Annotated in this window: 49 protein-coding genes; 42 read left to right on the top strand and 7 right to left on the bottom strand. The window is 47.9% G+C overall.

What is annotated here, in order from left to right:
- Positions 1 to 489: 489 nt before the first annotated feature.
- Positions 490 to 774: a DUF5316 domain-containing protein gene (locus H9630_RS15355; RefSeq protein WP_191716373.1), complete on the top strand. Its 285-nt coding sequence runs from the start codon at positions 490 to 492 to the stop codon at positions 772 to 774.
- An 18-nt stretch (positions 775 to 792) separates the two neighbouring features.
- The gene (locus H9630_RS15350; RefSeq protein WP_191716372.1) at positions 793 to 1,545 is read left to right on the top strand and encodes a class I SAM-dependent methyltransferase; all 753 of its coding nucleotides are present in this window, start codon (positions 793 to 795) and stop codon (positions 1,543 to 1,545) included.
- Between the two features lie 210 nt (positions 1,546 to 1,755).
- On the opposite strand, the gene H9630_RS15345 is transcribed toward H9630_RS15350, so the two are convergent.
- Positions 1,756 to 2,112, bottom strand: coding sequence for a DUF1801 domain-containing protein (locus tag H9630_RS15345; RefSeq protein ID WP_191716371.1), 357 nt, complete (start codon positions 2,110 to 2,112; stop codon positions 1,756 to 1,758).
- 13 nt (positions 2,113 to 2,125) lie between these two features.
- Positions 2,126 to 2,644: a helix-turn-helix domain-containing protein gene (locus H9630_RS15340; RefSeq protein ID WP_191716370.1), complete on the bottom strand. Its 519-nt coding sequence runs from the start codon at positions 2,642 to 2,644 to the stop codon at positions 2,126 to 2,128.
- Between the two features lie 160 nt (positions 2,645 to 2,804).
- On the opposite strand from H9630_RS15340, the gene H9630_RS15335 reads away from it, so the two are divergent.
- The 3 genes from H9630_RS15335 (at position 2,805) to H9630_RS15325 (ending at position 6,460) form a co-directional block, all read left to right on the top strand.
- Positions 2,805 to 4,115, top strand: a complete 1,311-nt coding sequence (locus H9630_RS15335; RefSeq protein ID WP_191716369.1) for an MFS transporter — start codon at positions 2,805 to 2,807, stop codon at positions 4,113 to 4,115.
- Positions 4,116 to 4,142: 27 nt separating this feature from the next.
- Positions 4,143 to 5,126 (top strand): ornithine cyclodeaminase family protein, encoded by a 984-nt coding sequence (locus H9630_RS15330; protein ID WP_191716368.1) that lies wholly within the window; start codon positions 4,143 to 4,145, stop codon positions 5,124 to 5,126.
- A 692-nt stretch (positions 5,127 to 5,818) separates the two neighbouring features.
- Complete coding sequence (locus tag H9630_RS15325; protein ID WP_191716367.1) at positions 5,819 to 6,460, top strand: alpha/beta hydrolase; 642 nt, start codon at positions 5,819 to 5,821, stop codon at positions 6,458 to 6,460.
- Between the two features lie 33 nt (positions 6,461 to 6,493).
- On the opposite strand, the gene H9630_RS15320 is transcribed toward H9630_RS15325, so the two are convergent.
- Positions 6,494 to 7,054: a maltose acetyltransferase domain-containing protein gene (locus H9630_RS15320; protein ID WP_191716366.1), complete on the bottom strand. Its 561-nt coding sequence runs from the start codon at positions 7,052 to 7,054 to the stop codon at positions 6,494 to 6,496.
- A 115-nt stretch (positions 7,055 to 7,169) separates the two neighbouring features.
- On the opposite strand from H9630_RS15320, the gene H9630_RS15315 reads away from it, so the two are divergent.
- The 15 genes from H9630_RS15315 to H9630_RS15245 all read left to right on the top strand — a co-directional run bounded on the left by H9630_RS15315 (position 7,170) and on the right by H9630_RS15245 (position 24,669).
- Complete coding sequence (locus tag H9630_RS15315; RefSeq protein ID WP_191716365.1) at positions 7,170 to 7,811, top strand: alpha/beta family hydrolase; 642 nt, start codon at positions 7,170 to 7,172, stop codon at positions 7,809 to 7,811.
- A gap of 167 nt (positions 7,812 to 7,978) precedes the next feature.
- A complete protein-coding gene (locus H9630_RS15310; protein WP_191716364.1) occupies positions 7,979 to 8,545 on the top strand; it encodes an MEDS domain-containing protein in 567 nt (188 codons plus the stop codon).
- 587 nt (positions 8,546 to 9,132) lie between these two features.
- Entirely contained in the window at positions 9,133 to 10,728 is a 1,596-nt protein-coding gene (locus tag H9630_RS15305; RefSeq protein WP_318248007.1) for a glycoside hydrolase family 13 protein, read from the top strand.
- Positions 10,729 to 10,755: 27 nt separating this feature from the next.
- On the top strand, positions 10,756 to 11,631 hold the full coding sequence (locus H9630_RS15300) for an ROK family protein (protein WP_191716362.1): 876 nt from the start codon (positions 10,756 to 10,758) through the stop codon (positions 11,629 to 11,631).
- A gap of 231 nt (positions 11,632 to 11,862) precedes the next feature.
- Positions 11,863 to 13,167, top strand: a complete 1,305-nt coding sequence (locus tag H9630_RS15295) for an ABC transporter substrate-binding protein (RefSeq protein WP_191716361.1) — start codon at positions 11,863 to 11,865, stop codon at positions 13,165 to 13,167.
- Positions 13,168 to 13,280: 113 nt separating this feature from the next.
- A complete protein-coding gene (locus tag H9630_RS15290; protein WP_191716360.1) occupies positions 13,281 to 14,141 on the top strand; it encodes a carbohydrate ABC transporter permease in 861 nt (286 codons plus the stop codon).
- Positions 14,141 to 14,956 carry a carbohydrate ABC transporter permease gene (locus H9630_RS15285; protein WP_191716359.1) on the top strand — a complete coding sequence of 272 codons (816 nt, stop codon included), beginning with the start codon at positions 14,141 to 14,143 and terminating at the stop codon, positions 14,954 to 14,956. The genes H9630_RS15290 and H9630_RS15285 overlap by 1 nt, the downstream gene beginning before the upstream one ends.
- A gap of 12 nt (positions 14,957 to 14,968) precedes the next feature.
- On the top strand, positions 14,969 to 15,988 hold the full coding sequence (locus tag H9630_RS15280) for a LacI family DNA-binding transcriptional regulator (RefSeq protein ID WP_191716358.1): 1,020 nt from the start codon (positions 14,969 to 14,971) through the stop codon (positions 15,986 to 15,988).
- A gap of 12 nt (positions 15,989 to 16,000) precedes the next feature.
- A complete protein-coding gene (locus H9630_RS15275) occupies positions 16,001 to 17,641 on the top strand; it encodes a glycoside hydrolase family 13 protein (RefSeq protein WP_191716357.1) in 1,641 nt (546 codons plus the stop codon).
- 1,040 nt (positions 17,642 to 18,681) lie between these two features.
- A complete protein-coding gene (locus H9630_RS15270; protein ID WP_191716356.1) occupies positions 18,682 to 19,128 on the top strand; it encodes a DUF4385 domain-containing protein in 447 nt (148 codons plus the stop codon).
- Between the two features lie 67 nt (positions 19,129 to 19,195).
- Positions 19,196 to 20,083: a TIGR01777 family oxidoreductase gene (locus H9630_RS15265; RefSeq protein WP_191716355.1), complete on the top strand. Its 888-nt coding sequence runs from the start codon at positions 19,196 to 19,198 to the stop codon at positions 20,081 to 20,083.
- A gap of 147 nt (positions 20,084 to 20,230) precedes the next feature.
- Positions 20,231 to 20,500, top strand: a complete 270-nt coding sequence (locus H9630_RS15260) for an RNA polymerase sigma factor (protein WP_191716354.1) — start codon at positions 20,231 to 20,233, stop codon at positions 20,498 to 20,500.
- Between the two features lie 151 nt (positions 20,501 to 20,651).
- A complete protein-coding gene (locus tag H9630_RS15255; protein WP_191716353.1) occupies positions 20,652 to 21,125 on the top strand; it encodes a MarR family winged helix-turn-helix transcriptional regulator in 474 nt (157 codons plus the stop codon).
- Complete coding sequence (locus H9630_RS15250) at positions 21,122 to 22,846, top strand: ABC transporter ATP-binding protein (RefSeq protein ID WP_191716352.1); 1,725 nt, start codon at positions 21,122 to 21,124, stop codon at positions 22,844 to 22,846. The genes H9630_RS15255 and H9630_RS15250 overlap by 4 nt, the downstream gene beginning before the upstream one ends.
- Positions 22,843 to 24,669 carry an ABC transporter ATP-binding protein gene (locus tag H9630_RS15245; RefSeq protein ID WP_191716351.1) on the top strand — a complete coding sequence of 609 codons (1,827 nt, stop codon included), beginning with the start codon at positions 22,843 to 22,845 and terminating at the stop codon, positions 24,667 to 24,669. The genes H9630_RS15250 and H9630_RS15245 overlap by 4 nt, the downstream gene beginning before the upstream one ends.
- Before the next feature lie 44 nt (positions 24,670 to 24,713).
- Here the strand turns inward: H9630_RS15245 and H9630_RS15240 are convergent, their stop codons facing one another.
- Complete coding sequence (locus H9630_RS15240; RefSeq protein WP_191716350.1) at positions 24,714 to 25,526, bottom strand: CPBP family intramembrane glutamic endopeptidase; 813 nt, start codon at positions 25,524 to 25,526, stop codon at positions 24,714 to 24,716.
- A gap of 174 nt (positions 25,527 to 25,700) precedes the next feature.
- On the opposite strand from H9630_RS15240, the gene H9630_RS15235 reads away from it, so the two are divergent.
- Positions 25,701 to 25,874, top strand: coding sequence for a hypothetical protein (locus tag H9630_RS15235; RefSeq protein ID WP_191716349.1), 174 nt, complete (start codon positions 25,701 to 25,703; stop codon positions 25,872 to 25,874).
- 665 nt (positions 25,875 to 26,539) lie between these two features.
- Complete coding sequence (locus H9630_RS15230; RefSeq protein ID WP_191716348.1) at positions 26,540 to 28,537, top strand: penicillin-binding transpeptidase domain-containing protein; 1,998 nt, start codon at positions 26,540 to 26,542, stop codon at positions 28,535 to 28,537.
- An 87-nt stretch (positions 28,538 to 28,624) separates the two neighbouring features.
- Here the strand turns inward: H9630_RS15230 and H9630_RS15225 are convergent, their stop codons facing one another.
- A complete protein-coding gene (locus tag H9630_RS15225; protein WP_191716347.1) occupies positions 28,625 to 28,966 on the bottom strand; it encodes a hypothetical protein in 342 nt (113 codons plus the stop codon).
- A 539-nt stretch (positions 28,967 to 29,505) separates the two neighbouring features.
- On the opposite strand from H9630_RS15225, the gene H9630_RS15220 reads away from it, so the two are divergent.
- The 4 genes from H9630_RS15220 to H9630_RS15205 all read left to right on the top strand — a co-directional run bounded on the left by H9630_RS15220 (position 29,506) and on the right by H9630_RS15205 (position 32,964).
- Positions 29,506 to 29,892, top strand: coding sequence for a MerR family transcriptional regulator (locus H9630_RS15220; protein ID WP_191716346.1), 387 nt, complete (start codon positions 29,506 to 29,508; stop codon positions 29,890 to 29,892).
- A gap of 38 nt (positions 29,893 to 29,930) precedes the next feature.
- Complete coding sequence (locus H9630_RS15215) at positions 29,931 to 31,238, top strand: hemolysin family protein (protein WP_191716345.1); 1,308 nt, start codon at positions 29,931 to 29,933, stop codon at positions 31,236 to 31,238.
- Positions 31,239 to 31,317: 79 nt separating this feature from the next.
- Entirely contained in the window at positions 31,318 to 32,373 is a 1,056-nt protein-coding gene (locus H9630_RS15210; protein WP_191716344.1) for a hemolysin family protein, read from the top strand.
- A 102-nt stretch (positions 32,374 to 32,475) separates the two neighbouring features.
- Positions 32,476 to 32,964: a DUF4306 domain-containing protein gene (locus H9630_RS15205; protein WP_191716343.1), complete on the top strand. Its 489-nt coding sequence runs from the start codon at positions 32,476 to 32,478 to the stop codon at positions 32,962 to 32,964.
- Between the two features lie 325 nt (positions 32,965 to 33,289).
- Here H9630_RS15205 and H9630_RS15200 read toward each other — a convergent pair whose 3' ends face one another.
- Together H9630_RS15200 and H9630_RS15195 are read right to left on the bottom strand one after the other, a co-directional pair.
- Positions 33,290 to 33,532: a hypothetical protein gene (locus H9630_RS15200; RefSeq protein ID WP_225218615.1), complete on the bottom strand. Its 243-nt coding sequence runs from the start codon at positions 33,530 to 33,532 to the stop codon at positions 33,290 to 33,292.
- A gap of 22 nt (positions 33,533 to 33,554) precedes the next feature.
- Entirely contained in the window at positions 33,555 to 33,716 is a 162-nt protein-coding gene (locus H9630_RS15195) for a hypothetical protein (protein WP_191716342.1), read from the bottom strand.
- A 235-nt stretch (positions 33,717 to 33,951) separates the two neighbouring features.
- Between H9630_RS15195 and H9630_RS15190 the strand changes: the two genes are divergently transcribed.
- From H9630_RS15190 to xylE, 16 genes are all read left to right on the top strand, one after another.
- Positions 33,952 to 35,502 carry a response regulator transcription factor gene (locus H9630_RS15190; RefSeq protein ID WP_191716341.1) on the top strand — a complete coding sequence of 517 codons (1,551 nt, stop codon included), beginning with the start codon at positions 33,952 to 33,954 and terminating at the stop codon, positions 35,500 to 35,502.
- On the top strand, positions 35,462 to 37,261 hold the full coding sequence (locus tag H9630_RS15185) for a sensor histidine kinase (protein ID WP_191716340.1): 1,800 nt from the start codon (positions 35,462 to 35,464) through the stop codon (positions 37,259 to 37,261). Before H9630_RS15190 ends, H9630_RS15185 begins: the two co-directional genes overlap by 41 nt.
- Before the next feature lie 149 nt (positions 37,262 to 37,410).
- A complete protein-coding gene (locus H9630_RS15180) occupies positions 37,411 to 38,706 on the top strand; it encodes an ABC transporter substrate-binding protein (protein WP_191716339.1) in 1,296 nt (431 codons plus the stop codon).
- Between the two features lie 111 nt (positions 38,707 to 38,817).
- Positions 38,818 to 39,765 carry a carbohydrate ABC transporter permease gene (locus tag H9630_RS15175; protein WP_225218582.1) on the top strand — a complete coding sequence of 316 codons (948 nt, stop codon included), beginning with the start codon at positions 38,818 to 38,820 and terminating at the stop codon, positions 39,763 to 39,765.
- Positions 39,762 to 40,589, top strand: a complete 828-nt coding sequence (locus tag H9630_RS15170; RefSeq protein WP_191716338.1) for a carbohydrate ABC transporter permease — start codon at positions 39,762 to 39,764, stop codon at positions 40,587 to 40,589. Before H9630_RS15175 ends, H9630_RS15170 begins: the two co-directional genes overlap by 4 nt.
- Before the next feature lie 415 nt (positions 40,590 to 41,004).
- On the top strand, positions 41,005 to 43,215 hold the full coding sequence (locus H9630_RS15165) for an alpha-galactosidase (protein ID WP_191716337.1): 2,211 nt from the start codon (positions 41,005 to 41,007) through the stop codon (positions 43,213 to 43,215).
- Positions 43,216 to 43,371: 156 nt separating this feature from the next.
- On the top strand, positions 43,372 to 45,096 hold the full coding sequence (locus tag H9630_RS15160) for a glycoside hydrolase family 35 protein (protein ID WP_318248004.1): 1,725 nt from the start codon (positions 43,372 to 43,374) through the stop codon (positions 45,094 to 45,096).
- 30 nt (positions 45,097 to 45,126) lie between these two features.
- A complete protein-coding gene (locus H9630_RS15155; protein WP_191716336.1) occupies positions 45,127 to 47,157 on the top strand; it encodes a beta-galactosidase in 2,031 nt (676 codons plus the stop codon).
- Positions 47,158 to 47,809: 652 nt separating this feature from the next.
- Positions 47,810 to 48,352, top strand: a complete 543-nt coding sequence (locus H9630_RS15150) for a helix-turn-helix domain-containing protein (protein WP_191716335.1) — start codon at positions 47,810 to 47,812, stop codon at positions 48,350 to 48,352.
- A 26-nt stretch (positions 48,353 to 48,378) separates the two neighbouring features.
- Positions 48,379 to 50,424, top strand: coding sequence for a hydantoinase/oxoprolinase family protein (locus tag H9630_RS15145; RefSeq protein WP_191716334.1), 2,046 nt, complete (start codon positions 48,379 to 48,381; stop codon positions 50,422 to 50,424).
- Position 50,425: 1 nt separating this feature from the next.
- Entirely contained in the window at positions 50,426 to 52,162 is a 1,737-nt protein-coding gene (locus H9630_RS15140; RefSeq protein ID WP_191716333.1) for a hydantoinase B/oxoprolinase family protein, read from the top strand.
- 2 nt (positions 52,163 to 52,164) lie between these two features.
- A complete protein-coding gene (locus tag H9630_RS15135) occupies positions 52,165 to 52,494 on the top strand; it encodes a cupin domain-containing protein (protein ID WP_191716332.1) in 330 nt (109 codons plus the stop codon).
- A 36-nt stretch (positions 52,495 to 52,530) separates the two neighbouring features.
- Positions 52,531 to 53,883, top strand: a complete 1,353-nt coding sequence (locus H9630_RS15130) for a purine-cytosine permease family protein (protein ID WP_191716331.1) — start codon at positions 52,531 to 52,533, stop codon at positions 53,881 to 53,883.
- 145 nt (positions 53,884 to 54,028) lie between these two features.
- The gene (locus H9630_RS15125; RefSeq protein ID WP_191716330.1) at positions 54,029 to 54,598 is read left to right on the top strand and encodes a hypothetical protein; all 570 of its coding nucleotides are present in this window, start codon (positions 54,029 to 54,031) and stop codon (positions 54,596 to 54,598) included.
- Positions 54,599 to 54,655: 57 nt separating this feature from the next.
- Entirely contained in the window at positions 54,656 to 55,552 is an 897-nt protein-coding gene (locus H9630_RS15120; RefSeq protein ID WP_191716329.1) for an RCC1 domain-containing protein, read from the top strand.
- 304 nt (positions 55,553 to 55,856) lie between these two features.
- The gene (gene xylE, locus H9630_RS15115) at positions 55,857 to 57,266 is read left to right on the top strand and encodes a D-xylose transporter XylE (RefSeq protein WP_191716328.1); all 1,410 of its coding nucleotides are present in this window, start codon (positions 55,857 to 55,859) and stop codon (positions 57,264 to 57,266) included.
- Positions 57,267 to 57,337: the final 71 nt, after the last annotated feature.

Genomic DNA, 57,337 nt, shown 5'->3' with positions numbered 1-57,337 from the left:
GTTCAGGTGGCCGGCTGAATTAGTGAGGTAGAAGCTCCAGATAGTGAGGTAGAAACGTGGAGTGTTCATGTAGGGATGTGGAATTCATGTAGAGAGTGAAATAGTTCAGGTGGCCGGCTGAATTAGTGAGGTAGAAGCTCCAGATAGTGAGGTAGAAACGTGGAGTGTTCATGTAGGGATATGGAATTCGTGTAGAGAGTCGACTAGTTCATGTAGCCGGTTGAATTAGTGAGGTAGAAACCCTATATAGGCATGTAGCAACGCGAGAAGTTCATGTAGAAAGCTAGAACCCCTGTAAGAATCCGGATAGTTCATGTAGCCGGCTGAATTAGTCATGTAGAAACTTCAAATCACCTTCTAACAACCCATCCGCTCGAGCCAGGATTCAAAAATCCTCGTTAACAGCTACCTCTATCGGGTGACATTTGATAAAATTGATGTGCAGGGAAGTTTTAACCATCCACAGCATCTAAAGGAGAGAGCAATAGCATGAAATACTTTTTAACTGGAACAGTCATCGCTTTGATCGGCGTGTTGGTGGCCTATTTGATGAACGATTGGTCACTGGTCTACATCATCAGCGGCATCGTTGCAGGCGTTGCATTAATTTGGGGCGTCTTGGCATTGGGCACCGGCAAAAATAAGTCCACAAGAACAACAAGTTCAGAAAAACGCCGCGAAAAGCAGCAGCGCGTAACGAAAATGAGAAATTGGGTATTGTTGGCTGTACCGAATATCATCGCAGTCATTGTTAACTTATTTGTGATTTCATAAAGCGGATGGGGTGATGAGGTGTTAGGGTATTACAGCAGGTTGTCGTCAGAAGTCTATGACCTCGATAAGCCGATCGGCAGTTCGTTCGGGGACATCGAATATTATTTGGAGCGGCTCGCTTCCTGCAACGGACGCATTCTGGAGCCGGCGACAGGAACGGGTCGCCGGCTCGTGCCCATGCTGGAAAAAGGCTTCCAGGTGGACGGCTTTGATTTATCCGAGGAAATGCTGGATACGTGCCGTGCCAATTGCAAAGCGCGGGGGCTGGAGCCGAAATTGTTCAATGCCAAAATGGAGTCGTTCTCGATGGATGCAAAGTATGCAGCTATTGTCATTCCGACAGGGACCTTCCTGTTGCTTCATGAACGCGAGGCATCGGTGCAGGCGTTGCGCAATTTCCATCACCATTTGGAAGCAGGCGGCCGCTTGATTGTCGATTTGCATGTGCCTTCAAACATCGAACTGGAGAAAACGTCGACGCGGACGTGGCAAGCTGTGAACGGCGACACGCTGACAGTGGAAAGCAAGAAAATCGAAGTGGACTGGATCCGGCAATACTTCATTTCGCAAGGGCGATACGAACGTTGGCGTGAAGGACGGCTTATTGAAGCAGAACTTGGGCGATACCCGATGCGCTGGTACGGAGTTGAGGAATTCAAGGCTATTCTGAAGAAAGTCGGTTTCAATAACATCAGCATCTCATCAGGCTATCAATTTGGCCAGTATCCGAAAAATGCAGATTCCATCATCACTTTTGAAGCAACAAAATAGAAAACGAGGCGGATTGCGCCTCGTTTTTTTTTATGTGTTTAAGGTTATTTTCAATGTGCAGCAATTCGGCTGCCTTCACTTTTCTTATTGTCCAGACTCCAGCACCCAGATTCTAGGGTCATAAGCCCCCTTGGCTATGCGGCTGAAGAAACGCCGCTTCGCCAATGCGTCTTATGCCCGTCGAATCTATATGGGCGCTTCCGCTTTTCGTTATTTCCGGTTCAATTCCACTGCATCCCAGATCAGCAGCTTCAGCTCGTCCGCCTGGATTTCATCGGTCCGGTTCAGCCGTACATGACGCATTTTTTTGCCGTCGCCTTCTAAGAGATTGGATTTGTCGCGTAGCTCAGCACCCCGGTAAAAGCCGAAGTTGACGTGGCTTTTGGCAGTCTGCATATAGCATACCAGGCCTTCTTTAGCATAACTCGGCTTGGACCATTTAAAGCCTTCGTCCATTTCGGGATAGGCTTCGAACACCAATGTGCGCAGCTGCGCCACGATTTCCTGTGCCGGGCTTTCCAGCGCTTCGATAAATTCATCTACTTGCGGATCTTTGATTGGATGCATAGACGGACTCCCCTTAATTCGTTTTGGACGATACCAGTAAAAACCGTACATCTTGTTCCGTTAAGTTGAACCAATAATGTTTTTTGCGTGCATCGAACAGAATCGACTGCTGCTGGGCAAGCTCGATGCGTTCGCCTTCGACTTCCACAGTCAACACCCCGTCCACTACAAATAAAAACTCGTAGCCGTTGTGCGCAAAAGGATTGCCTTCCGAATCACCCGGCTTCAAGGTCACCAGCATCGGTACGAAGCTGGCCTCTTTCACTCCTTGTGATAAATCTTTGTAATAAAACCGTTCGAGTCGCTCGGCCCAATCGATTTCCTCGGTTTCATTCGAAAAAAACAGGCTAGGGTCCACTTTCAAGGCATCCGCTATTTTACGCAGCGATTCCAGCGTCACGCTCGATTTGCCGCGTTCGACTTGCGACAGGAAACTGATGGAGACATCAGTCTGTTCCGCCAGCTCCTTTAACGTCATGTTGCGCTCCTTGCGAAGGCTTTTCAGTGTAATCCCAATTGTTCCGTCCGACATGCAGAAACCCCTCTTTGCTAAATGTTCTGTCTTCATCATACCGTAGATGGCAAAGAAATAAAATTGTGACAAGATATTGACAGAATATTGCTAACTGACTAAACTGTTGAAAAGGGAGAATTGAAGTGTCACTTCAATTTATTCGCAAGGGGGAACTAGTATGGATAAAAAGCAAACACGCAAGGTTTTAACGGCAAGTCTCGTGGGGAGTTCGATTGAATGGTTTGATTATTTCCTGTATGGCACAATGGCGGCATTGGTGTTCAACCAATTGTTTTTCATCAATGAAGATCCGACGGTCGGGCTGATGCTCGCTTACGCATCTTTCGCGCTGTCATTCTTTATCCGTCCATTCGGGGGCATCATCTTCAGCCATATCGGCGACCGCATCGGCCGCAAAAAGACCTTGGTCATCACCTTGAGCCTGATGGGTTTTGCCACGTTCGCCATGGGGTTATTGCCTACGTACCAGGCAATCGGCGTCGCGGCACCGATCCTGCTGATTACGCTTCGGTTGATCCAAGGACTTGGCATCGGGGGCGAATGGGGCGGAGCATTATTGCTTGCGACTGAATATGCGCCGCCTGAAAGACGCGGGTTTTTCGGCAGCATCCCACAGATGGGCGTCACCATCGGAATGGTTATGGGAACCTTGGCTCTTTACATCATGACCTTATTGCCGGAAGCGGCGTTCATGAGCTGGGGCTGGCGCGTGCCGTTTATCCTGAGCGCATTCCTGGTGATCTTCGGCTTATGGATCCGCAAAGGAATCGATGAAACACCGGAGTTCAAGGCCGTACAGGCATCCGGCGAGATTCCGAAAGTGCCGATTGTTGAAACCTTGAAGTACCACTGGCGTGAAGTGCTGATCGCCATCGGTGCAAAAGTTGTCGAAACGGCTCCGTTCTATATTTTTGGAACATTTGTCGTGTCGTATGCGACAACCAACCTTGAATTTTCAAGAACTGCCACTTTGGCGGCAGTGATGATTGCGACTGTCATCACGACGATTTTGATTCCCATCATGGGTTCATTATCCGACCGTGTCGGCCGCAAAAAGATGTACGTTACAGGATCGGTGGCCATGGGGTTATTCGCATTTCCATATTTCTGGTTGTTGCAGCAGGGGTCTGTAACTTTGTTGATTGTCGCGACGATCATCGGGCTGGGCATCATCTGGGCGCCGATCACAGCCGTTCTCGGCACGATGTTTTCAGAAATCTTTGACGCCAAAGTGCGTTATACTGGAGTTACGTTAGGCTACCAGATCGGTGCGGCTTTAGCAGGCGGAACGGCGCCACTCGTTGCGACATTCCTATTGGCGACATTCGATAATTCCTATGTGCCGGTCGCACTTTACATTATCCTGACTGCTGTCATTTCACTCTTGTCCATCTGGGCTGTAAAGGATTTGAGCGGCAGACAGGCTCAGCCGGAACCAATAGTAACGACAAAAGAAAGCCGCGTCTAAGCGGCTTATTTTTTTAGGAGGATACCCATGCTTATCATCAACGAACAGCAGATTCAGCAGCAATACCATATGAAAGACGCCATCCGTGACGTCACGGAAATGCTTCGCGCCAAGCAAGAGGGCCAGATCAACAGCCCGCATCGCACGGTTCTTGATTTCCCGGAACGTCAGGCATCGGCGTTGTATATGCCGAGTGCGGATATGGCGAATAAAATATCAGGCGTCAAAATAGTCACCATCTTCCCGGAAAATCCGGCACAGGGCAAGCCGACTACGCAAGGCGTCATCTTGTTATCCGACGGCGACAACGGCGAGCATGTCGCGATGATGACCGCTTCTTATTTAACCCGCTTGCGGACAGGCGCGCTCAGCGGCATCGCCACCGACTTATTGGCGCGCAAAGAAAGCCGTGTGCTGACCGTCATCGGCACAGGGGCGATGGCATTTGAACAGGTGCTGGGCGTACTTGCGGTGCGGCCGATCGAAAAAATCATTCTGGTCAACCGGACACCGGCAAAAGCGGAGCGCTTCGGCGAAAGCCTGGTTGCGTTCGGAGTGGAAATCCCGTATGTCGTTGAAACCGTCGTTTCGTCGGCAGTCCAGCAGGCGGACATCATCTGCTGCGCGACGCGTTCGAACGAGCCTGTGTTTAACGGGGAGGACTTGAAACCTGGAACGCATATCAACGGTGTCGGCTCTTACTTGCCAAGAATGCGCGAAATGGACGAAACCACCATCCTGCGCGCGAATAAAATCGTGGCGGATGACATTGCCGGCGTCAAAGACGAAGCGGGCGAACTGATCCACAGCGCTGAAAGCGGCGCCTGGTCATTCGACCAACTGTACGCAGAACTGGCACAATTGGTCGTCGGCGACGTTGCCGGACGTGAAGCAGAATCCGAAATCACTTTCTTCAAATGCGTCGGCGCCGCTTATTTCGACTTGGCAGTCGCCAAAGGCGTCTACAGCAAAGTAGAAGCAAGTGGAGCGGGCATGAAAGTGGAATTGTAGGTTTTTTGAAAAGGGAATCCTGTAAGCGGCAATTGACGCTTACGGGATTCTTTCATTATGTGGAGGTTTTGGTTTTTACATGGGGTTTTTGTGGTGGTACATGAATTATTTGCGATTCTACCTGACAAGTGAGCGTCTCTACATGAACTATTTGCTTTTCTACCTGAAGTCTTCGTTGCTACCTGAACAATTCGTGTTTCTATCTGACAAGCGAACGTCTCTACCTGACCAATTTGCTTTTCTACCCGAAGCCTCCGATGCTACCTGAACAATTCGCGTTTCTACATGACAAGTGAGAGTCTCTACCTGAACAATTCGCTTTTCTAGCTGAAGTCTTCGATGCTACCTGAACAATTCGTGTTTCTACCTGACAAGCGAGCGTCTCTACCTGAACTATTTGCTTTTCTACCCGAAGTCTTCGGGGCTACCTGAACAACTCGTGTTTCTACCTGACATATTCTCATCTCTACAAGAACTCCAACAATCCAAAACCTAGAATGCCAAAAGAAGCAGTTCGGCTGCGCGAACTGCGTTTTACAAAAAGCCGTTGTAGCTTACTCAAAAATAGAAGGCGAAACTAAGTGACAAGTGTTTTTCATCTTTATTAATCAGCAAATAAATATGCGGAATTGATGTAATACTTACACAACGCCATGGGATTTTTTGTATAATGATGGAAAGAGGTGGCAGATGTGAAGTTGATTAGAGGAGACGTTCAGGGGTATAGAGGGATAACAGTTCCTTATAATTTTATTCGAAATAGCGGCAAGGCAAAAACCTTGGCGATCTTTTTTCCGGGCGCAGGATACAAAACTACGTCGCCGTTGTTTCATTTCACCGAGGAAGTCTATTTAAACAGAGTGTATGACGTGCTGTGCGTAGACTACCGGTATGTAGACAAAGAATACGATGATTTTACCAATGAAGAATTAGACCGGGCAGTCAAAGTGGATGTGGCTGCTGTTTTGGATAAGTTCTTTTTAGATGCTCAATATGATGAGTATTACATAGTAGGCAAGTCGCTGGGAACCATTGCGATGAGTTTGGAAATTAAGAAGCGGCGGTTTGAAAAAGCGAAGCTGATTTGGCTGACACCGTTGATCGACCAGCAGGGAGTGTTGAATGCGATGATTGACAGTCCTCATCCCGCCTTATGTTTTATTGGTGATCAGGATCGTTATTATTCTGAAGAAAATTACCGCAAGCTTGAAGCCAATCCAAACCTGGCATCGAAATTATATCCCGGGTTGAACCACAGTTTGGAATACGGGGACAGGCCGGTGGATTCGATTGGCATGTTGCAGGACATTATTGCGGACATCGATAAATTTTAATCAAAAAAGCAACGCGCCGATGCGCATTGCCTCTTATTCTTCGATATGGCCGATGGGTTTTGCGGGATTGCCGCCGACGATGGAGTTGGCAGGTACATCTTTGGTGACGATGGCACCGGAAGCGATGACGGTATTGTCGCCGATTGAGATGCCGGGATTGATGACGGCACGGCCGCCGATCCAAACATTGTGGCCGATAGTGACCGGTTTGCCGAATTCCTTGCCGGAATTGCGGGCAACCGGATCGAGCGGATGAGTTGCTGTGTAAATGTGGACCCCCGGCGCAATCATACAATTGTCGCCAATCCGGATTTCACAGACGTCCAGAAATACACAGTCGAAATTGGCATAGAAATTGTTGCCGACATGAATGTTAAAACCGTAATCGCAGCGGAGATTCGGTTCAACATGGATCAATTCGCCGGTTGAACCAAAGAGCTTTTTCAGCAGAATGGTTCGGTCTTGACCATCCATTTCGGTCGTTTCGTTGAACAAGCGGCTAAGGCGGCGGGCATTCATTCGCTTTTGGCGCAGCTCTGAATCCTGCGGATCGTACATTTCACCAGCCAGCATCTTTTCTTTTTCCGTTTTCATTCGTCAACCTCCCAGCAATAATCATGATAATTTGATTGTATCATAGCTAATTCAGGAAACATTTAGTAAACTTATGGAATATTCTTTATAATAGAGAGAGATAGGAGTGGGAGTTATGAAAGCAATTAACAACAAAATCATTGGCTACAAAGGAATCGAGGTTCCTTACACAGTCATGCTGACCGAAGATTACACAAAGAAATTAGCCATCTTTTTGCCAGGTGCGGGGTACACCGCAAAAAGTCCAATGTTTCATTTCGCAGAAGAGATTTTCTTGAATCAAAACTATGATGTCCTGCGGGTCAATTATCAGTATACAGACAAAGCATACGATGACTTCACCATGAAGGAATTGAATGAAGCGATTGTGCAAGACGTGCGTTTGGTGATCAGTGAAGTGCTCAAAGGAAGAAACTATCAGGAATTCTATTTGATAGGCAAATCCCTCGGCACCATTGCGATGGCTGCCGAAATGAAGCGTCCGGAATTCAGCGAGGCCAAAGCCGTTTGGGTGACGCCATTGATGAATCAGGAAGACGTGTTGAACACCATGGTCAACAGCAGAAATCCTGCTCAATGCTATATCGGCGATAAGGATCGCTACTACTCCCCGGGAGCTTTCGAATTATTGAAGACGAATCCGAGCCTGGAATCTACCTTGCTTCCCGACATCAACCACCGATTAGATTGCGAAACGGATCCACTGAAATCCATCGATGCCTTAAAGCAAATCATCGCTGGAATTAAGAACTTTTAACCATCCACCATCCGCATAACTGTGGGTGGTGTTTTTTTAGCTTTGCCGTAGTATTTATTCTGCTATAGTCCAGCCGCAAACAAATAAGAGGACGTGTGTTCTCTTTTTCTGTATAATAAGCCCAGTAAAACTTTGTCTGAAGTTGAAAATGATGAAGGGGTGATAAATTGAACAAAAATTTGTTGCAATTATTTGAAGAATGCAGAGATGTCCACGTCCTGTATTCGTATGAGGAAACCGAAAAATATATCGAACAAGTCGTGGCTTATGCCAAGCACGGCGTTGAAGTGGGAGATTATGTCATTCTGATTGAAAATCCCCGTTTGACTCCCAAAATACAAACTGAACTCAAGCTTCAACTTTCTGAACAGCAAATGGAATTCATCCATTTTGTAAGAAGTTATGACTTTTATTATTCCAGCGGAAGTTATCATCCGCCAGCGATTCAGGCGTATTTTGAAAAAACGATTGAACCTTATTTAGCCAAACAAGCCACGTTCAGATCTTGGGCGCATGTAGAATGGGCGACGATGGAAGACCCGATCCACTTGGTGAAGGATTTTGAAAAGATCATCGATGTTGCGGTAAAAGAATACGAATTTCCATTGATTTGCGCCTACGCAAACAAATCAATGCCGAAAGATATTAAAAATATGCTGCTCGAAGTGCATCCATATGTTCTGGTAGAAGACGATGTAGTCGTCTCAGATTTATATGCCGCAGCAGAAGCTTAATCACATAGCCTGTGAAACGTGGCAAAATCTATCGTTAACCTAACACTACCGGGAAAGCCCGGTAGTGTTTTTTTGATTTATGCTAGACTCGCCATCGGAAAAATTTCAGCGGAAACAGTCAAGGTTATCTATCTGAGTTATTGCTATCTACGGGTTTCTACAAGGATAATGCGTCTCGCTACATGCTCAAGCAAGACTGCTACATGAACAATCGATACTCCTACAGCGATGGCGACTCTCTACCGGAAGTTACCGGGTTTCTACAAGGAAAATTTGTCTCGCTACATGCCCAAGTGGGGCTGCTACATGAACCATCGACATTCCTACCGCGGTTGCCACTCTCTACCGGAAGTTACCGCGTTTCTACAAGGATAATTCGTCTCGCTACATGCCCAAGTGGGGCTGCTACATGAACAATCGCCACTCCTACCGCGAAAGACGCCTCTTAAGAAAGCATCCCAATAAAAAGCGTTAGCCATCTTCAACCGAAACGCTTATAAAAATCAATGAATTGCCAACATTTAGTTGGCAATTCTGCAAATTCATGTATGATGTTAGAATAATACTCACTTTAAGGGGAAGAGGGGATTTTGATGGCAGAATGGTGGAAAAAGTCGACGGTGTATCAAATTTATCCGAGGAGTTTCATGGATTCGGATGGAGATGGTCTCGGCGATATTAGAGGCATTATTCAAAAACTTGATTACTTGCATGAGCTTGGGGTGGACATTCTTTGGTTGTCGCCGGTCTATGATTCGCCGAACGATGACAATGGGTATGACATCCGTGATTATTATCAAATCATGAAAGAATTTGGCACCATGGCGGATTTTGATGAATTGCTGAAAGGGGTTCATGCTCGCGGCATGAAACTCGTTATGGACCTTGTCGTCAATCACACATCCGACGAACACGAATGGTTCAAAAACCATCCCGACTTTTACATATGGCGCGACGAGCCGACGAATTGGCGTTCATTCTTCAGTGGCTCGACATGGGAATTCGAGAAAGAACGCGGCCAGTATTACCTGCATTTATTTTCCAAAAAGCAGCCGGATTTAAATTGGGACAATCCGGAATTGCGTGAGGCGGTCTACGAAATGATGCGTTGGTGGCTCGATAAAGGGGTAGATGGCTTCCGCATGGACGTCATCAACATGATTTCAAAAGTGCCGGTCATGCATGATGCACCGGGCGGCGACGGCAGCCATCAATTCATGAATGGTCCGAATGTCCACACCTACTTGAGAGAAATGAACCAGCAGGTGCTGTCGCAATACGATATTGTTACGGTCGGTGAAATGCCGGGCACAACGCCGAAAGAAGCGCGCGAGTACACAGCTGCAGAAAACCGCGAACTCAATATGATTTTTACATTTGAACATATGGGGCTCGATCAGGCATCTGGCGAGAAATGGGATTTGAAGCCGCTGAAATTGACGGACTTGAAAGAGAATCTGGAAAAATGGCAGCATGGCCTCCATAATGAAGGCTGGAACAGTTTATACTGGAACAACCACGACCAGCCACGCATCGTTTCCCGTTTCGGCAACGACACGGACTACCGTGTGGAATCGGCGAAGATGCTCGCTACATGCCTTCATTTTATGCAAGGAACGCCTTATATTTACCAAGGCGAAGAACTTGGGATGACCAATGTGCGCTTTGATTCGATTGCCGATTACAAAGACATCGAAACAGTGAATATGTACGCGGAAAAACGCGAAGCCGGTATTCCGCACGCTGTCATCATGGACAAGATCCACGTTAAAAGCCGCGACAACGCCCGGACGCCGATGCAATGGTCGGCTGAGCCGAACGGCGGATTTACAACCGGGACGCCTTGGCTGAAAGTGAACCCGAATTACACGGAAATCAATGCTCTGCAGCATAAAAATCCAGAGTCGATTTATCAGTATTACAAAAAACTGATCGGTTTCCGCAAAGACATGGACATCATCACGCACGGCAATTTTGAACTGCAGTACCGCGAAGACAATGAACTGTTTGCCTACACGCGTTCATGGAATGATGAATTGCTGACGGTTTACTGTAATTTTTCGGACCAGCCAAAAGCGGCAGTTCGCCCTGAAGGCAATGTGCTGATCGGCAATTACTCAGCTGATGCCGGTGAAGGGGATATTTTGTTGAGACCGTACGAAGCGGTTGTTTACTACAAATAAAAGCGTAAATGGAGGAAAAGCAAAGCTATGGCAAACGTATTAGGCGTCGACATTGGCGGAACAAAAGTCCGCATGGGTGTCATTGATGACAAGGGACAGATTTTATACGACGAACAGATTCCAACCGAGATTCCGCTGTATCCGTATCTGGAAGCGAATATCCTGCGCATGCTGGAGGCGAGGCCAGAAATCGATGCAATCGGCATCGGCACACATGGCTTTGTCGATCCGAAGCAAGGCAAAGTCATTTATGCCGCGGAAACATTGCCGGGGTGGACCGATACACCGGTTAAGGAATGGCTGGAGAAGGTAACAGGAAAGCGTGTTGAAGTGGAAAACGATGCAAATGTTGTCGCACTTGCGGAAGCGAAGTTTGGTGCGGCGCAAGGACTGGATCGTGTGGTCGTCTTAACGCTCGGTACCGGCCTTGGCGGTGGCGTATTGTGGGACGGAAAGCTTTTGAGTGGCGGCCCTCATGGAGGAGCAGCTGAACTTGGCCATATGATCCTTTATCCAAATGGCGTGAAATGTGCATGCGGAAGACTGGGCTGCAGCGAAATGTACGTTTCCGGCACGGCATTGCGCCGCCGGATCCGCGAAGCGGGGCTGGACATCACGCCGCCTGAACTGTTTGAGAATGCGGAGAAAGATCCGGCAGCAAAAAAAGTAGTGGAAGAGTTCACAGGCGACTTGGCCCTTGTCATCAGCAGCCTGCAGGCAGCATTTGATATGGAAATGGTCATCATCGGCGGCGGTGTTTCCGAAGCAGCGGACTTATGGATGGAGCCTTTCCAACGGCAGCTCAAACCGATGTTATTGAATCCGTTGCAAGTGGAAGTGGCGCGTTTTGAAAACGATGCAGGCATTTTAGGTGCTGCATTGCTGGTGTTGGAAAATGAATGATCCACAGAAAAGCAGTGACAGTCTAAGAGCTGTTGCTGCTTTTTTCTGCTCGTGCTAAAACGCAAATTAAGCAAAAAAATGAAATAGTTTTAAAATTACATATTGTGCAAACGTTTTCATGGTGGTATGATACAAATAATTAATTATTGGAAACACGCTTCAGAGAGTTTCCAATAATTATTTACGACATTGTGCAAACGATTGCATGAAAACCAAAAGGGGGAGTTTAGGATGAAGGATTTTAAGTTCAACAAGGGGTTAGTGGCATCATTGATGTTGTCGGCAGCAGTATTAGCAGGGTGCAGCAGCGACGGGGAAGAAGCTTCAGGTTCAGGAAGCGAAGATCAGGTAACGGTTGATATTTTCCAGTTCAAAGTGGAATTTAAAGACCAGTTTGAAGACGTAGTGGCGCTTTACGAAAAAGAGAACCCGGACGTCAATGTTGAAATCACTACTGTCGGAGGCGGAGAAGATTATGGCGCGGCACTTCGTTCACGCTTTGCATCCGGAAACGAACCGGCAATCTTCAACATCGGTGGACCTCAGGACGTTGCGGACTGGAAAGACAATTTGTCTGACTTAGCTGAAACAAAAGCAGCGGGAGCCGCACTTGAAGGCACACTTGACGGTGTAACGGTTGAATCTGAAGTGCTTGGACTTCCTTATAACCAAGAAGGATACGGCTTTATCTACAACACACGCCTGTTTGAGGAAGCTGGAATTGATCCAGCGTCGATCACAGATTTCGCATCACTTGAAGAAGCTGTGAAAACATTGGATTCGAAAAAAGACGAATTGGGACTTGAATCGGTTTTTGCTTTCCCAGGAAAAGAAGCATGGGTAACAGGACTTCACTTATCAAATACATTCTTGGCACCTGAATTCGACAACAATGTATTGGCGGCATTTGACGCAAAAACTGTCGACTTTAAATACGCAGAAGGTTACAAGAAAATCGTCGATCTACAAAACGAATATTCGAAACAGCCGACTGTGAGCCTTGATTATTCTCAACAAGTCGAAGAACTGTTCTCTCTTGAGCGTGTAGCGATCATCCAACAAGGAAACTGGGCTTACGGCTCAATCGCTGGAATCGACCCTGAACTTGCAGACAGCGGTGTCGGCCTGATGCCGATTCCTGTAGAAGGTCTGGATAACGCAGGCTTACCGGTTGGCGTACCGATGTACTGGGGCGTAAACAAACAAGCGGACGAAGATGTCATCAGAGAATCAAAAGAATTCTTGGATTGGCTTTATACTTCAGACGCTGGAAAAACAGCGGTAGTGGAAGACTTTAAATTCATTCCTGCCTATGAAGGTTACGATACTTCAAAAATCTCCGATCCAATGTCGAAAGCGATTTATGATGCGTCTGAGTCAGGCAACACAATCGGTTGGGTGTTCATGGGCTATCCGACTGGATGGGGTGAAGACGAACTTGGCGCAAGTATCCAAAAATACTTGAGCGACGAAGCAAGCTGGGACGAAGTCATCGAATCAGCTAAAGAAGCTTGGAAAACAAGCAGAGCTGAATAATAACAAAACAACCCGGTTTTCATCATGAGCGTGATAAACAAAGTAGCCTCTGTGCTACTTTGTTTTGTCACCGGAGCTTTCATGGAATGAGTTAAGGAAGGAAAGGTGCCTACATGCGTACAAAAGATTTATCCTATTGGTTGTTCCTCGCCCCCGTTTTACTGGCGCTAACGCTGGTTGTCATCGTTCCGATGCTGCTTGGAGTTTATTATTCATTTACTTCCTGGAACGGTATTGTTACTGGTGAATTCGTCGGTTTACAAAATTACATTGATTTGTTCAAAGATGAGCGGTTCTTGGATTCTCTATGGTTCACAACAAAATTCTCGATCGTTTCAGTTATTCTGATCAACATCATCGGACTGTCCCTGGCATTGCTTGTGACGGGCCGCGTCCGTTCTAGCAAGTTATTGCGTACGACATTCTTTATGCCGAACTTGATCGGTGGATTGATCTTAGGATTTATTTGGCAGTTCATTTTCATCAAAGTGTTCGCCAGTGTCGGTGAAATCATCGGCATGGAAAGCCTGCAAGGTTGGCTGTCTACGACAGACACCGGATTCTGGGGCTTGGTTATCTTGATGAGCTGGCAGATGGCCGGGTATATCATGGTCATCTACATCGCTTATTTGGAAGGGATGCCGAAAGAATTGCTGGAGGCTTCTGAAATTGATGGAGCTTCTACATTCCAGCGTTTCCGTTACATCGTCTTTCCGCTTGTCGCGCCTGCGTTCACGGTCAGCATGTTCCTGACGCTGTCCAACTCGTTCAAATTGTATGACCAGAACTTGTCGCTGACAGGCGGCGGACCTTACAACTCAACTGAAATGGTGGCAATGGAAATTTTCAAGACTGCGTTCACGCAAAATGCCTTCGCTTATGCGCAGGCCAAAGCGGTCATATTCTTTGTCATCGTTGCGATCATCGCTCTTGTTCAAGTTTATGTGAACAAACGCAAGGAGGTTGAAATGTAATGCGGAAAAAGTGGGATATCAAACTGGAAGTCCTTGGGGGATTATTGGCGCTTTTATGGCTGGCCCCTTTTTATCTCATGTTCGTCAACTCGTTCAAATCAAAAAAAGAAATATTCATGGATACCATCAGCCTGCCGGCAGAATGGAACTTCGATAATTACATCACCGCTTTCGAAGAGCTTGATTTTATGCGTACGCTTTTCAATTCATTGTTGATCACCATCGTCAGTGTGGTTTTGATCATCGTCTTCTCTGCGATGGCTGCGTATGCGCTGTCCCGTGCGAAAAGCAAACTCAGCACGGTGCTGTTTTTTGTATTCGTTGCAGCGATGTTGATTCCATTCCAGTCGGTCATGATTCCGCTCGTGACGGTATTTGGCCAATTTGAAATGCTGAACCGCGGCGGATTGATCTTCATGTATCTTGGATTCGGTGCAAGCCTATCGATTTTCCTTTATCACGGCGCCTTGAACAATGTTTCGCGCTCGCTGGATGAAGCAGCAACAATCGACGGAGCCAACCGCTGGCAAGTATTCTGGTACATCATCTTCCCGATCCTGAAGCCGATCACGGTGACGGTGGCGATCCTGAACATTATCTGGATCTGGAACGATTACTTATTGCCTTCATTGGTCATCAACACTCCGGGAAGCGAGACGATCCCATTGAAGATGTTCTTTTTCTTCGGAGAATATACGAAACAATGGCATCTGGCACTTGCGGGCTTGACGCTCGCCATCATTCCGGTCATCATTTTCTACTTTATTGCACAACGTGAAATCATCAAAGGCGTATCGGATGGAGCAGTAAAATAAGGGGGCAGCATCATGGCAGTCACGATTAAAGACGTTGCGAAACAAGCTGGCGTGTCGCCGGCCACTGTGTCCCGTGTCATTGCAGATAATCCACGAATCAGCAGCAAGACCAAACAAAAAGTCCGTGAAGTCATGGAAGAACTGGGCTACTTCCCGAATTTCCAGGCCCGCAATCTGGTAGCGAAAAAGAGCCAGACGCTTGGCATCGTTATGGAAAATTCGGCGACACTGGCATTTCAAAATCCTTTCTTTCCGGAAGTGCTGCGCGGCATTTCAACACGTGCGCACGGCAGCCAGTATGGCTTGTATTTATCGACAGGCGCTACACAGGAAGAAATCCACAGGGAAGTTGTGGAAATGGCACAAGGAAAACGAGTCGACGGCATCATCCTGCTGTATTCGAAAATCGGCGATCCGGTTATGGAATACTTGGGGCAATGCGGGTTGCCGTTCTCTGTAGTCGGACGTCCGTATAAAGATCCGGAAACCGTTTCGTATGTCGATAACGACAACATCAACAACGCTAAAGAAACGGTGGAATACCTGATTGGCCTCGGACACCGGCATATTGCTTTTGTCGGAGGGGCTACGGATTTCGTCGTTTCGCTGGATCGGATGGAAGGTTACCGGCAGGCACTGGACCAACACGACATTCCCTTTGTTGAAGCCTACGCGGTGAACCAGGAACTCATGCAAGGCAAGGAACGCGAAGCAATCCGCCAGTTGATGGCACTCGACGTGCCGCCGACAGCCATCGTCACGCATGACGACATGGTCGCATACGAAGTGATCGGCTACCTTGAGGATCTGCAAATCAGGGTGCCCGAAGACATTTCCATCATCGGTTTCAACAACCACGCCATTTCAAAACATTTAAAGCCGCCGCTCAGCACCGTAGACATTTCCATTTATGAACTCGGGCTGCATGCAGCGGAATTGGTATTAGAGAAAATAACGGACGAATCGGTGCCTCCAAAGCAAGTCGTGGTTTCATCCCGGCTGATTGAAAGAGGATCTTGCCGCCGTCTTTGAGAGGGATCGGATATGAATAAAAAATGGTGGAAAGAAGCAGTCGTCTATCAGGTTTATCCGCGCAGCTTCATGGATTCTGACGGCAATGGCCTGGGCGACATCAACGGCATCACAAGCAAATTGGATTACTTGAAAGAATTGGGCATCGATGTGATTTGGGTATGTCCGATGTACAAATCGCCGAATGACGACAATGGCTACGACATCAGCGATTACCAGGCCATTTTGGAAGATTTCGGAACCATGGAGGATTTCGACCGCCTGCTGGAAGAAGTGCACACGCGTGGCATGAAATTGATCATCGATTTGGTGATCAACCACACGAGCGATGAACATCCTTGGTTTGTGGAATCGCGCTCCTCCCGCCACAATCCGAAGCGTGATTGGTATGTCTGGCGTGATGAGCCGCTCAACTGGGAAAGCATCTTCGGTGGGCCGGCTTGGGAATACGACGAAAAGACCGGCCAGTATTACTTGCATGTCTTTTCGAAAAAACAGCCTGATTTAAACTGGGAAAACCCGGAAGTCCGCAATGAACTTTTTAAAATGATTAATTGGTGGGTAGCGAAAGGCATCGACGGATTCCGCGTGGACGCCATCAGCCACATCAAAAAAGAGTACTCGAACGTTCCGGATCTGGACGGTCACCTCTTTGTGCCTTCATGGGAAAAGATGATGAATGTCGATGGCATCCAACCGCTGCTTCAGGAATTATACGATGAAACCTTCAGCAAACACGACATCATGACAGTCGGTGAAGCGAACGGCGTTTCAGCGGATGAAATCCACGATTGGGTCAGTCCTGAGAATGGCAAGTTCAATATGATTTTTCAGTTTGAAGACATCGGCTTGTGGAACACCGAAGTACGCAATGGTGTCAACGTCCCGGAATTGAAGACAGTCCTCAGCAAATGGCAGGAAAAAGTGAACGGCAATGGCTGGAATGCTTTATTCATCGAAAACCATGACCGGCCGCGCATCGTTTCGACTTGGGGCAACGACCAGTCGTACTGGCGTGAAAGCGCGACGGCACTCGGCTGCATGTATTTCTTCATGCAAGGGACACCGTTCATCTACCAGGGCCAGGAAATCGGCATGACGAATGCGCCGTTTGAAGAACTCGATCATTTTGATGACGTCCATACACATAATCTGTATTTCCATAAGAAAGAAAGCGGAATGGAACATGATGCCATCATGACCGTTTTGCGTGCGACCAGCCGTGACCATTCCCGCACACCGATGCAATGGAACAGCAGCAACCACGCCGGCTTCTCGGACGTTTTGCCATGGATGGGCGTCAATCCGAATTACGAATGGCTGAATGTCGAAGCGCAGGAAAACGATCCGCATTCGGTACTGTCTTTTTACAAACAGATGATTTGGCTGCGCAAAAACATGGATGTATTCGTCTACGGCGATTACCAGCTGGTGGACATGAACCACGACTCCGTGTTTGCCTATACACGCGAAAATGAAGACGACAAGGTATTAGTCGTAACGAACCTTGCTCAGCATGCGGTCTTATGCGCAGTGGATCCAGAAGATTCCACACTGCTTCTGGCCAATCACCAAAGCATCGACCCCGCGCAATTGCTTCCATATGAAGCGCGTGTCTACAAAATCCCAAAAGATACAAACCTGAATGGATAATGGATAAGACCAGGGGGCTGAAAAACGCCCCCGACGATAAAGACCGGAGGAAACCGTGGAGGTTTTCTCTGGTTTTTTGTTTTTATAGGAGGGATGGGTTTCTACCGGGATCGCCACTTTTTACAGGAGGATACCGGTTTTCTACCCGCACAACTCGCGCCGCTACATGACAAGTTGAGCTTTTTATATGAACAATCTGGGTTTCTACCGGGGTCACCACTTTTTACAGGAGGATACCGGTTTTCTACCCGCACAACTTGTTTTACTACATGACAAGTTGAGCTTTCTACATGAACAATCGGGGTTTCTACCGGGGTCGCCACTCTCTACAGGAGGATATCGGTTTTCTACCCGCACAACTCGCGTCGCTACATGACAAGTTGAGCTTTTTATATGAACAATCGGGGTTTCTACCGGGGTCGCCACTCTCTACAGGAGGATATTGGATTTCTACCTGCACAACTCGCGCCGCTACATGACAAGTGGAGCTTTCTACATGAACAATCGGCGTTTCTACCAGGGTCGCCACTCTCTACAGAAGGATATTGGATTTCTACCTGCACAACTTGTGCCGCTACATGACTAGTGGAGCTTTCTACATGAACAATCGGGGTTTCTACCGGGGTCGCCACTCTTTACAGGTGGATACCGGTTTTCTACCCGCACAACTCGCGCCGCTACATGACTAGTGGAGCTTTCTACATGACCAATCTTCATTTCTACCGGGGTCGCCACTCTTTACAGGAGGATACCGGTTTTCTACCCGCACAACTCGCGTCGCTACATGACAAGTGGAGCTTTTTATATGAACAATCTTCATTTCTACCGGGATCGCCACTTTTTACAGGAGGATACCGGTTTTCTACCCGCACAACTTGTGTCGCTACATAACAAGTTGAGCTTTCTACATGAACAACCCCCATTTCTACCGCAATCCCACTCTCCACACAAAGACTCAGCGCTTCACTTCCTATGGATTCACCCACCCCAATCAAGGGTATAACTCTAACAAAGCAATCAGTATAAAGGAGTCGATCAACGTGGCGTTTGATTATGATTTGGATTACAAAAACTTGGATTTGCGGAAACATCCTGAGCTGTATCGTGTGGGAAAAGGCGAGCAAGGGGTGTTGCTGGTGGAGCCGTATAAGAGTGAAATTTTGCCGCATTGGCGTTTCAAGACGCCGGAAATTGCGCAGGAATCGTGCGATAAGATTTCGGAAATGTTCGAGGACTACCGCAAGCAGGATGATTTTGTGGGAATGGACATGGCGCGCAAGTTCATTCAGATGGGCTATACGCGGGCGCGCCGCTACACCAATTACAAAGGCGGCCGCAAATACAATGAAGACGGCAGCATCAAGGAGCGGGAAATCGATCCGGTGAAGGCGGAATCGGCGGCGATTTTCAAAAAACGATGGGACGAAATCCGTGAAGATGAAGATTACTTGAAGCGCAAAAAGAAACACCAAAAAGAATTTGGCTGAGGCGCATCTTTTATTCCACTAAAGCGTCAAGTAGCTTGAGACCAACTTACAGAAAATGGGTGATTGGATGAAGAAGATCGTATTGGCTGGAGGCACCGGATTTGTCGGACAGTATTTGGAACAGAAATTCACAGACCAGGGGTATCAGGTTGTCATTATTTCACGGCAGCCCGGCCATTTGAATTGGAGCAACCATACCGGAATCGTCAACGCGTTGGAAGGCGCTGAGATGGTGATCAATTTGGCGGGGAAATCGGTGAACTGCCGGTATACCGAAGCGAATAAGCGCGAGATTTTCGATTCGCGGATGGAGACGACGGAAGCATTGGGAACCGCGATTCTGGCTTGTGACAATCCGCCTCCGCTTTGGATTAATTCCAGTACGTCGACGATCTACCGCCATGCGGAAGACCGGCCGATGACCGAAGCGAATGGGGAATTCGGCAGCGGCTTTTCGGTGGAGGTCGGCAAAGCGTGGGAGCAGGCGTTTTTCACGTTCAAGCTGCCGAATACACGGCAAGCGGCATTGCGTCTGTCGATTGTTCTCGGCAAAGACGGCGGTGTCATGCCGCCATACGAAAACTTGGTGCGCTTCGGACTTGGGGGCAAGCAAGGCAACGGACGTCAAATGTTCAGCTGGATTCATCTTGAAGATGTTTATCGCATCATCCTGTTTATACGTGACAATGAAAACATCAGCGGCGTCATCAATACCACGTCGCCGGAACCTGTCACCAATCGCGAACTGATGAAGCAATTGCGGCTAACGATGGACCGGAAGTTTGCTTTGCCGGCAACCAAGTGGATGCTGGGAATAGGCGCAGTGGTTATTGGGACAGAACCGGAATTGATCTTGAAAAGCCGCTGGATTTTGCCGGAGCGGCTGCAGCAGGCTGGATTTCGTTTTACCTACCCGACGCTCGATAAAGCGTTGGAAAACATTTTGAACAATTAAATGAGATAGACCGATAGCACTAGAAAACTCTGCGAAAGGCGGAATTTTCTGGTGTTTTCTATTTTATTTTAAAAAAATGCCTTTATTTCGAGATAGTTGGGTTTAGGACGATTGCCTAAAGGCAATGGCAGAGGAGGGGGTGACAAATTGACCATAGACGAGAAATTAATGATGGGCATACTGAACCGGGAACAACAGGCGCTGTCCGATTTGTATGACCGCTACCACCGGATCTTATGGAACATTGCACGCCAAGCCGATTCAGACTCGTCCGTCTGTGAGCAGCTTGTCGCTCAGGTGTTTCACACGGTTTGGAACGAGCCGAGAAACTTTATGCAGAACCGCAAACTGCTGGCGCAGCTCATTGACTGTTGCCATTCGCATAGCGCCAAATCCACCATAAAAATATGTTCTTGAAGCAGTCGCATCTCCGCTTGTTGGAGATGTTTTTTATTGCCATAAAAGCCGGTACTCCAAAGTTGACGGACCGGACCAATCGGAGTAGCTTATAGGATATGTAATGATAGTTCCATTTGGAACGGTTCGGAAATGAAGGAAGGTGCTATAGATGAATGAGAACAAAGAAATGGATGCGTATATGCAATTGATGCTGTCATTTGCCCATGTACAGAAAAATATGGTGCGCTTCATTCAAAAGTCGGCAGTGGAAAAAGGGCTGTCGATTCCGCAATATTCGATTTTGATGACGATCATCAGCTGCAAGGAAATGACCCAGAAAAATATTGGGGAAAAGACGTTCCTGCCGAAAAGTACGTTGAGCCAGGCGGTGGATGGACTAGTCAAAGAAGGCTATCTTGACCGCCGGCAAGTCGAGGACAACCGCCGTGAAACCTTGCTGGCACTCAGCCCGAAAGGCCAGGCGTTGGTGGAGGAACTTCATCTTCAGGAAGATGGCCTGCATCAGGTGTTCAAAGCGGCCAGTGAACAGTTTACGGACGAGCAGGTAAAAGAACTGCTTCGCGCGCACCAAAAAATTTCGACGTATTTAAAAGAAGTGGAATTAGAGGTGGCAACGAAATGATTAAAATCCTGAAAAACCTCAATCCGTATAAATGGGTTGTGCTGGCAGTCGTGTTGCTGGTATTCGGCCAATCGATGGCAGAACTATTCTTGCCGACCTTGATGGCGGACATCATCGACAACGGCGTCGTTAAAGGGGACATTCCGTATATATGGCGGATCGGCGGCTGGATGCTGCTGGTTTCGGCAATCGGTGCTGTCGCTGCGGTCTTTGCCAGTTTTTATTCGTCACAAGCGGCGATGGGGCTCGGACGCGATTTGCGGCAGAAAGTCTTTAAACACGTCAGCCAGTTTTCACTGCAGGAATTCGATGAAGTGGGAACGGCTTCACTGATCACACGCACCACAAACGATATCACCCAGGTGCAGCAAGTGGTCATCATGATGCTGCGCATGGTCATCAGCGCGCCGATCATGCTGGTCGGCGGCGTCATTATGGCGGTTTCGAAAGACGCACAATTGTCGCTGGTCATCATCGGCGCGATGCCGGTATTGGCCATTGCGATCTTGTTGATCTTGAAATACGGAATGCCTTTATTCCAGGAAGTCCAAAAACGTTTGGACGGCTTGAACCTGGTGGTGCGTGAAAACCTGACGGGCATTCGTGTCATCCGCGCTTTTAACCGCGAGCCGGAAGAAAAGGAACGCCTTCAAAAAGCCAACCGTGAATTGGCCGATGTTTCCATTAAAGTCAATAAAGTCATGGCTTTCCTGATGCCGGTGATGATGTTGGTCATGAACATGACCGTCGTCGCTGTCATCTGGTTCGGGGGTATCCGCATCAACAACGGCGCCATGCAAATCGGGGATCTGATGGCCTTTATCCAATACGTCATGATGATCATGTTCGCATTGGTCATGGCTTCGTTCATGTTCGTCATGGTTCCGCGTGCAGCGGTATCGGCGAAGCGCATCAACGAAGTATTGGAAATGAAACCGGCGTTCGCGGACGACGGCACCGCCAAAGCGGACCGTGCACGGGGCACGCTGGAGTTCGAAGATGTCACTTTCTATTATCCGGGAGCGGAAGAACCGGCGCTGTCGAACATCAGCTTCACCGCCAAACCGGGAGAAATCACCGCCTTGATCGGCGGGACGGGCTCCGGCAAGTCGACGCTGGTCAATCTGGTGCCGCGCTTTTATGATGTCAAGAGCGGAACCATCCGCGTCAACGGCGTCGATATCCGCGAAGCTTCGCAACAGGAAATCCGTTCGAAAATCGGCTTTGTGCCACAGAAATCGGTTCTTTTCACCGGGACCATTGCGGACAATATCCGCTTCGGCAAACAAGACGCCACGCAAGCGGAAATGGAACACGCGGCAAGCATTGCGCAAGCGACAGAGTTTATCGATCAAATCAAAGGCGGCTACGCAGCTGAAATCGAGCAGGGAGGTTCCAATCTGTCAGGCGGACAGAAGCAGCGCCTGTCGATTGCCCGTGCATTGATCCGCAAGCCGGATCTCTATATTTTCGATGACAGTTTCTCGGCGCTCGACTTCAAGACAGATGCCAAGCTGCGCAGAGCATTAAAAGACGAAACGCGAAACGCTACAGTCCTATTGGTGGCACAGCGCGTCAGCACCGTCGTCGATGCGGACCGCATCATTGTTTTGGAAAAAGGAAAAATGGTGGGCATGGGCACACACGAAGAACTGTTGAAATCCAATGAAGTTTACCGTGAAATCGCCTTATCCCAATTGTCAGAGGAGGAGATCGCATGACCAAGATGGGACCTCCTCATGGCGGAGCGAACATGCCGCCGCAAAAAGCCAAGGATTTCAAAGGCACATTCCGCCGCCTTGTTTCTTATTTAAAACCGCGCCGCAAGAAACTGGCAGCGGTCTTCCTGGTCGCCATACTCAGTACGGTGTTCACCATCGTCGGACCGAAAATCATGGGGATGGCGATCACCGAATTGTTCGAAGGGGCATACGGCCAGTTGCAGGGCGTGCCGGGCGGCGGCATTGACTTTGGCGTCATCGGCCAGATTCTCGCCGTCCTTGCCGGACTCTATCTGTTCAGCAGTTTGTTCAGCTATATCCAGCAGTATATGATGTCGACGGTGGCGCAGGACACGGTCTATGATCTGCGCCAGGACGTCAATAAAAAACTGGAGAAACTGCCGCTGAAGTATTTTGATGGACACGCAAACGGCGAAACCTTAAGCCGTATGACCAACGACATCGACACCATCGGCAGCACGCTGCAGCAAAGTTTAACGCAATTCATTACTTCCATCGTTACCATTGTCGGGATTCTGGTGATGATGCTGACCATCAGTCCTTTATTGACATTGATCGCACTTGTTTCGTTGCCGCTGTCTTTATTCGTCATCGGACCGATTTTGAAGAAATCCCAGAAATACTTCAGCAGCCAGCAAAAAAATCTGGGGCGCTTGAACGGCCATGTGGAAGAAATGTACACAGGCCACCAAGTCGTCAAAGCATTCGGCCATGAAGCGAAATCCAACGAACAATTCGATGAAGTCAATGAAGAACTGTACCAAGCGGGCCGCAAAGCCCAATTTATTTCGGGGATCATCATGCCGATGATGACGCTGATCGGCAACTTGAGTTATGTCGTTATCAGCATCGTCGGCGGGATCCTGGTGACGCAGCGTGCCATCTCCATCGGGGATATCCAAGCGTTCATCACCTATTCCAAACAGTTTACGCAGCCGATCACCCAAACCGCGAACATCGCCAACATCATTCAATCGACGATTGCCGCGGCTGAACGGGTCTTCGAATTGCTGGATGAGCAAGAGGAAGTGGAAGAAGTGACGACTTCCGTTCTGCCACGTGCGAAAGGCGCTGTCGCTTTTGAAGATGTCGACTTCGGCTATGACCAAGACTTGCTGATCGACAAAATGAACATCGATGTACGGCCTGGGCAGACGGTTGCGATCGTCGGGCCAACCGGTGCCGGCAAAACGACTTTGATCAACCTATTGATGCGCTTCTATGAATTGAATGGCGGACGCATCCTGATTGATGGCCTGGATTCGCGGGAAATGTCGCGTCATGAGCTGCGCCAGAACTTCGGTATGGTGCTGCAGGATACGTGGCTCTTCAACGGCACGATCCGCGACAATATCGCCTACGGTAAAACCGGTGCCAGCGAAGAAGAGATTTTGGCAGCGGCAGAAGCGGCACATGCCGATCACTTTATCCGGACCTTGCCGGATGGCTACGATACCATCCTGAACCAGGAAGTATCGAATATTTCACAAGGGCAAAAACAATTACTGACCATCGCCCGTGCGATTCTCGCCGATCCGCCGATCATGATTCTTGATGAAGCGACTTCGAGCGTCGACACACGGACCGAAATCTTTATCCAGCAAGCGATGAACCTATTGATGAAAGGGCGCACCAGCTTTGTCATCGCCCATCGCCTGTCGACCATCAAAGACGCCGATTTGATTCTTGTAATGGACAAAGGAACGGTCATCGAGCAAGGCACGCACCAACAGCTTCTCGACAAAGACGGTTTCTATGCCGATCTGTACCACAGCCAATTTTCAACGGAAGTGGCTGTCTAATAGGAAAAGGTCTCCCGCGCAGTTTTTGCACGGGAGACCTTTTCCTATTGATGGATTTCTTTATGAGATTTTGGCAGACCGCGCGCCAGCCAGAAAATGGCGCCGATCAACAGCACCGCGCTGATGCCAAGTACTACGGCATTCGGAGCCGCTTTCGCATAGATATCGGCCAGACTGAAAATGGCGAGCGATTCCGGCCAAGTCGGTGCCAGAAACAGCGCAGCCGCTGCCAATGAATTATTGATGATGTGCAATAAAATCGGCACCAATAAATTATTGGTCCGCAAATACAGCAGTGAAGCCACGACACCGAACAGGAAGGCGCCGACGATATCCAAATGCAAAACACCGAACAGCAGGCTGGAAATCAAAATGCCTCCCCACATGGAGGTCTTGCCAATCATGCGCTTCAGCAGCACGCCGCGGAACATGAACTCTTCCACGACCGGCGCCAAAATGGCGATTGTGAAAATCGTGAAAGCGATGTAGCCAGGCGTATTCGGCATCGGGAACTCTTCCAGCATGAAATCCACTACCCATGGGGCGATGGGCGCCAGCATGAACAACTGAAACCAGAACATGCTGATGGAAAAAGCGATCGACACCGCCACCAGCGCAAATAAAGCCGGCAGCCATTTCCGGATTCCGTCCAACGACAGCACATTCCAGACAGAAGCATTGTGCTTCCGGAAGTAATAGCCGAAGTAAATGCCGGGAACCACTACATACAGCACCAATTGGCTGACGACATCAAATATGGTGTCGCTGACATCCAGTGCCAGCAGAAACACTAGCGACAAAATCATCCCAAGCACCGAATACAGGATCAGGTAACGCGCCTTCATTTGTTCAAACATGGAGCACCCCTTTCGGATAAGCAGTTCGGAATTAGTTATATAGAGTATACGCCATTTAACGCAGCGGGTTTCATTTAATAGCGGCTAACTTTAGACACGAACAGGCAAACAAGGTATGCTTAACTCAGTTGACCTGACCGTTTTAGCGGCGGGGGAAACGGAAGGATGATTCACATGGCATTTCTAGACAAACTGAACCAGCTGAAAGACAAGTCGATCGAAAAAGGCAAAGCGCATTGGGAAGAAAACAAAGACGACTACAAAGAAAAAGCATCGACCTACAAAGATAAAGCGATGGTCATGAAAGACGACGTCGCAAATAAAATCAAAGAAAAAACGAAAAAATAAGTGTGAAGTTAACCAGGCGGATGTCCGCTTGGTTATTTTTTTTGTGGAAAGTGGGTGGCTAGGTGAGGATATGTGGTTTCTACCTGTGCTACTTGAGTTTCTACATGACATTTGTGTGCTCTTACATGAACAACTCGCGATTCAACCGGGATAGTGGGTGGCTACCTGAGGATACGCCGTTTCTACCTGAACAATTCGAGTTTCTACATGACATATCCTCGCTCTTACATGAACAACTCGTGATTCAATGGGGATAGTGGGAGTCTACCTGAGGATACGCCGTTTCTACCTGCACTATTTGAGTTTCTACATGACATATCCTCGCTCTTACATGAACAACTCGCGATTCAACCGGGATAGTGGGAGTCTACCTGAGGATACGCCGTTTCTACCTGCACTATATAAGTTTGTACATGACATTTCCACACTCTTACATTAACAACTCACGATCCAACCGGAAAAGCATGAGTCTACATGACAATTCGATTTTTCTACAAGCATTATTTGCATCCCTACATGAACTCTCCCCGTCTCTACCTAAACTCTCGCCAACATCCTCCCTAACACTCCCTCCAACACAATAAATTATATGCAGAAAATTCAGTCTTTATATTCTAGCCGGTTCAAGCGATAATAGGAGAAAGCTAAAGAGCGGAGGTCATGTGATGAGGAAGACCATCTTATCAGCCATCTTCTTTCTATTGATTCTCGTAGTAACGGCGTGCCAGAAGGAGGACGCGCAACCCGCACCGGAACCACAACTGGAAGAGGCGGTCGAGGCGGTCGAGTCGCCGGAACCTCGGGTTGCCGAGTTTATTGAACTGTGGAAAGCCGGCGACTTTGCCGGCATGCACACTAATTATTTGAACCAGGGCACGCAATCGGTTTACGGAGAGGAAAACTTTGTCGCTTGGCAACAGGAGCTTCACGAACAATTGGGCATCGACAACTTAGAAATCTCCTACACCGAACCGGCGGAAGATGCCGTATGGACGCACGAACAGCCGGCGGATTTCCCGATCCGGGTAACATTCGATACGATTATCGGTCCGGTGGAATTCGAAAAGACGCTTACTTTATTGTATGAAGCGCATGGCGAAGTGGAAGACTGGTTTGTGGAATGGGATCCGTCTTTTATTCTGCCAAATCTCGAAGCTGGGGACCAGGTGACGACTGAAATCACTGAGGGTCCGCGCGGCGAGATTGTGGACCGCAACGGGCAAGCGATCGCTTCAAGCAGCACAGGCTATGAAGTCAGTGTGATTCCGGAAAACTTCGATGAGTCCAAAAAGCCGCAGCTCGCGGAATTGCTGGGGATGAGCGAGCAGGCGCTGGATGACAAGCTCAATCAGCCGTGGGTACAGCCGCATTTTCTAGTGCCGATTGCGCAAATCAAAGCAGACCAAAAGAAGCTGGATGAATTGTTCACAATTCGCGGCACGACACGGGACGAAGTGGCGATGCGCACCTATCCGTATGGTGCTGCACTGGCGCATATTACGGGTTATATCGGTCCCATCACTGCCGAGCAGCTGAACGCGTGGAGCGGACAGGGCTATTCGGCTGAAACACAGGTCGGGCGGCAGGGGCTTGAAGAAATTTTGCAGGATCGGCTCCGCGGAGAAGCGGGCGGCCGCATCATTTTGAAGAAGCAACGGGAAAACGCCGTCATCACATCAGTTGACAATGAACCCGTGCCTGGCGAAACTGTGGCGCTGACGATTGACGCCGAATTGCAAAAAGCACTCTACAATGCACTGGGCGGCAAGCCGGGAACCAGTGCTGCGATTGACCCGGCTACCGGCGAAACGCTGGCGCTGGTCAGTTCGCCGGGTTTCGATCCCAACGAATTTATTCCCACCATCACCAATAGCCGCTTCCAGGAGCTTGCGAACGATCCGTTGCAGCCATTCTTCAACCGGTTTGCGGCCGTCTATACGCCAGGTCCGGTCATGCAGCCGGTCACCGCGGCCATCGGGATGGAAAGTGGTACGCTCAATCCGGCGGAAGGGCTCGATATCACCGGCAAGTCGTGGCAGCGCTACCGTTCGTGGGGCGATTACCGGGTGACACGTCCGCGCGACGACGTGCCGAATCCGATTGATTTGAATAAAGCGCTCGCCCATTCGGACAATATCTACTTTGCCCAACAAGCACTCAATATTCCAAATGATGAATTCCGGACTGGCTTGGAAGTCTTCGGCTTTGGTGAAGAAATCGCCTTCCCGATCGAGCTGGCACCGTCACGGATTTCTAAGGACGGCACATTCGGTTCGGAAGGCCAGCTCGCCGGAACGGCTTCCGGACAAGGGCAGATGCAAGTCAACATCCTGCATCTCGCCACTCTCTACAGTCCCATTTTGGCAAACGGCACTCTCTATAAGCCGACTTTATTACTCGATGACGCAGACCAACAAGTATGGAATGAAGGCTTGCTTAACGCTGAAAATGCCGAAACGCTGCAGGCAAGCTTGGTCAACGCCGGCAGCGAGCTGGGGCTGGAGCTCGCCGGTAAAAGTGGTACCACGCGCGAAGGCGGCGAGCAGAACGGCTGGTTTGTCGGCTACAGCCTGGAAAGCCCGGATCTCATTTTCGCGATGATGGTCGAAGGGGAAGAATCCATAGGGGGATTGGTGGAACAAGTAATCAAAGGACGGGAATAAGTATGGAGCCAGGCAGATGTCGCCTGGCTTTTTATTTTATTTCCCGGCAAAAAAAGCGCCCCAAAGGACGCTTGCTGCCAACAACTGCTATTCAAATTGCTGATTTTCCGGTGGGCCCAACCGATCGGTCAACACTTCCAAAATGTCATCGAAATATTTTCCTTCGTACCACATTTCCTTATACGACGCGGATCGGATAATCGCTTTTTTGTCCACTTTCGTCACGTCAATCTGTGCGGTATGGCTGGACCCCGTCTCCTCGATTTCCTTTTTCTTCTCGCGGATAAACGTCTCCATGTCATCTGCTTCGTAATGCTGGAACGTCTCCACTACCTCATCAAACAGCGGCATGGTATCCTCCGGGCTCTCGAACAGCCAGGAATACCCTTTATTTTCATCAGCCAAGCGCAAAGTCAGTTGATATTCCAAAAACGCCATCTCCTTTTCAATGCTATTTGACAAATCTCAAAATCGATTTTACGAATAAACCCCGTGGCTAAAGACCGTTATCCAGCAAGAAATTGCTGTATTAGAGCTATACCCGATTGGCCGGTAGTCAGTCCTGAAATTGAAAAATAAACGGGAGAGAAGCCAGAATGACGGAAAGACAGGTTTGTTGCGGAATAACCTGTTTTATTTGCAGAATCCGTGAAGTTGTTTGCAGAATCACCAAAACCATAATTGGAAAAAGAAGAAAGACCACTTCAGGCACCCCGTGCACGAACCGCTCTTTCGCTAAACCACCTCTCTAAGCAAAAAATGTCGATATCATGGCAAACCTCCTAAGTATTTCAATATTTCTATTAAAAAGCAGCACGTGCAACTGTATGCTTTTTACTGGCATGTGCTATATTTTTTATTACAGAGAGAAACTGCTTTTCCGCAGTTGATCAAAACGGATTTCAGCTACGTAAGTTTTGCGGCTGAACGGAATCAAAAAGGGAGGCGTCTGCATTGGGAAGGGATTAATGAAAATCGGAGAAGTTGCAAAAATGAGCGGGGTATCAACAAGAACCATCGATTACTACACGGTATCCGGATTGCTTCATAGTGAACGTTCTGAAGCCAACTACCGGCTTTATCCGGCTTCTGCTCTGCAGACGCTTGAACGGATCCAGCTGCTGAAGAAACAGCGTTTGTCGATTTCGGAAATCAAAGAAATCCTCAACGCGCCGGAAATGCCGGAAACAAATGAGCTGGTGGACGAAGTGACCGAGGAATTCGAGTACCTGCAACAAAAAATCACGCGCTTGGAAGAGCAATTGAAAGACGCGCCAAGTTCCGTGAAGCTGCACATCAGCAAAGCGCTTGAGCATCAAGTGGCAGCAATTGCTGCCTTAATCGCTTTGCTGTAACCAACTTTGGAGGTGAATCCCTTTTACAGGGAGAACACGTGGATATAGTTACCTTATTGAATTTAGTGTTATTAGTGATATTGATTGGCTTGACGGCCTTTTTCGTCGGCTCGGAATTTGCGGTCGTTAAAATCCGCATGTCGCGGCTCGACCAATTGATTGCGGAAGGCAATAAAAAAGCAGTGATGGCAAAAAAAGTGGCCAGCGACTTGGATTATTACTTGTCCGCCTGCCAGCTTGGCATTACCGTAACGGCACTCGGGCTCGGGGCGCTCGGAAAACCGACTGTCGAACGCTTGATGTACCCGATCTTTGAATTTTTTGCAGTTTCCGATGCTTTAGCATCGGCTGCTTCCTACGCGATTGCGTTCTTGCTTGTTACCTACCTTCACGTAGTGGTCGGTGAAATGGCGCCTAAAACCTTGGCGATCCAATTCGCTGAAAAGATGTCCTTGCTGTTGGCGCCTTCGCTTTATTGGTTCGGTCAAATCATGAAGCCCTTCATCTGGGCATTGAACGGAGCTGCCCGCGTCCTGTTGAGGCTTTTCGGCGTTCAGCCGGCAGGGCACGAACAGGCTTATTCGGAAGAAGAGCTGAAAATCGTCATGGCCCAAAGTTATGAAGGCGGAGCGATCAATGAAACCGAGCTTTCCTATATGGAAAACGTCTTTTCATTTGATGAGCGCGTGGCTAAAGATATCATGGTGCCGCGCACCGAATTGGTGACACTCGATAAAGACATGCCGTTGAAGGAAATCATCGAGATTTTGGATGAGAACAATTACACACGCTACCCCGTCACGGAAGATGGCGACAAAGACCGCGTGCTCGGTTTTGTCAGTGCCAAGAAAATGCTTCCGCATATCGTCGCAGGGCGTGATTGGCAGCTGGAAGAGTTCATTTTGGAATTGCCGACCGTCTTTGAAGCGACTGGCCTGCAAGATGCGTTATTGCATATGCAGAATGCCCGCGTCCACATCGCGTTGGTGGCGGACGAATATGGCGGTACCGCTGGTATGATCACCATGGAAGACATTTTGGAAGAAATCGTCGGCGAAATCCGCGACGAGTTCGATGCGGATGAAGTTCCGGACATCAGTAAAGTCAATGAAGACCAATACTTGATTAATGGCCGTGTCCTGCTGAAAGACCTTGAGGAACGTTTCGGACTGTCTTTTGATGACAGCGAAGAGATCGATACCATCGGCGGCTGGATTCATTTCAAGAGCCTGGGAGAAGTTCAACCGGGCGAAACAGTCACGGAAGACCATACTCTATGGACTGTAACGGAAATGGACAACCAACAGATCAAGCAAGTCATGTTCCATAAACAACCGACAACTTAATCGAATAAACTGGACCGTGAAATAGCCAGTAGAACCTACAAAATATATGGAGGTGAATCCCTCAATCGAGGGATACAACTTGGATGGACAAATAGTAATTAACTTGATACTTGTGGCGTTGCTGATCATTGCAACCGCATTTTTCGTGGGTGCCGAATTCGCCATCTTGAAAGTGCGGATGTCACGGATCGACCAATTGATATCAGAAGGCAATAAAAAAGCTGTACGGGCAAAAGAAGTAGCCAATAACCTGGACTACTACCTGTCCGCCTGTCAGCTCGGAATCACCGTAACCGCTTTGGCGCTTGGTGCATTAGGGGAGCCGACAGTGGAACGCATGCTGCACCCGCTATTTGTAGCCTTTGAGGTTCCGGCAGCGTTATCGACAGTTCTTTCCTATGCGATTGCATTGAGTATCGTAACGTTCCTGCACGTGGTTATCGGAGAATTGGCGCCTAAAACCTTGGCCATCCAATTCGCTGAAAAGATGACCTTGCTCTTGGCACCGTCGCTTTACTGGTTCGGAAAAATCATGAGCCCATTCATTTGGCTGATGAATGGTTCGGCGCGCCTGTTGCTGCGTTTATTTAAAGTAGAGCCAGCCGGCCACGAAGAAGCCCATTCCGAAGAAGAACTAAAACTGATTATGGCTGAAAGCTATCAGAGCGGTGAGATCAATCAAACCGAATTGACTTACCTGAAAAACATCTTCGCTTTCGATGACCGCATTGTCCGGAACATCATGATCCCCCGGGAGAAAATGGTCACGATCGACGGCAATTTGACCCGTGATGGTCTGTTCAATGTCATCGATGGCCACGAGTACACACGCTATCCGGTCACCGATGCCGGCAATAAAGACCAATTGATCGGCTTCATCAACACCAAAGAAATATTGACGAGCATGGCGGCGGGACGGATTCAAGAACCCGAATCGTTCATCCATGAAATGACAAGCTTTACAGAAACCACGCCGATCCAGAAAGTCCTGACAAAAATGCAGCAAAGCCGGACGCATATGGCGGTCGTCACCACAAAAGACGGCGTCATTTCCGGCCTTGTCACGATGGAAGACATCCTGGAAGAAATCGTCGGAGAAATCAGCGACGACTCGTACGAAGTGAAACCCACTTAATTGGATCAGAAGAGAGGCCTTCGGGTTTCTCTTCTTTTTTTATGCGACTTGGAAAATTATTGATATAATGGTTGGAAAAGAAGCTGGGTAAGGAGAGGTTAAATGGAGAATGAAAACGCAAGGAAATCAAAGCAAGCTGTCCTGTTCTTCGGCGCCTTGACCTTTTTCGCCGCTGCCACATTCATCAGCCTCTATGAAGGAAGCCAGCTTGATGATATTTCCTGGGAGTGGCCGTACTCTGCAGTGTTCACCAATTGGTTGGGTGGAGGAGTGGGCTCGGCAGATGATATCCTGGCCATCGACTACCTCGTCTACGCCGCAAAATTCGAGCCGTTGTTTCCGCTCGTCATGTTCGTTTCCGGCATGATTTTGTTTCTGCAACTGTCTTTCTGGATATTCAGAAGAAAGAAGGCGACTTTAAGCGTGTTTCTCTTACTATGTGCAATCGCGCTGCTGGTACTCAGCGGGGCGTTGATGGCCTCGCCGACCGCCGGATTGGAATTGTTTTCGAGGGTTTTCCTTGGAACCGGCATCTTTATGATAATTTTCACCATCTGGTGGTTAATTAAAGCAGGGAAGCTGCCGTCTTAAAGCGGTTGCTTGCGAAATCGTGGAGTTTGTTTGCAGAATCGGCGGCGTAGTTTGCAGAATGCATGAGGTTGTTTGCGGAATATGCGACATTGCTTGCGGAATCCCATATGTTGTTTGCAGAATCGCTCATTTGCGGAATAAAAGACGAAAACGCTTCAGGCACTCACCATGCCTGAAGCGTTTTTTAGGTTTTTACAACAATTCTTCTCTGCCATAGGCCTTTCCCGCGCAGCTCCAATCTGTTTAAAAAGCAAATAGCGTCGCGTCGCACTTGAATTGCAGCCAATCGGGTCTGTAGTTTTTGGTAAGCAGCAAATACTGAGATCTAACTGTGAAGCGCCTGCTGTGCGCGGTGCTTCTGCTCTTTCGCTACATAAAAATCATATTGCGCCGAATTTGCCGCATTGTTGAAAACGGGGGGAGTGGCATTGGCATTCACTTTCAATACTGCATCGTAAGCGACACCGTGAGCGGTGAGCTTGCCAGCTGCTTTATAGTACATATCATCGCCAAAAACCGTATAAGCCAAATGCTTCTTTTCAAAAAACAGCCACCGGATCAATCCCACATCTTCCAACCCCTCTCGAGAACTACGGTCTCCGCTTCAATTCTTCAGCAATCGCTTTCAACTGCTCGTTGCGCTCTTTCGCCAATCTCAGGCCGGTGACCACGGCATAAATCACAAAGCCGAATACCACTAAATAAAAAAGAATGGTCACTATCGGAATCAGGAAGAAAAATTCATTCATCATACACGCACCTCCTCGTACCTGTTATACGGCAGGAGCGAAGAAACGTTTCAAAAAGATTCCAGATACTCCTTCAAGCAGAAGATTAGCGCCTGAAAGGAGGTTTTTTGTCGCTGATCAATAAAAAGTGGTACTATGTCTGTAGATTGGCACAAGAGAAATAGAAGCAGGTGCCGAATGAAGAGGCTATTCAGGTCCAGTTTTTTTCTTATGGGTTACATTTTAAGGGGGTATATTCATGGGGGAAATGTGCAAAGTGTTGATTGTCGATGACGAGATGCTGATCAGGCAAGGGATCATCAATTATATTGATTGGGAACAGGAAGGGTTTCAGATTGTTGGGGAAGCGTCGAATGGCAAAGAAGCGATGCAAATGATCGGGGAATTTTCTCCGCATATTGTCGTGACGGATATCGTCATGCCGATTATGGACGGCATCGATTTGGTCAGAGAAGCCAAGAAAGCATTTCCTCATCTTGAAATCATTGTGTTGAGCAGTTTTGAAAACTTCGATTACGTACGCTCGACTTTCCAGAACGGAGTCGCCGATTATATCTTGAAGCCGAAGTTGAACGGCGCCGAATTATTGCGGATCTTAAAGCAGATCGTCAACAGAATTCCGGATTTACAGGATGCTGATTCGCTGGAAAAGCCGAAGCGTTCCACAGAGGAAATGCTGGAAAATATGCTGCTCGGCTATGACTCGTCAGCGGATGGGGCGGTCTTTCCTAACAGCCGGTTTGTTTTGGTGCGCATACACGGAAACAACCTGGATTCGGCTCAGCTGAAAGCCGTGTTCAACCGGACGCCGCTTGAAGAGCTTGCCGTTTATTCGTTTGCTGCCAGCGATTCGGAATCGATGCTTTTGCTGAATTTCAATCCAAATCAGCTGGAAGCCATTAAAGGAGCCATCGAAAGCCATGCGGCCGAAACGCCGCTTGCCACGTGGATGGTGTTCGAACCGTTCGATAAAATCGATGACATCAAAAAGGTCCACGACGAAGGCTTCGTGAAGATGAAGAAGTATTTATTTTATCTGCCGGAACAGAATGTATTCGTCTACGACAACTTGCCGAAAGAAAATGAAAAACAAGCCAATTTTGACTTGAATCATTTTATTGAGATGTTCAAAGACCGCCTGTTCAATACGGCTTTTTCGTATCTTGAAAATCATGTGGCGGATTTGGCGGGCCGATACAACAACGACAGCTTTGAATTCAAATCATTTTTAGGGAATATCGTTTTCAACATCATTGTATTACTGGATGCCATGAAATACGACAACAAGGAAATCGAGCAAAAGAAATACGGTTATTTCTCGGCGATCAACGAAGCGGAACATGTTCATGAAGCGCTGGCGCAGTTCAACGCATTCCTGGAAGAAGTGCGGACCAACATCCTGTCGCTTAATAAAGCAGGTGAGCAGGCCAACAACATCGATAAAATCCTGGCGTATATTGAACAGCATTATACCGAGCCGCTCCGTCTGTCTGAAATTGCCAGCCATTTTCATTTCAATGCATCGTATCTGTCTTCTTATTTCAGTGCGCACCACAAAGAAGGGTTCAGCGAATACTTGAACCGGGTGCGGATCAAGAAGTCCATGGACCTCTTGGAAAACAGTACAGTCACCATTTCGAACATCAGCGGAATGGTCGGCTATTCGGATCACAGCTATTTTTGCAAAGTGTTCAAACGCATAACCGGAACGTCGCCAGGCAGTTACCGAAAGGAGTTCCGTGTCCGACATGAAAATGAAGAAAAAGGCCTTTCTCATCTTACGAAATAACAGCCTGTTCATCAAAATGTTTCTGATTATGATGCTCAGTATTGTGGCCGTATCTTTATTGATCACCTTCAGCTCGATCCGGATGTCTTCCGATTTGTTCATGGAGACTTTCAGCATTTCAAACACGAAAGCCCTGGAACAGATCGAGATCAGATTCGAAGATTATAGTTTTGCCATCGTCAATGCCACGAATGAAGTCCAGAACAACGGCACCATCAAAAAGGTATTGACGCAGGAAAACACAAGCGCCATCGAAACGTCGAAATCCTATCACGACATCAGCCGGCAGATTGAACGCATTTATCCGACGGTCGAGTCCTACGACACCAATATGATTGTGCTCGGCAACAACGAACGCCTGTACAATATGAATTATTCCAATTGGCCGGTGTCTTGGGACGTACTGCGAAACCATCCCATAACGAAGTACACCATCAACCGGCCCAATACGCTGCTTTATCAATTTATGCCTTCTACGTCGTTTAATGACAAACCGATGATTGTGGCCACAAAAGCACTCATGGAACGGTCGACCGGCGAAATTTATGGCGTGCTGTATTTTCCGATTCTCGAAGAGCAATGGAAAGGGCTGTATGAAGGGTATACCAGTACGGAAAACGAAGTGTTGCTGGTCAACCGGGCAGGGCAGATCGTTTCCAGCAATAAAGAAGAAATGATCGGTGACAAAGCTGATGAGCTTCTGGCATTGGCGGAAAAAGTGGAAGATGAAGGATTGGAATTCAAAGATGTCACCATCTCTGGCACAGATTACATGCTGATGTCGCAATACCTTCCGACCTATGACATGTATTTGGTGAATCTGGTGGATAAAGACGCAGTATTGGCCAATTTGATCAACACCAAAGAAATTCTATTGATCAGTTTGGGCATCGTCTTGTTGGCTGTGATTGTGGTGTTTCTCATTTCCCGGCGGATAACGAATTCCATCAGCCGTTTGGTCAAGCAGATTTCAACGAGCGCCAAACACGAATTCAATCGGCCGGTTGCCGAAACAGGCGGCTACGAAGCGAAAAAAATTGCCAATGCTTTTAATTCCATGCTCAATGAATTACAGGAATATGTCGGCCTTGTTGTCCAGGCGCAGCAAAAACAGCGTTCTGCGGAACTGATGGCGCTGCAGCATCAAATCAATCCGCATTTTCTTTACAATACTTTGGCTTCCATCAAATTCATGATCCAGCAGGGCAAAAAGGAAAAAGCGACGGATATGATCCATGCTTTGATTTCGTTATTGCAAAATGCCCTGAGCAACGTCGACCAAACCATCACCGTCGAACAGGAAATAAAAGACTTAAAAAATTACGTGTTGATCAATCAGGCGAGATACGGCGAAGGCATCAAAGTGAATTTCTTCATTTCGCCCGATTGCCTGGATTACCAGTTACCGAAGCTGATTCTTCAACCGTTTATCGAAAACGCTTTTTTCCACGCGTTCAACATCCAAAAAGAAGGCTTTGTCCAAATCCTGGTTTCTGAAAAAGGAGGCAACCTGTTATGCGAAATCGTCGATAACGGCGATGGCATGGAAATCAAAGGCGACCATACCAAAGAAGACATCAAAGAGAAACGCCACTTGTTCAGCGGCATCGGCATCCGCAATGTCCATGAGCGCATCCAGATGCTGTATGGAGAAGAATTTGGCGTAGAAATCACCAGTGAAATAGGAAACGGCACAAAAGTGAAAGTCGAATTGCCGCTTCAGATTTCTGCAAAACCTAAAGAAATTACCAGCATCTAAGAATAGTCCAACTAAATTATCGGAAAGTTTGAAATATCTAAAAATTATCAAACAAACACCTAAAGATTGTGCTAACAATCTTTTTTTTTGTGTCGTTATACTGTAGACAAGGTGCAAAGTTAAGCGCTTACAAAAAAGGGGGATTTTCAATGAAGAAATTTTATCTTATGCTTGTGCTGCTTGTCGGTATGGCAGTTTTAGCGGCTTGTTCTTCCGGGGATGAAGAAGCAAGCGGCGGCAGTTCAGAAGGTTCATCAAGCGTAGACACCATTACCGCTTGGGCTTGGGATCCAGCATTCAATATTGCCGCTCTTGAAAAAGCAAAAGAAGCTTACAGCGGAGACGGAGATTTTGAAGTGAACATCATTGAAAATGCGCAAGACGATATCATTCAAAAATTAAACACAGGGCTTAGCTCGGGTACAACAAAAGGAATGCCGAACATTGTGTTGATCGAAGATTACCGTGCACAAAGTTTCCTTCAGGCCTATCCGGATGCTTTCCATCCATTGACGGATGTCATCAACTCAAACGACTTTGCGGATTACAAAATTGCCACAACCAGCTTTGACGGCGAACAATACGGATTGCCATTTGACTCAGGGGTTGCTGGATTGTACGTACGCACAGATTATTTGGAAGAAGCGGGCTACACACCCGAAGACCTGACAAATATTACTTGGGATGAATACATCGAAATCGGTAAAAAAGTAAAAGAAGCAACGGGCAAAAATATGCTGACATTGGACCCGAACGATTTGGGACAAATCCGTATGATGATCCAGACAAATGGTTCATGGTATGTGGATGAAGATGGTTCAACGCCAAACCTTGCAGGCAACGAATCACTTGAAAAAGCATTTGAAACATACAAAAAGATGATGGATGCGGATATCGGAAAAATCGTTTCTGACTGGAGCCAGTTTGTCGGCGCCTTCAACAGCGGCGATGTAGCAAGCGTTCCAACAGGAAACTGGATCACGCCAAGCATTAAACAAGCAGCAGATCAATCAGGCAAATGGGCTGTCGTACCAATGCCGCGATTGGACATGGAAGGCGCAGTCAACGCTTCTAACTTGGGCGGCAGTTCTTGGTACATCTTGAACGTCGATGGCAAAGAACAGGCAGCTGATTTCATGCTGAACACATTTGGATCGAATGTTGATCTTTATCAAACACTGGTAAAAGACATCGGCGCTCTTGGAACTTACTCCGCGGCAGCTGAAGGCGATGCTTATGCAGTTGAAGACGAATTCTTCGGCGGACAGCAACTTCTTTCTGACCTGTCTTCATGGACAGACGAAATTCCAGGCGTCAACTATGGCCTTCACACGTATGCCATTGAAGACATCCTGGTAACAGGAATGCAGGATTATTTGAATGGCACAGAGCTTAAGACAGTACTTGAGAATGTCCAAGGACAAGCTGAAGCACAACTCAAATAATTGATTGGAATTAACTAAAGCCTTGAGTTGCCGCCGACTAACTGGTAGAAGTGCTTTATCGCTCACCAGCCAGGCACAGCTCAAGCTTTTTTTATAGGAGGAATGAGAAAAATGAGCCAGCAATCAACAAAAAAAGGCGAACTGGATCTCCCAGTAAGCTTGCGCTATAAAGAGACCAGACGCGAAAAAAACGGTGTATTCTTCAGGAAAAAAGTCGGTTGGCTGTTTGTCATTATCTCCGTCATTGCCATCACAATCTTCAACTTCTACCCGATGGTCCAAGCGTTCCTATTGTCATTCCAATCAGGGATGGGCGGGAATTTGGAATATGTCGGATTCAATAACTGGCAGCGATTGTTCGGTGACCCGACATTTATCGCAGCGCTAACCAATACATCAATCTACTTGCTCATTCAAGTACCCTTGATGATTGTCTTGGCGTTATTCTTCTCGGTCTTGTTAAATGACCCAAAATTGAAATTCAGAGGTTTTTTCAGAATCGCGATTTTCCTGCCATGTGTCACGTCATTGGTTGCCTACTCAGTTATCTTCAAGTATTTGTTCGGCATCGATGGCATCATCAATCAATTCCTGCTGAACTTCGGTTTTATTTCACAAACGATCAATTTCCTGGCCGATCCGTTTTGGGCGAAGGTAGTCATTATCCTTGCCATCACATGGAGATGGACGGGCTATAACATGATTTTCTATTTGGCGGCTTTGCAAAACGTCGACAAGTCAATCTACGAAGCGGCAAGAATTGATGGAGCGAACGCTTTCCAGCAGTTTTTCCAGATTACCGTTCCGATGCTGAAGCCGATCATTTTGTTCACATCGATCACGTCCACCATCGGTACTTTGCAGATCTTTGATGAAATCGTCAACATCACCAACGGCGGACCCGGAAATGCGACGATTTCGATTTCGCAATACATCTACAACCTGTCGTTCGAATACACGCCTGACTTCGGTTATGCGTCAACCGTATCTTACGTCATCGTGATTTTAGTGGTGATCCTTTCGATTATTCAATTCAGAGTGGCGGGTGAGAAAAAATGAAAAATTTGAAAAGCATCTTCATCTACACGTTTCTAAGTCTTGCAGCCATCGTTTCCATTTTTCCTTTCCTGTGGATGCTCGTCAGCATCACCAATAAATCGGTGGATGTGACGCAAGGGCGTTTGATTCCGGGGACTCATTTGATTGAAAACATGAAGACTTTATTTGCGACAGTGGACATTGTCCCGGCATTGATGAACTCGGCGATCATCGCAATCATTACGACCATTTTGACGCTGTTGTTGGCATCGCTTGCCGGCTATGGTTTTGAAATCCACCGCAGCAAAGGAAAAGACATTGTCTTCAACATCCTGTTGCTGTCGATGATGATTCCGTTTGCGGCGATCATGGTGCCGCTTTACCGCATGTTCGGCAGCATCAGCGACACAGCACCATTCCTTGGCATCGATTCGCTCGGCGCAGTCATTTTGCCGACGGCGACGACCGCGTTCTTCATCTTTTTCTTCCGGCAAAACACGAAGATGTTTCCGAAAGATTTGGTGGAGGCGGGAAGAATTGACGGGTTGAGTGAAATCGGCGTCTTCTTCCGGATCTACATGCCGACAATGAAAACGACGTACGCAGCAGCGGCCATCATCTCGTTCATGAACAGCTGGAACAACTACCTGTGGCCATTGGTCATCCTGCAATCACCGGAAAAAAGAACAATTCCGTTGTTGATTTCAAACCTGGGCTCCAGCTACGCACCGGATTACGGCGTCATCATGTCAGCCATCGTCATCGCCACTTTGCCGACTGCACTTGTCTTCTTCCTCATGCAGAAGCATTTTGTTGCAGGAATGATGGGGTCGGTTAAGGGTTAAATAGTAGTCAGTTATATCCAATTAGTAGCTGACTACTGCTGTTATAGACCGCTTCGGCCGCTTTGGGTAGGCTCCTGCGCAAGCTCGTCGCAAAGGAGTCACCAGGGGTGCCTGGCAACCTCCTTGGCTCCCGCAAGAAGCCAGGAAAACCGCCTGTCTTCTTGCTTCGCCTGGCCCTTGGATGCGCCGGCACTAAGAGATTTACTCTGCTAGCTATGACATTGTATTTTTCATCAACTTACTTATTGATATGGAGCAAAACGGCGGAGACGCCTGCGGGATAGCGAGACAGCCGAGACCCCGCAAGGAGCAAAGCGACTGAGGAGGCTTGGCGCTCGCCCGCGGCAAGCACAGCTGTTTTGCGGAATATCGGCAATCGGAGCTTACTAGTTCAACTTATTTTAGGAGGTAAATTGTGCCGATTTTATATAATGACTCCACTCAAGAGTTTCACCTGCAAACAGAAAAAGTGAGCTATATTTTCAGCGTTTTGGACAATGGCCAGTTGGGTCAGCTTTATTATGGCAAGAAGCTGCGCCATAGGGAGTCGTTTCAGCGCTTGTTTCATGTGGAAGCTGCTCCGAATACCGCTTGTGTCAATGAAGGGGATTTGGTTTTTTCGCTGGACTTGATCAAGCAGGAATATCCAGCCTATGGCGCAACGGACTTCCGGGAGCCGGCTTACCAGGTGCTGCAGGAAGGCGGGAGCCGGATTACGGATTTTGTTTATCAGGACCATGAGATCTTTAAAGGCAAAAAGAAACTGGAAGGCTTGCCCGCTACGTATGCGGAAAGTGATCAGGAAGCGACCACTTTGGAGATTTATCTGTACGACAAAGAAATCGATTTGGAGCTCCGGCTCTCTTATACGGTGTTTGAAAAGTCCAATGCGATTGCGCGTTCTGCACAGTTCATCAATCGGGGGCAAAGAGATGTAAATTTAACAAGAGCATTGAGTGCCAGCATCGATTTGCCGGATTCGAATTTTGAGATGGTGCAGCTGTCGGGTTCATGGGCACGGGAGCGGCACATCCAAAACCGCAAATTGGTGCCGGGCATCCAAAGCATTGCCAGTACACGCGGGACGAGCAGCGCCCAGCAAAATCCGTTTCTTGCCTTGAAACGGCCGGAGACGACGGAACATCAAGGCGAAGTGTACGGCATGAGCCTGGTCTACAGCGGCAATTTCCTGGCGCAGGTGGAAGTGGATCATTACGATGTGACGCGCTTGATGATGGGCATCAATCCGTTTGATTTTAATTGGCTGCTGGAAAGCGACGAAAGTTTCCAGACACCGGAAGTGGTGCTGGTGTATTCAGATGAAGGCTTGAATGGCATGAGCCAGACTTTCCATCAGCTGTACCGTACTCGCTTGGTGCGCGGGAAATGGCGCGACCGGGAACGTCCGGTGCTGATCAACAACTGGGAAGCGACTTATTGGGATTTCAATGATGAAAAAATATTGGATCTCGCCAAATCATCCAAAGAATTGGGCGTGGAATTGTTCGTCCTGGATGACGGCTGGTTCGGCAAACGCGATGATGACACCACGTCTTTAGGGGATTGGTCGGCAGACAAGCGCAAGTTGCCGAAGGGCCTTACGCAATTGGCGAAAGACATTACCGGCTTGGGCATGGAATTCGGCCTTTGGTTTGAACCGGAGATGGTCTCAAAAGCAAGTGAGTTGTATAAAACCCATCCGGACTGGGTGATCCATGTGCCCAACCGGAAAATGTCGCATGGCCGAAACCAGTTTGTGCTTGATTTTTCCAGACAGGAAGTCGTAGATTTCATCCATAAGATGATGGCGAAAGTCTTGAGGGAGACGCCGATTTCGTATGTGAAATGGGACATGAACCGCTACATGACAGAAGTCGGTTCTTTGGAATTGCCGGCCAACCGCCAGCGTGAAGTGGCGCACCGCTACATCCTGGGCGTCTATTCCTTGTATGAACGGCTGACGACGGAGTTTCCGCATGTCTTGTTCGAATCCTGTGCGGGTGGCGGCAGCCGGTTCGATCCGGGCTTGCTGTATTACGCGCCGCAAGGCTGGACCAGTGACGACACCGATGCGGTTGAACGCCTGAAGATTCAATATGGCACGTCGCTGGTGTATCCGCTCAGTTCGATGGGCGCCCATGTATCCGCGGTTCCCAACCATCAAGTGGGCAGGATGACGAGCTTAGAGACCCGGGCAAATGTCGCTTATTTCGGCGCATTCGGCTACGAGCTCGATGTAACGGCGATGACCAATGAAGAAAAAGAAGAGGTAAAAGAACAAATCGCTTTCTACAAAGAAAACCGGTCGCTCATTCAGCAAGGCCAGTTTTACCGGATCGAAAGCCCGTTTGCGGAAGATGGCAATCAAACCAGCTGGATGGTCGTATCAGAAGACCAAAGCGAAGCAATCCTCGGTTATTACCAAGTCTTATCGCGGCCGAATCCTGGGTTCACCCGCATTTTCTTTAAAGGGCTGAATCCGGAATTTGAATACACCATCGATGGGATAGGCGATACCTTTTACGGAGACGAACTGATGGGTGCCGGTCTGCAGCTGAACCGGTACCGGACGGACCACCATCCAGCTGACTTTTCTTCGATTGTTTATAAAGTAAAGCGGGTGTGAGTAAAGAGTTTTATAGATAGAATAACTTTTAAAATCGCGCCGGTCGCTTATCCCTTGGACGCGTCGGCGCTAAGTGAGTGCTGTAAAAAAGAGACTTTATTTGCTTTACTTCATATCAATACTAAAAATATCTCCACCTACATAGGAGGCGTCGACGTGCTGACTGTTAAAAACGATTCGTTTTATTTTGAGGGCGAGCCTTTCCAGATCTTGTCGGGCGGCATGCATTATTTCCGGACGATGCCGGAACAATGGGAAGACCGCTTGCTGAAGCTGAAGGCTTTGGGGCTCAACACGGTGGAAACCTACATTCCGTGGAATTTCCACGAACCGAAAAAAGGGCAGTTCAATTTTTCGGGAATGGCGGATATCGAACGCTTTATCGAACTGGCGCACACGCTCGGGCTGTATGTCATCCTGCGTCCGGCGCCGTATATCTGCGCGGAGTGGGAAATGGGCGGCTTGCCATCCTGGCTGCTGAAGCACAAAAGCATGGTCATGCGAAGCAGCCATCCGTCTTTCCTGAAGCATGTCGAAGATTACTTCAACGAATTGCTGCCGAAGTTCAAAAAGCATCTCTGCCAAAACGGCGGGCCGGTCATTGCCATGCAGATTGAAAATGAATATGGGGCGTACGGCAATGACATGGCTTACCTTCATTTCTTTAAAGAACAGTATGAGAAGCATGAACTGGATACGTTCTTGTTCACATCAGACGGTCCGGACTTTATTCAACAAGGTTCGCTTCCGGATGTCACCACTACCTTGAATTTCGGTTCGCGGGTAACGGAATCATTCGATGCACTCGAAACGTTCAAAGCCGGTTCGCCGAAGATGGTGGCGGAGTTTTGGATCGGCTGGTTTGATTATTGGACCGGTGAACACACGGTGCGGAGCGGGGACGATGTGGCTGCGGTCTTTAAGGAAATCATGGAGAAGAACATCTCCGTCAATTTCTATATGTTCCACGGCGGTACGAACTTCGGCTTCATGAACGGCGCGAACCATTATGACATCTATTACCCGACGATCACCAGCTACGATTACGACAGCTTGCTGACGGAAAGCGGGGCGATCACCGAGAAATACAAAGCAGTCAAGAAAGTCCTGAGTGAGTACCGGGAAGTGCCGGCGGATTTCGAGGAGACGGCAACGGCGAAAGCCTATGGAGAAGTGACGCTTTCAGAGTCTGTCAGTTTGTTCGACGTCCTAGAAGACATCAGCGAAAAAGTCGAGCACATTGTGCCGCTGGCGATGGAAGATATCGATCAGGCATACGGCTATACGCTGTACCGGACGACGGTCAACCGCCAAGGCGAATTGAAAGTCAACTCGAGTAATATCCGCGACCGGGGCTCTATTTACATCAACGGCCGTTATATCACCACAACCTACATCAACGATCTAAATAAAGAATTGACTTTGGAGTTCCCGGACCCGGTGAACACGCTGGAGATCCTCGTGGAGAACATGGGGCGCGCCAATTACGGGGAGCATTTGACGGATCCGAAAGGGCTCATCAAAAACCTGTGGCTCGGCGAACAGTATTTCTTTCACTGGGAAATGTTCAAAGTGGAGCTGGACCGTTTGCCGGAAGCCTATGAGCTGAGCGGTGAAGACCGGTTCCCGAAATTTTTCCGTGGTTCGTTTGATGCGGCAGAAGGGCTGGACGCTTATGTCGACACCGAAGGCTTCACCAAAGGCAATGTCTTCATCAACGGCTTTAATCTCGGCCGCTACTGGAATACTGCCGGTCCGCAGCAACGCCTTTATTTGCCGGGCCCATTGCTGAAAAATGAAAACAATGAAATTGTCGTACTGGAACTGGAAAACACGGCGACCGATAAAATCCACTTGCTGGACCAGCCAAAACTCGGCTAAACACTATTGAAGCAGAAGGGATGGAATAAAATGATCAACGATAAATTACCGAAGATTTGGCATGGCGGGGACTATAACCCGGAACAATGGGATTCAAAAGAAATCTGGGACGAGGATGTCCGGATGTTCAAGCTGGCTGGGATCGATGTAGCGACGTTAAACGTCTTTTCATGGGCATTGAATCAGCCGAATGAAGATACCTATAATTTTGACTGGCTGGACGACAAAATCAACCGCTTGTATGAAAATGGCATCTACACATGCCTTGCCACCAGCACAGCTGCGCATCCGGCGTGGATGGCGAAGAAATACCCAGACGTATTGCGTGTGGATTTCTACGGCCGTAAACGCAAGTTTGGCAGCCGCCACAACTCCTGCCCGAACAGCCCGACGTACCGCAAGTATTCCGAGAAAATCGCTGAAACATTGGCGGAGCGCTATAAAGACCACCCGGCTGTCTTGATTTGGCATGTGTCCAATGAATATGGCGGCTACTGCTATTGCGACAATTGCCAGGACGCGTTCCGTGGCTGGCTGAGCGACAAATACGGCACGATCGAAAAGTTGAACAAAGCATGGAACACCGGATTCTGGGGGCATACGTTCTACGAATGGGACGAAATCGTCGCACCGAATATGCTGAGCGAAGAACGCGAAGACAACGTCTCCGACTTCCAGGGGATTTCACTGGATTACCGTAGGTTCCAATCGGACAGCTTGCTTGATTGCTACAAGCTGGAGTACAACGCGATCCGCAAGCACATTTCGAACACGCCGATCACCACCAACTTGATGGGCACCTACCCGATGCTGGATTATTTCAAGTGGGCGAAAGAAATGGACGTCGTATCCTGGGACAACTACCCGGCGATTGATACGCCGGTCAGCTACACGGCCATGACACACGATTTGATGCGCGGATTGAAGAACGGCCAGCCGTTCATGCTGATGGAGCAGACGCCGAGCCAGCAAAACTGGCAGCCGTATAATTCCTTGAAGCGCCCGGGCGTTATGCGTTTATGGAGCTACCAGGCAATCGGCCGCGGCGCAGACACCATCCTGTATTTCCAGCTGCGCCGTTCAGTCGGGGCTTGCGAGAAATACCACGGAGCGGTCATCGAACACGTCGGCCACGAAAACACGCGTGTGTTCAATGAAGTCGCCCAATTAGGAAAAGAATTGAACGGCTTATCCGATACCTTGCTCGATGCACGCGTTAATGCCAAAGTGGCCATCGTCTTCGACTGGGAAAACCGCTGGGCGACGGAACTGTCGAGCGGCCCTTCCGTATCGCTTGATTATGTCAATGAAGTTCATAAATACTACGACGCGTTGTACAAATTGAACGTCCAAGTCGACATGATCGGCGTCGAAGAAGACTTGAGCCAATACGATGTCGTCATCGCACCGGTTCTGTATATGGTGAAAGAAGGCTACGCAGCGAAAGTTGAGGCCTTTGTCGAAAACGGCGGAACTTTCCTGACGACGTTTTTCAGCGGGATTGTCAACGAAACCGACATCGTCACACTTGGCGGTTACCCAGGCGAACTGCGCAACGTGCTCGGCATTTGGGCGGAAGAAATCGATGCGCTGCATCCGGACGAAACCAATCAAATCGTCATGAAAGAAGTACACGGCAAGATGAGCGGCAAGTATTCATGCAACCTACTGTTTGATTTGATTCATACAGAAGGCGCAGAAGCGGTCGCGGAATACGGTTCTGACTTCTACAAAGGCATGCCGGTCCTCACCGTCAATAAATTCGGCAAAGGGAAAGCGTGGTATGTGGCGTCGAGCCCGGACGCGGAATTCCTCGTCGACTTCCTCAAGACGGTATGTGATGAAGCGGGCGTCGAGCCATTGCTTGCTGTACCGGAAGGCGTCGAAACCACGGAACGCGTGAAAGACGGCCAAACGTATTTGTTCGTGTTGAACCACAACAACGAAGAAGCAACGATCGAATTGAAAGACAACGAGTACAGAGAAGTGCTTACGGATGAACAAGTAAGCGGCAATCTGGTCTTGAAAGAAAAAGGTGTCTTGATTTTGGCGAAGGTGTAAGTAAGATAAGTGAATTAATTATAAGCGATGAATGTTTTTAATAGATATTCCGCAAACCAGCTCCGCTTTCCTACGGGCTTGCACCGAACTAACTCGGGCTATACGCCCGAGTGGATTTCGGCACTTCGCTTGCCCGCGGGAGTCTCCGCTGGTTTGCTCCATATCCTACTGGTTAATAGGATGGTAAGTGTAAATGTAGAGTAGGAAGCGCCGATGAACTGCTACTTCTTTATTTCAATTTATAGAGAACAATAGAAGACAAGTGAATAGACGAAGAGCCCATGTGGACTGCACTGAAATTGTCGGATATTAATCTGACGGTGGAGGAACGGTCCATATGGGTTTTTCTATTGTATACCGAAGTTCTTTATGGGAAGTAAAACAGTACATTGCATGGAGCTTTCAAGAATGTATGAGAAGAGAATCACTTTCAGTAGTATCTGGAATCTTGATTGTTTGGCTCAGACCGGGGTTTGAATAAATAAGAAATTAAGCCTGAGTACTATCACGCTCAGACTTATTAAAAATAAATATTCTAAATTTAAAAAATATTCTACAAATTAGTAAAGGATTATGCTATCATAAGAAAAAGTTTACTTAAACTATATTTTTTACTGTCGCACTGTATTAATGAAAAGGAGATTTTTAAATTATGGACGGAATCTATCAAAAAATTAAGACCTTGCGGATTGATCAAGGATTAACGTTAAAAGATTTAAGTGAAAAGACGGAGCTATCAGTCAGTTTTTTATCTCAGATTGAAAGAGGGTCTTCTTCTCTCGCCATTACCTCATTGAAAAAAATTGCGGATGCTTTCAACGTCCCTATCACATTTTTCTTTGACACAGATACTAATCATAATTACATGTTGCAGAGAAAGGATCGTAAACCATTTCAACTTGAAGGTTCACCTACCACGTATACACGTTTAAATGGAGAATTCAATGGGCGCTCACTGGAGCCTTTATTGGTCAGGTTGGCGCCTAAACAAGAACAAAGTCAGTCATCCAGCCATCCGGGTGAAGAATTTTACTACGTGTTAAAAGGTGCAGCATTGTTCAAAGTGGACGGAAAAGAGTATTTCGTAAGAGAAGGTGATTCAATCCATTATCCATCTGAAGTACCTCATTCATGGGAAAATCCATTGAACGAGGAAACCCTTATTCTTTGTGTACTGACGCCGGTGTTATTTTAAATCAAAGGAAAGAAGGCTGATCGTTGATGAGAATTGCTACTGATATTGGAGGAACTTTTACTGATTTGGTATACGTAGATAAAAATGGCAAAGTAGGGGTGGCCAAAAGCCATACGACACCGCCGAATTTCGAGCAAGGCGTGGTTGATGTTATCGAGAAAAGTGGAATCGATCAAAAAGACATTGAAACATTTATCCACGGAACGACGGTAATCATCAATGCGCTAACAGAAAGAAAAGGTGTGAAAACGGGGTTGATCACCACGCAAGGATTCCGTGATGTCCTGGAAATCGCCAGGGGGAATCGACCGGATCTATTTAATGTCCGGTACAAAAAACCAGTACCCTTCGTTGAGCGTTATCTGCGGCAGGAAGTGGAAGAACGCCTGAACCAAAAAGGTGAAATCGTCACTCCTCTAAATAAAGAAAAAATTAAAGAGCTCATTGCTTATTTCAAAAAAGAACAGGTTGAGGCGATTGCTGTTTCCTATCTCCATGCTTATAAGAATCCGCTACACGAACTGGAGACCATCCAACTGATACAGGAATTGTGGCCGGAAATCGCCGTTACGGCTTCACACGAAGTGACCAAGGAATGGCGTGAATATGAACGGACGAATACAACGGTCCTTAACTCGTATGTCCAGCCAATCGCCTCTACTTATATTGATAAACTCAGCACAAAGCTTTCGGAAAACGAAGCTGATAGCTTCAATTACATTATGCAGTCCAATGGCGGAACAACTACCTTTGAGCAGGCCAAAAAAACTCCGATCAATATGGTGGAATCGGGACCGGTTGCCGGAATCTATGGAGCAGCTTATCTTGGGGAAATCATTGGGGAGAAAAATGTCATCGCTTTTGATATTGGAGGAACGACAGCGAAATGTTCATTGATCAGCAATGGAGAAGTGAAAGTTTCGACTGATTATTATATCGAAAAAGACGATCTCAATGCAGGATATCCAATCAAAGCGCCGGTTGTTGATATCGTTGAAATCGGCAATGGTGGAGGTTCAATTGCCTGGATTGATGAGGGCGGTTCATTGAAAGTTGGCCCGCATTCAGCTGGAGCTGTACCGGGTCCGGTCGCATACGGACAAGGCGGCACAGAACCAACAACGACAGATGCGAATCTTTTGACAGGGCGCCTGTCACCTGAGAACTTCGATTACAAAGTCGATTTAGCCTCGGTGAAGTCCGCCATCGAAGAAAAAGTATCGAAAGTCTATGGATTGGACGCAGAAGAAGGGGCTCTTGGCATCATCCGAATCGCCAATGCCAATATGCTGAATGCGCTGAAACTGATATCGGTTCGAAAAGGCTACGATCCGCGTGATTTCTCACTTGTAGCATTCGGTGGAGGCGGCTCGATGCACGCACCCGCTTTGGCGCGTGATCTGGGTGTCAAAAAAGTCATCGTTCCGGTCGCTTCATCCGTTTTCTCTGCATGGGGCATGTTGATGACCGATTTGCGGCACGACTACATCCAAACCTATATTAATCGCCTTCAGGACGTGGATTTGACAGAACTGAATAATGAATGGAATAAACTCGAAAATCAGGCGAGAAATCAATACGCTGAAGAAAACGTCAAAGAGGAAGAAATCATCTTTAACCGCTTTGTCGATATGCGTTACGCAGGCCAGGAGCATACCGTGAAAGTGCCGCTTGCAGGTGGAGAAATCACTAAGCAATCTGTTGAAGAGTTGATTGCTCTCTTCCATGATATGCACGAGCAGAGCTTCACCTTCAAGTTAGTCGAAGCGCAAACAGAAATCGTCAACCTGCATTTGACCGCCTTCGGGAATGTTCAAAAGCCTGAGCTGCAAAAATTGGAGTCGACCGGCAGAGAATTAGAGTCAGCTTTAAAAGAAACACGACAGGTTTTTTATGAAGATGGCGGCTGGATTCAAACACCAGTCTACCACCGCGATTTGCTCGAAGCGGGAATGTCCGTTGAAGGCCCTGCCATCATCGAAGAGCCGACCGCGACGACCGTTTTCTATGAAGGACAGACATTGACAGTGGACACTTATGGAAACTTACTTATCGAGACGGAGGTGCAGTAAGATGACTTCAATCAAAAATGTGAAAGTTGATCCGTTTACTATCGAAATCGTCAAAGACTCATTAATCGCTATAGGGGATGAAATGTTCCATGCCTTGGCGCGGACCTCGATGAGTCCGATCATCTATGAGGTGCTTGATTATGCGAGCGGCCTGACAGATGCTAAGGGCCAATTGCTGACACAAGGAAATGGTGTGACAGGTTTTATCGGTATGCTGACGTTTATGGTTAAAGAAACGATCAATAAATTCGGCGAAGAGGGATTAAAAGAAGGCGATATTATTATCATTAATGACTCTTATGTTGGTGGTGGATCTCATTTATCTGATGTTGGACTGGTCCTGCCGATTTTTCATGAAGGAAAGATCGTTGCATTCTCGGCCAACAAAGCGCATTGGACGGATGTCGGAGGCAAAGATCCTGGCTCTTTCAGTAACGATGCGACAGAAATCTATCAGGAAGGCCTGCAATTCCCATGTGTGAAATTATTCAATGAAGGGCAGCTCAATGAAGCAGTACTCGATATCATCAAATCGAATATCCGTTTCCCTGATTTGTCGATTGGTGATTTATGGGCACAGGTTGCGGCACTTCGGACAGGCGAAAAACGCGTTAAAGAGCTCTGCTTGAAAAATGGTGTAGAAGTCGTACAGACCTCTATTGACCACCATTTGGATCATGGCGAACAATTGGCCCGAAAAGAGTTGGCGAAATTGCCGAAAGGTGAATTCTATGCAGAAGATTATGTTGATGATGATGGATTCGGCAACGGCCCTTTTCCGATCAAAGTAAAAGTAACGATTACCGATGACAAGTTCATCTGTGATTTCCGAGGCAGCCATCCTCAGGTGCCAGGTCCGGTGAACTGTACTTATACCGGACTCGTATCAGCAGTGCGCACAATTTTTCTGGCGGCAACCAATCCATCGCAGGATGTCAATGACGGAGTCTTCCGTCCTTTGGAAATCATAACCGACCGAAAATCCATACTGGCTGCGGAACGTCCTGCTCCAGTCTCCATCTATTGGGAAAGCATGCAGGGAGGAGCCGATCTTGTGTGGCAGGCTCTGGCACCATCTCTTCCGGAGCGCCTATCTGCAGGGCAGCTCTTGTCTGTCTGTGCTGTAACATTATCCGGTAATCATCATGAAACGGAAGAACCATTCTTGATTGTAGAACCATCGGCAGGCGGATGGGGAGCAGCGAAAGGACAGGATGGCGCGCGTGGGCAATTTTGTATCGGTGATGGAGAAACATATAACGTACCAGTCGAAGTGGCTGAAACCCGCTATGGTGTGATGATCGACGAATACAGCTTGCGCACAGATGGAGCAGGATCTGGTGAATTCATCGGCGGGGCAGGAGTTACCCGTACGTATCGTGCAATGACAGACAAGCAATTTGTATCGGCTACCTTCGGACGCAATAAATTCTTCCCGTGGGGATTGAATGGTGGAGATGAAGGATCACCGAATGAATTTGTTATTGAAAAAACTACAGGAGAAACAGATGGACCTTTTGGCATCTATCCCCGTTACCCACTTAATAAAGGGGATGTTGTCAGATTGATGACGGCTACTGGCGGCGGTTATGGAGATCCTTTAAAGCGTCCTCATGAGCAGGTGGCGAAAGATGTAAGAAACGGTTATATCAGCATCGAACAGGCGAAAGAAATTTATGGGGTGTTAGTTAACGAAGAAACCTTCAAAGTTGAGGGACTAATGGGAAGAGGAGTGTAGACATGGACATTTTGAACATCAAAGATTTGGCACAAGAAGGCAATGAAGCATATTCGATGCATACAATCTTTAAAGAACAGCCAAAAGATGGAACAGTGCAGGTGGGGCATGTCATCATCTATCCTGGTGAAACGGTTCCTTTATCTGGTTTTTCTAAGCATGCTGAAAATGAATACTCGGTTATTGTAAAAGGTTCTTTGTTGACGGAAATCGATGGTCAGCAATATCGCGTTTCAGCAGGGCAGGCGACATTCATTCCAAAAGGTGAAGAACATATTGCGGTGAATGACGGCGAGGAAGAGTGTGAATTGGTTTTTGTAATGGTGGGCTGACAGAGAAAGCTTCATATCTAAAAGGGGGAATGAGCAATGGAGGATAAAGGGATTAAGAATGCAGTAGGGCAGGATGAGGCTTTAGCGGCGATTCCAGCAAATAAACGGCAGCACTGGCTGACACCAGCCATGATTTTCGGAGGACTTGAATTCACGATTCCTGTTTTAATGGTTGGTGCAACACTTGCGGGATCTTTCGGCATGTCGGAAATTTTCTGGATTCTTTTGGTTTCCTTGTTTATTGTTCAGTGGATTGGTAATGCCATCGCCGGTTATATCGGCGCCAAAACAGGCCGGTCATCTTCCGTAATTGCCCGCTCGAGCTTTGGAGCGGCACAAGCCCGCTTTATCGTCGGTTTAACGATTTTCATCGTGTCACTCGGTTGGTGGGCTTTGCAAACAGCAGTTGCAGGAAATGCGATATCAGCGATGCTTGGCATCGATTACGAGAATGAATTTGTTCCATGGGCTCTCGTTACTATCGTTGTTGGTTTACTGTTCGCTATCCCGTCGATCATTGGGTATGGTTCAATGAAATGGACTGACTATATTGCTGTGCCTGCAGGATTACTTCTGATTATAGGCGGTATTTTCTACGCACTTCAAAATACAGGTTGGAGCACGATTATGGCATGGAGACCTGAACCTTCCATGACGTTTCTGGCTGCCTTAAGCTTGGTTATCGGTATCAATGTCTCCCAGTGGGTGATTGCATCTGATTATACTCGCTATGCAAAACCGAAAGTAAAAGACAATGTTCTTATTCCTCTGGGCATCATTGCTGTCGGATTCCCCTTGTTTTATGTAGGGGCAATCATGTCAGTCGGCGTCGGCGATGCAGACATCGTCAATGTCATGATGAACCTTGGATTTCCGGTATGGGGATTCCTGATTCTCTGGTTTGCAACCTGGACTAGCCAGCTCGTCAATAACTACAGTATGGGGTTGGCTATGGCCAATATCTTCAACGTCAATTCGAATAAAGGTCGTGCCATCTTGACCTTGATCGGAACATTAATCGCCATCGTCATTGCGCTTGCTGGAATTCTGGATTACTTCATGGACTTCCTGTACATGACTGCCTTAATCTATCCAGCAATTGCAGGTGTCATGATGGCTGACTTCTTCTTTATCCGCAAGCAGCAATGGGCTGACAACAAAGGATGGAACTGGATGGCTACCATCGCCCTTGTCGTCGGTGTGTTGGTCGGCTATTTCACTCAATATGTCAACACCTTTGGAATCCCAGCAGTACAATCTTTGATTGTGTCCGGAATCGTTTACTTCGCAGTCATGAAAGCCAAGGCTGTCATCAAACCGGATCATTTTACAGCACCGGTTGAAGAACACACAGAAGCTAGACTGCAAGAAGATACGAAGACAGTATAAGTATAAAAGTAAATCCCTTTTAAGCAGTTAATCTGCTTAATAGGGATTTTTAGCTGCTATCGAAATTTTTTCGGCAGGAAAATGATCTTTAACTATCGAATGTACTGCTAACTAAGGATTTCAGAAAAAAGGAGAGGTGGGACCGATGAAAAGAGTGGGAAAATTCTTTTGTGTGAGCGCAGCGCTATTGCTGTTGGCGGGCTGCGGTGAAGAGGATGCGCCGATCATGGACGCTTCAAAAGCCAGAGGCGAGCCGGAGGAAACAGCATTGGAAGAAGGCGGAAAAGAAGGAGCAGGAGAGGAGGATTCTACGGTGGCAACTGACTCAGGTGAAGATGCCTTATCCGAGTATTCCAGCGAACAGATTGAATACGCCAGAGTGTGGCTGCAGCTCGGTCCGAATCAGGAGATAGACGGGCTGTACGTCCAGCAAATCCCTGAAGGCACACCGCTCAATCCCGACGATGACACGAGTGCCGCTTATCCGGAAGCGGTTATCCAACTGGCAGGCTCGCGCCTAGTGGACGGGTCTGTGACGTATAGCGGAAACGGGGATGGCACGATCAATCTGTACAATGTGCCATTGCGCTGGGATGGTGAGTATCCTGCAGGGGAGGATTTCTACAACGACATCATCGAGAACAAGGAACTGGTGGAGATTGAGACCGGAGAAGATGAAGAAGTGATCCGTTTAATTGAGCTGTTGGAAGAATAACAGCTGTCGATCATCACTGTTCGTTGTTCAGAGACAAACATGTCGGGGAGGTTGAATATGGACCGTCTTTCATCAGAAGAGCAGCCATTGCAAATGAAGCGATGGCCGAAAAAGACCATAGCGGCAGGCTATCACCATACTGTCGCGCTCCAGTCGGATGGTACGGTGACCGCGGTGGGCGATAATAAATACGGCCAATGCCAAGTGAACGGCTGGCGAGACATCATAGCAATAGCAGCGGGAGCGGGCCATATCGGAAATTCCCATACGGTCGGACTCCAAAAGAATGGAAAAGTCGTCGCAGTCGGCTGGAATAAATACCAGCAATGCGACGTAAATGATTGGCTGGATATTAAAGCGATCGCCGCAGCATGGCGCCGAACACTCGGACTGAAAACAGACGGAACGGTAGTGGCAGTGGGACAGAATAACGAAGGGCAATGCGATGTAAGTGATTGGCACGAAATTGTCTCGGTTTCTGCGGGTGACTGGCACACGCTTGGCCTTCAAAAAGACGGCACGGTAAAGAGAGCGGGCAACAACCGCTACGGCCAAGGCAATGTCAGTGACTGGGAAGATATTATAGAAACCGCGGCGGGCTATCTTCACAGTGTGGGACTCCAATCCAATGGTACGGTCATAGCGACTGGCTCGAATAAGGACGGCCAATGCCAAGTAGCTGACTGGCGTGGGATTGTGGAAATAGCTGCCGGCAGCAATCACACAATCGGAATCAAAGCGGATGGCACAGTTATTGCCGCGGGACGAAACAATGAAGGGCAATGCGAAGTGAGCGGCTGGTCGAATATGATCGCCATTTCAGCAGGCTGCGCCCATACCCTAGGCCTGAGAGCGGATGGAACCTTAGTGGCTACCGGACGGAATCATGAAGGTCAGTGCAATGTCAGCGAGTGGAGCGGTGTTCAGATTCCTCTGTTAACTGAAGAAAACTAAAATGGCAGAGCTAAAAAGATTGGACAGGAAAACCTGTCCAATCTTTTTTATTTTCTAGAAATAATTTTTAAAAAATTTATGGACTCCAAAACTATCAAGGTTAATGAAAACGCTTGATATGCATGGCATCACGCTAAACCAAAAGCGGAAAATTCCAATATGTCTTTATTTCAAGATAATAAAAAATCTCAGAAAACTTAGTTTAGTCATTGCACGAAGTAATGGAATATTGGTACAATAACTGATAACGCTTACACCATGAGAGGAGGAGAGGGCAGGAACGTATTCTGCTCTCGCTAGCCAAATGAAGAATACCAAGCTTTTATACATTGTTGGGATTACCTTAGTTGCTACATTAGGTGGCCTGTTATTCGGCTACGACACGGCTGTCATCTCTGGCGCAGAAGGTGCGCTGCAGACGTATTTCACGGATAGCCTGGGACTCAGTTCCTTTATCCACGGATTGACGGTTTCCAGTGCATTGATCGGCTGTATCATCGGGGGATTTTTATCCGGTACGTTCTCTTCGAAATTCGGCCGGAAACTCACATTGATCATCGCTGCATTTTTATTCCTGGCTTCGGCACTCGGCTCTGCTTATCCGGAGTTCCTGTTCTTCACACCAGGTGAGCCTTCGATCGCTTTGCTGGCAACATTCAACTTCTACCGGATCATCGGCGGAATCGGAGTCGGCCTGGCTTCTGCAGTCGCACCGATGTATATCGGGGAAATCGCGCCTCCGAACTTGAGAGGACGTCTTGTCGCCTTGAACCAATTCGCCATCATTTTCGGTATGCTGGTCGTTTACTTCGTCAACTGGGGAATCGCAAGAGGCGAGAGCCTGGCGTGGATCAACGAATTGGGCTGGAGATACATGTTCGCTTCTGAAACGATTCCGGCTTTATTGTTCCTCCTATTGCTGTTTTTCGTTCCGGAAACACCGCGTTACCTCGTCTCTCAACAGAAAGACGACAAAGCCATGGACATTTTATTGAAAACCTACGATATGACCATGGCAAAAGCGACGCTGTATGAAATCAAAAATTCCTTCGACCACAAAAAAGAAAAGCTCTTTGCCTATGGCAGAGGAATCATTGCCATTGGGATTTTGCTGTCGGTATTCCAGCAATTTGTCGGCATTAACGTAGCGCTTTATTACGCGCCGCGAATCTTTGAAAGCATGGGCGCAGGACGCGATGCTTCACTCATGCAGACCATCATCATGGGCCTAGTCAACGTGATTTTTACAGTCATCGCCATTGTCACCGTAGACAAAGTCGGCCGCAAGCCGCTGTTGATCATCGGTTCCATCGGAATGACCATCGGGATGTTCGGAGTAGCCGGACTGGCTTATTTCGAACAGATCGGTACCGCCACATTGGTCTTCATCATCATCTACACGGCATCATTCATGATGTCCTGGGGACCAGTTGTGTGGGTCTTGCTGTCTGAAATCTTCCCGAACAAAATCCGCGGACAGGCGTTGGCGATTGCCGTGGCTTTCCAATGGGCAGCCAACTATTTCGTATCTTCTACCTATCCGCCAATGATGGAAGTCAGCGGTGCAATGACTTACGGAATCTATGGCCTCATGAGCATCCTTTCCGCGCTGTTTGTCTGGAAGTTCATTCCGGAAACCAAAGGCAAATCACTGGAAGAACTCGAAATCATCTTGAAAAAATCACAAGCCGCAAAAGCAGCAACCAATCAATAAAACGGCACCGAGCCGCTCTGACCAGGAATAGACTGGTTGGAGCGGCTCGGTTTTTTTATTATGGGGATATA

This window comes from Planococcus wigleyi, assembly GCF_014836985.1.
GTDB lineage: Bacteria > Bacillota > Bacilli > Bacillales_A > Planococcaceae > Planococcus > Planococcus notacanthi.
Note: the sequence above shows the minus strand (reverse complement) of the source record. Positions and strands in the feature narration are given on the sequence as shown.

Bases quoted from the DNA above. Each gene is read 5' to 3' on its own strand.
- H9630_RS15190 (WP_191716341.1), top strand. From the start codon at position 33,952: ATGGGGGAAATGTGCAAAGTGTTGATTGTCGATGACGAGATGCTGATC.
- H9630_RS15355 (WP_191716373.1), top strand. From the start codon at position 490: ATGAAATACTTTTTAACTGGAACAGTCATCGCTTTGATCGGCGTGTTG.
- H9630_RS15330 (WP_191716368.1), top strand. From the start codon at position 4,143: ATGCTTATCATCAACGAACAGCAGATTCAGCAGCAATACCATATGAAA.
- H9630_RS15300 (WP_191716362.1), top strand. From the start codon at position 10,756: ATGGCAAACGTATTAGGCGTCGACATTGGCGGAACAAAAGTCCGCATG.
- H9630_RS15195 (WP_191716342.1), bottom strand. From the start codon at position 33,716: ATGATGAATGAATTTTTCTTCCTGATTCCGATAGTGACCATTCTTTTT.
- H9630_RS15275 (WP_191716357.1), top strand. From the start codon at position 16,001: ATGAATAAAAAATGGTGGAAAGAAGCAGTCGTCTATCAGGTTTATCCG.
- H9630_RS15140 (WP_191716333.1), top strand. From the start codon at position 50,426: ATGACTTCAATCAAAAATGTGAAAGTTGATCCGTTTACTATCGAAATC.
- H9630_RS15320 (WP_191716366.1), bottom strand. From the start codon at position 7,054: ATGAAAACGGAAAAAGAAAAGATGCTGGCTGGTGAAATGTACGATCCG.
- H9630_RS15240 (WP_191716350.1), bottom strand. From the start codon at position 25,526: ATGTTTGAACAAATGAAGGCGCGTTACCTGATCCTGTATTCGGTGCTT.
- H9630_RS15150 (WP_191716335.1), top strand. From the start codon at position 47,810: ATGGACGGAATCTATCAAAAAATTAAGACCTTGCGGATTGATCAAGGA.
- H9630_RS15285 (WP_191716359.1), top strand. From the start codon at position 14,141: ATGCGGAAAAAGTGGGATATCAAACTGGAAGTCCTTGGGGGATTATTG.
- H9630_RS15290 (WP_191716360.1), top strand. From the start codon at position 13,281: ATGCGTACAAAAGATTTATCCTATTGGTTGTTCCTCGCCCCCGTTTTA.
- H9630_RS15205 (WP_191716343.1), top strand. From the start codon at position 32,476: ATGGAGAATGAAAACGCAAGGAAATCAAAGCAAGCTGTCCTGTTCTTC.
- H9630_RS15175 (WP_225218582.1), top strand. From the start codon at position 38,818: ATGAGCCAGCAATCAACAAAAAAAGGCGAACTGGATCTCCCAGTAAGC.
- H9630_RS15145 (WP_191716334.1), top strand. From the start codon at position 48,379: ATGAGAATTGCTACTGATATTGGAGGAACTTTTACTGATTTGGTATAC.
- H9630_RS15335 (WP_191716369.1), top strand. From the start codon at position 2,805: ATGGATAAAAAGCAAACACGCAAGGTTTTAACGGCAAGTCTCGTGGGG.
- H9630_RS15315 (WP_191716365.1), top strand. From the start codon at position 7,170: ATGAAAGCAATTAACAACAAAATCATTGGCTACAAAGGAATCGAGGTT.
- H9630_RS15340 (WP_191716370.1), bottom strand. From the start codon at position 2,644: ATGTCGGACGGAACAATTGGGATTACACTGAAAAGCCTTCGCAAGGAG.
- H9630_RS15280 (WP_191716358.1), top strand. From the start codon at position 14,969: ATGGCAGTCACGATTAAAGACGTTGCGAAACAAGCTGGCGTGTCGCCG.
- H9630_RS15170 (WP_191716338.1), top strand. From the start codon at position 39,762: ATGAAAAATTTGAAAAGCATCTTCATCTACACGTTTCTAAGTCTTGCA.
- H9630_RS15125 (WP_191716330.1), top strand. From the start codon at position 54,029: ATGAAAAGAGTGGGAAAATTCTTTTGTGTGAGCGCAGCGCTATTGCTG.
- H9630_RS15250 (WP_191716352.1), top strand. From the start codon at position 21,122: ATGATTAAAATCCTGAAAAACCTCAATCCGTATAAATGGGTTGTGCTG.
- H9630_RS15155 (WP_191716336.1), top strand. From the start codon at position 45,127: ATGATCAACGATAAATTACCGAAGATTTGGCATGGCGGGGACTATAAC.
- H9630_RS15120 (WP_191716329.1), top strand. From the start codon at position 54,656: ATGGACCGTCTTTCATCAGAAGAGCAGCCATTGCAAATGAAGCGATGG.
- H9630_RS15265 (WP_191716355.1), top strand. From the start codon at position 19,196: ATGAAGAAGATCGTATTGGCTGGAGGCACCGGATTTGTCGGACAGTAT.
- H9630_RS15180 (WP_191716339.1), top strand. From the start codon at position 37,411: ATGAAGAAATTTTATCTTATGCTTGTGCTGCTTGTCGGTATGGCAGTT.
- H9630_RS15245 (WP_191716351.1), top strand. From the start codon at position 22,843: ATGACCAAGATGGGACCTCCTCATGGCGGAGCGAACATGCCGCCGCAA.
- H9630_RS15220 (WP_191716346.1), top strand. From the start codon at position 29,506: ATGAAAATCGGAGAAGTTGCAAAAATGAGCGGGGTATCAACAAGAACC.
- H9630_RS15130 (WP_191716331.1), top strand. From the start codon at position 52,531: ATGGAGGATAAAGGGATTAAGAATGCAGTAGGGCAGGATGAGGCTTTA.
- H9630_RS15255 (WP_191716353.1), top strand. From the start codon at position 20,652: ATGAATGAGAACAAAGAAATGGATGCGTATATGCAATTGATGCTGTCA.
- H9630_RS15345 (WP_191716371.1), bottom strand. From the start codon at position 2,112: ATGCATCCAATCAAAGATCCGCAAGTAGATGAATTTATCGAAGCGCTG.
- H9630_RS15235 (WP_191716349.1), top strand. From the start codon at position 25,701: ATGGCATTTCTAGACAAACTGAACCAGCTGAAAGACAAGTCGATCGAA.
- xylE (WP_191716328.1), top strand. From the start codon at position 55,857: ATGAAGAATACCAAGCTTTTATACATTGTTGGGATTACCTTAGTTGCT.
- H9630_RS15230 (WP_191716348.1), top strand. From the start codon at position 26,540: ATGAGGAAGACCATCTTATCAGCCATCTTCTTTCTATTGATTCTCGTA.
- H9630_RS15185 (WP_191716340.1), top strand. From the start codon at position 35,462: ATGAAAATGAAGAAAAAGGCCTTTCTCATCTTACGAAATAACAGCCTG.
- H9630_RS15295 (WP_191716361.1), top strand. From the start codon at position 11,863: ATGAAGGATTTTAAGTTCAACAAGGGGTTAGTGGCATCATTGATGTTG.
- H9630_RS15135 (WP_191716332.1), top strand. From the start codon at position 52,165: ATGGACATTTTGAACATCAAAGATTTGGCACAAGAAGGCAATGAAGCA.